Raw genomic sequence first — 56,244 nt, 5'->3', positions numbered from 1 at the left:
CGGTCAGCGCGATCACTTCCAGCAGGCCGGTTTTCGAACTCATGGATCTTCCGTTTCGCTCAATCCGAGGGGTTGTCTTCACCCCTGGCGTGGCGACCGCGCCGGAATCCGCCTTGCAGGCTGGTCATCCGTTCGCGAACCGCTTCGGGGGAAAGTGAGAGTATCGGCCTCTCCCCTCGCGGCTTCTCCGGCCTGTCGTCCTGCGACCGGGCCTCGGGGACGACGGCGGGCAGCACCGGCCACGTCTCCTCCGCCCCGTCCTCCTGTTCCAGCTCGGCGGACGTCGGCCAAGCGTGCTCCGGCTCGGGCGCCGGCGCCTCTTCTTTCGGCACCAGAGCTTTCGGTTTCACCGGCTTGAGCGCCGGCTCGGTCGGCTCGTCCGGTTCCCGCGCGGGTTCCTGGCTCGCGGCGCTCGCCTCGGCCGCTTTCACCGGCTCGAACGAGGGCAAGGAGGGCGGGCCGGGTTCGGCGGGCGAAGGCCCCTCGCGCGGGCCACCGTGGTCGAACCACTGCGAAAGCACGCTCTGGTACTTCGGCATCCGCTCGGTCGGCGAGTCCAGTTCGAGATGGTTGGCGGCGTCGTCGTCCGACGAAGGCCACTCTGGCGGGGTCTCGCGTTCGACGACGGGCGCGCGCCGCAGCGGCCCGGGGTCCAATACGGGCGCGAACCGCGACTCCGCGTCGCTCTCCTCCGGTTCGGGCAGCGGCGGGACTTCCAGCGGCGGTTCGGGTTCCGGCTCGGGGGTGGCGGCGACGGGCGGGGGTTCCGGCATCGGGGCGGGCCGCGGCGCTTCGACGATGAGCCCGGCGGGCACGACGACCACCGCGGTGATCCCGCCGCCGTCGGCGGACCGCAGGCGGACGTCGATGCGGTGCCGGACGGCCAGTGTCGCGACCACGAACAGGCCCATCCGCCGCGAGACCTCGACATCGACGTCCGGCGGGTTCGCCAGCCGCGTGTTGGTCCGGTCGATCTCCGCCTGCGGCATCCCGGCGCCGTGGTCGGTGATCTCGATCTGCCATTCGCCGCGATCGGTCTCGTGCCCCTCGACCTGCACCATCGTGCTCCGGTCCGAGTAGCGGGTCGCGTTCTCCAGCAGCTCGGAGACCACGTGCACGAGGTCGTTGACGGCCTCGCCGCGCACCGCGATCCGGGGCTCCGCGCCGAGTTCGATGCGCTGGTAGTGCTCGACCTCCGAGAGCGCGGCGCCGATGATCTCGTCGGCGACGACGGATCCGCCGTCCTCGCGGACGACGTCGGTCCCGGAGAGCACCAGCAGGTTTTCGCTGTTGCGCCGCATCCGCGTCGCGAGGTGGTCCAGTTCGAACAGCCCGGCGAGCGTGTCGGGATCCTGTTCGTCGGCCTCCATGCGGTCCAGCACGGAAAGCTGGCGCTCGACGAGATCCTGGCTGCGCTGCGACAGGTTCACGAACATCGCGTTGATGTTCTCCCGCAGCATGGCCTGTTCCCCGGCGAGCCGGACGGCCTCGCCGTGCACCGCGTCGAACGCCCGCGCCACCTGGCCGAGTTCCTCGCGGCTGAACACCGGCACCGGCGCGACGGCGAGGCGCCGTCGCAGGTTCTCCGGCTGCGGCTCGGGATCACTGAGCAGGCCTTGGACGGCCGCCGGGAGCTGGTGTTCGGCGACCTGGAGCGCGCTGCGGCGCAGGATCCGCAGTGGTCGCAACAGCGAACGCGCGATGATCACCGAGAGCACCCCGGCGACCACCAGTACGGCGAGCACGATGCCGCCGTCCCAGATCGCGGACGTTCTCGCCTGTGCCGCAAGGGCGTCGGTGCGTTCCTGCAGCTGCACGAGCAGCCCCTGCTGCACCTGATGGGCCAGATTGACCGTGTAGGTGGCCGAGGTGTCCCACTGGTTCGGGTCCAGCCCGCCGAGGCCCTGGTTGTTCTCGGCGCGGATGAGCGCCGATTCGACCATGTCGTTGCCGATGTCGACGATCAGGCCGATGACCGTGTCGTCGTACATGCGCTGCTGTTCGGGGGTCGCGAAGGTGCGGTAGTCGTTGCGGGCGGCGGCGAGTTCGGCCTCCGCCCCGAGCAGCGCGCGGGTCCTGTCCCGGTTGAGGCCGCCCTGGGCGAGCGCGGCCGCCATGATCGCGCGCTTGACCGACATCTGGTCCTTGATCCGCGCGAGCGCGTTGCCCGCGAGGCGGAGCTTCCCCAGATCCGGATCGGACACGTCGGCGGCGGTGGAATCACTGATGTCGAGCAGGCCCGAGATCAGTTCGCTGTAGGAGCGCAGCACCGCGTCGGCGGGGAAAGCCGAGTGTTCCGCGGAAAAGCGGAGCCCGGTCAGCACGCGCAGACGGTCGCTGGTCAGCTGCAGGCTGGTCGCGGACTTGTCGCCGAGCCTGCTCTTGCTCTCGCCGAGTGTGCGGTCGAACGTGCCGATGGCCTCGTCGACGCGTTTGCGCTGCTCGGTCAGTTCGGAGACGTCGCCCTTGCGATCGCCCGCGACGAACCGGACGGTGAGGTCCCGTTCACGCTGGAGCTGGTGCACGGCCTCGGCGACGGTGCTGTCGACCCGGCCGCGGGTGGCGAATTCGGCCAGCTGCCGCGCATCCCGCAGATCCGAGTTGACCCGGAGCCCGACGAGGGCGACCACCGCGAGCGCGGGAATCAGGAGTACCACGAAGAGTTTGGTACGCAGGTGCCAGTTCCGCAGCCGCCAGCGGCCACCGACGCGAGGGTGCCGTTCCGCCGCGTCGCCCCCACGGGGACGCTTGTCGCGACGGGCCACCTGGTTTCCTTTTCCCACCACGGGACCCTTTCCCATGGCTGACATCGGGGACGAGAGCCCGAACCTACTGTAGAGTAACAAGGTTCGAGAACGATCGAAAGCCGCGCAATCCGGCGTCTCCCGCACGCGATCGTATGGGGCCCGGACCATACGATCCAGCAGGAGGAGCACATTCTCTCGGTAGGTGAGCGGTGACGAAGATGCGCGTCTTGGCGATTCCGCTGGTAGCGGCTCTGCTGGCGACAGCCGGTTGCGGAGTGTTTTCCGGCGGTGACGCAAGCAGCGACGCGCCACTCGAACGGTCGGAACTACGCATCGGTGTCGGAAGCCCCATCGACACCGCGCCCTTGAGGGTCGCCGTCGCCGAAGGGAAGTTCACCGCCGCGGGCCTCGCCGTGACCCTCGTCGATGTTCCGGCCGACCAGTCGATCGGCAAACTTTCCGCGGGCGAGATCGACCTGGCGTTCGCCAGCGACGTGTCGATCTTCCGCGCCGCCGCGGCCGGGACGGCGCTCCAGTTGCAGGGCGAGGCCTACACCGCCGGCCGCAACACCATGGCGCTCGTCACACTCCCCGGCTCCGACTACTCCGAGCCGACGCTCAAGAAGGCACCGAAGATCGCGGTGAACATGCTCGACGACGTCGGCGTGCTCGCGGCCCGTTCGGTGCTCGGGACCGCGGGGGTGGACGTGAACAAGATTCAGTTCAAGCAGAACCCGTTCGACCGGATGCCGCAGGCGCTGCAGGCGGGCGAGGTCGACGCGGCGTGGATGGTCGAGCCGTACATCACGAGGGCCGAGAAGGAACTCGGGGCGAGCATCCTCGCCGACGGCGCGCGCGGCGCGACGCTGGACTTCCCGATGTCGTCCTACGTCTCGACAGGCACTTTCGGCCAGGGCAACGCCCGCACGCTCGCGGCCTTCCGGGAAGTGCTCGGCGAGGCGCAGGTGCGGGCCGCCGACCCGGCCGTCGTCCGCGACGCGCTGCCGACGTTCTCCGACATCGACCGGACCACGGCGTCGCTGATCTCGCTCGGGTCGTACCCGGTCTCCCTCAACGGCATCCGGCTGCAGCGGGTCGCCGACCTGATGCACAACTCCGGCATGCTCGGCGCGCGGCTCGACGTGCAGTCGATGGTGCCTCGCTCCTAAATATTCTCCCCGGTCGGCCTGAGGCACACCGTGCGCTCAGGCGGCCCGGTGTAGTGCAGTTCGGTGTCGTCCGACGAGCAGGCCGTCTCCGACGACCCCTTCGTCACGACGGCCCGTGCCTCCGCGCTGATGTCGGTGCAGCGGACCTTCGCGATCCGCGTCTCGTGCACGACGTCACGCAGGCAGTCCCCGGTCTCGACGTTCAGCGCGAGACAGAGCGTCTTCTCGGCCTTCTTGCTCGACGAACTCCCGTACAGCTCGAACTGGACGTAGTCCGAATCACGGCATCCGGACGAGCCGGAACGCACCTCGTCGATGCGGAAGGTCGCGCGGCTCGACGTGCAACTGGTGGTCGTGTAACTCTGGGCGCCGCCCGCCTCGTCGGTCAGGTACACGCATTTGCCCGCCTCGACCGTGGTGAACTTGCCCGACTGCGAGATCCCCCAGGCGACCAGGCTCCCCACGCCCAGCGCGACGACGACACCGAAGACGATGGACACCTTGGCCAGCACGCTGATCGGCGGTGGCTTCGGGAACGGCGTCGGCGGCCCCACCTCCGGCATCGCGGGCAGCGGCGCGGGCGCGTTGAACGGGTCGTACTCGGGCATCCCGCCGGTCGGTGTAGTCGTCAAAGTCCCCTCCTCCTCACCTGACACACATCCTTCCACCAGCGGTGCCGAGGCGGGAGCCGGTGTGGCCGGAACGTATAAAGGAGGATGTGACCGATGGCCCGCTGATCGTCCAGTCCGACAAGACCGTCCTGCTCGAGGTCGACAACAGCCAGGCCGACGACGCGCGGATCGCCATCGCGCCGTTCGCCGAACTGGAACGCGCGCCCGAGCACGTCCACACCTACCGGATCACGCCGCTGGCGTTGTGGAACGCTCGCGCGGCCGGCCACGACGCCGAACAGGTCGTCGACGCGCTGACGACGTACTCGCGGTTCCCCGTGCCCCAGCCGCTGCTCATCGACATCGTGGACACGATGGGCCGGTTCGGGCGGCTGCAGATCGCCAACCACCCGGCGCACGGCCTGGTCATGTCGACCACCGACCGCGCGGTGCTGGAGGAGATCCTCCGGCACAAGAAGATCAGCCCGATGCTGGGCGCGCGCATCGACGAGGACAACGTCATCGTGCACCCGTCCGAACGCGGACGGCTCAAACAGGCGCTGCTGAAGGTCGGGTGGCCGGCGGAGGACCTCGCGGGTTACGTCGACGGTGAAGCGCACCCGATCGAGCTGGCCGAGGACGACTGGGAACTGCGCGACTACCAGCGCAAAGCCGCCGAAGCGTTCTGGGCGGGCGGGTCCGGCGTCGTCGTGCTGCCCTGCGGCGCGGGCAAGACGCTGGTCGGCGCGGCGGCCATGGCGCACGCGAAGGCCACGACGCTGATCCTGGTGACGAACACCGTCGCCGGGCGGCAGTGGAAGCGGGAGCTCATCGCGCGGACCTCGCTCACCGAGGAGGAGATCGGCGAATACTCCGGGGAGAAGAAGGAGATCCGGCCGGTCACCATCGCGACGTACCAGGTGGTCACCCGCAAGACCAAGGGCGAATACCGGCACCTGGACCTGTTCGACTCGCGGGACTGGGGCCTGGTGGTCTACGACGAGGTCCACCTGCTGCCCGCGCCGGTGTTCCGGATGACCGCGGACCTGCAGTCGCGGCGGCGGCTGGGGCTGACGGCGACCCTGGTGCGCGAGGACGGCCGCGAAGGCGATGTGTTCTCCCTGATCGGCCCGAAGCGGTACGACGTCCCGTGGCGCGACATCGAGGCGCAGGGCTGGATCGCGCCCGCGGAGTGCACCGAGGTCCGGGTAACACTGACGGACGCCGAGAGGCTCGCGTACGCGACGGCCGAGGCCGAGGAGCGGTACAAGCTGGCGGCGACCGCGGACACCAAGACCAAGGTGATCAAAACGCTGGTGGACCGGCATCCCGGCGAGCCGACGCTGGTCATCGGGGCCTACCTCGACCAGCTGGAGATGATCGGCGACGAACTGGACGCGCCGGTGATCCAGGGCGCGACGCGGAACAAGGAACGCGAGGAGCTTTTCGACGCTTTCCGGCGCGGTCAGATCAGGACGCTGGTCGTTTCGAAGGTCGCCAACTTCTCGATCGACCTGCCGGAGGCCTCGGTCGCGATCCAGATCTCCGGGACGTTCGGTTCGCGACAGGAAGAGGCCCAGCGGCTCGGACGGCTGTTGCGGCCCAAGGGCGACGGGCGGCAGGCGCACTTCTACTCGGTCGTCTCGCGGGACACCGTCGACACCGAGTACGCGGCGCACCGGCAGCGGTTCCTGGCCGAGCAGGGGTACGCGTACCGGATCGTGGACGCGGACGACCTGCTGCGCCCGATGTGACCTCACGCGTCTAGTCCTCTGGCCGCGGTCCTTGCACGGCGCGAGGGCACCGTCCACTGTGGACGGTACCGATGTGGCGCCTGTGACTTCAGGGACGCCTGGGGCGCCGGTCCCGAAATCCCGCAAACGGGGTATCGAAAACTGTCGGTGCTTCGAACTAGTGTTCGGGTAGAGTTGACCGAACACCAGTTCGAGGGGAAGCCGATGACGATCGCACCGTTCCGACCGGGTACGCCGCCCGTCCAGACCCTGCCGCCCGGCCGCTGGCACGGCCGGATCTGGGTTTCGGATCTGCCTTTGGCCAAGCCGGAGCGCTACACCGGCTGTGTCGCCGAGTTCGACCGCTCCGGGCTGTGGCCGGTGCTGATCCCGCACGACCAGCGGTTCGCGGCCAACGGCGAGGACTGGCTCGACGACCGCGGCAGGCTCGCCCCCGCCGACCACCGGATCTCCTCGGTGGACCCGGCCGAGGTGCTGGCCCGCTGGTGGGACACGTCGTGCTGCGACGGCGCCTGCCTGCGCCCGTTCGGCGCGAAGTTCCCCGGCCTCGCGCGCCGCCCGTCTCGCCGGGCGGATCCGCTGGCCGAGGCGGGCAACACCGGGTCGATCCTGGCCGCGCGCGGGCAGCACCGGCTCGCGCTGGTGCAGACGGAGCGGCCCGCCGACATCCCGGCGATCCTCGGCTGGACGGGCATGATCAAGGCGACCGATCAGGTCCACGAGCTGTCCGCGATCCTGCGCAGCTGGGAAGACCGCTTCGGCGCGACGCTCACGGTGCTGGGCTTCGACTCGATGGAGCTGTCGGTGGCCGCGCCGCCGCGCACCCAGGGCCGCGCGCTCACCGTCGCCGCCGAGCACCGTTCGTTCTGCCTGCCCGCGTTCGCCGGTCAGCCGGGCAATCTGCGCGAGTTCGCCGCCAGCCTGGTCCAGACCCGCCGGTGGCGGTTCTCGTGGGCGTGAGCGGGCGTTTGCGCCGGGAGGAGAGGGGGAATCAGGGCTTCGGAAGGCGGTGATCGACGTCGCGGAGCTGAGGATCGGCACTTCGGGCTGGCGCTACCCGTCCTGGCGCGGGGACTTCTATCCCCGCGGGCTGGTGCAGCGGCGCGAGCTGGAATACCTGGCGGGCCGCATGAACTCGGCCGAGCTCAACGGCTCGTTCTACTCCCTGCAACGGCCCGAGCGGTACCGGGCGTGGGCCGAGCAGACACCGGACGACTTCGTCTTCGCCGTCAAGGGCGGCCGCTTCATCACGCATCAGAAGCGACTGCGCGACGTCGAGACGCCGCTGGCGAACTTCTTCGCGTCCGGGGTGCTGGCGCTCGGCCGGAAACTGGGGCCGATCCTCTGGCAGCTGCCGCCTCGGCTGGCGTTCGACGCCGAGCGCGTCGAGACGTTCTTCAAGCTGCTGCCGCGCACCAGTCACGCCGCCGCCAAGCTCGCGGGTGAGCACGACGACAAGCTGAAGGCCGAGCCGCACACTGACGGGAAGCCTCGCCGGAAGCTCCGGCACGCCGTCGAAGTACGGCATCCGAGCTTCGCCGAACCCGAGAGCCTCGAACTGTTCCGGAAGCACGGCATCGCGCTCGTGGTCGCCGACACCGCCGGGAAGTTCCCGTTCGTCGACGAGATGACGAGCGAAGACTTCGCGTACGTCCGCCTGCACGGCGCGGAGGAGTTGTACGTCAGCGGGTACAGCGAAAAGGCGCTCAAGCAGTGGGCCCGCAAGATCGAAGGCTGGCGTCGCGACACGTACGTCTACTTCGACAATGATGTCGAGGTCGAAGCCCCGAAGAACGCGATCGCCCTCGCGAAACTCCTGGCGTGAACCGCGCGAGCTGCACAGTCAGCGCACAGTGAGCGGTGTCCTGTTAGGTGGGGCGTGAGGCACGGGCGTACTCGCGTGCTGCTGTTACTGGGGGTCGGCACGCCGGGCGCCCGTGCCTCGCTCAGCTTTGGCCGGCGACGAGCGACGCGAGCTTCGTGCGGACGTCCTCGGCGTCCGGATGCGCGAGCTCGGTCAGCACCCGGACCGAACGCAGCCAGCAGTCCCGCGCCGACGAGGGATCGCCGAACCGCAGATGGATTCCGCCGAGCTGGGCCAGCACGTCGGCCGCCTCGTAGAGCTCGCCGTGGGCGAAGAACATGTCGACGGCCCGCTTCATACAGGCGATGCCCTCGCCGTGCCGGCCGAGCCCGACCAGCGCGGTCCCCTTGGTGTGCAAGGTGAAGCGGGCTTCGTCGGGGAGCGCGTGCGCCTCCAGCGCCAGTGCCTGGTCGGCGAAGTCGAGCGCCTGCTCGAAGCGGCCGGCCTGGGTGCAGATGTCGCCGAGGGCTTGCAGCGCGCTGGCCTCCATGCCGGCGCCGACGTTGGACTCCCGGATGAGCGCCAACGCGCGCGTCCCGTATTCCCAGCCGGTGTCGGGGTCCTGGCTGGCCAGCGTGAGGTTGTAGAGCGCCCGTGCCTCGCCCTGCCGGTCCCCGACCTGCCGTTGCAGCTCGACGACCTGCTTGAGGTAGGCGATGCTGTCTTCGTACTGGCGGGCGACTCCGCAGGCCACGCCGAGTCCGCTGAGCATGGCGGCCTCGCCGGAGCGGTCCCCCAGATCGCGAGCCGCGCGGAGCGCGACGCCGAACACCGAACGCCAGTCCTCCAACCGGGCCCGCACGATGAAGTACGACTGAAGCAGCCATGCAAGCTGCCAGCACTCCCGGAATCGCCGCTCCCGGTAGGCGACGTTCACCGCGGCGATGAGGTTTCCCGCCTCCTCGTCGAACCAGTCCAGCGCCTGTTCGTAGTGCCCGAACTTCAGCCCCGCGCCGTCGAACCGCTCCGGGTCGACGAGCCGGTAGTGCCGGTCCGAACGCAAGAGCCTCGACGCGTTCAGCGCGGAGGCCAGCGACGCGTGGAGCAGCCTGTCCAGCACTGCCGTCCGCGCCTCGGGCCCGTCGATTTCCGCCGAGAGTTCGGCCGCGTAGGCGCGGATCAGGTCATGGAACTGGTATCGGCCGGGTCTGGCCCGCGCGATCAGATGCGCGGAAGCCAGTTTCGCCAGGTCGGTGTGTGCTTCCGCGATGTCGATCCCGGCCACCGCCGCGGCCGCGGGCACGCTGAAGTCGCCGCCGGTGGGCAGGCCGAGCAGCCGCAGCAGCCGCGCCGCCCGTTCGTCGAGCGCGCGGTACGAGTACGAGAACACGGCCCGGATGTTCGTCTCGTCGCCGTCGGCGAGGTCGAACGAGTCCAGTCTGTCCTGTTCGGCTTCGAGCAGCCGGACGAACTCCCGCAGCGCGAGATCCGGGAACTGCGCCGCCCGCACCGCGAGGATCCGGATGGCCAGCGGCAGCCCGCCGCAGTACCGGACGAACCGTTCCGTGGCCTCGGGATCCTCGGTGACCCGGTCGAGCCCGATCGTCGAGGCGACGAGGGCGATCGCGTCCTCGTCCGGCAGCTCCTCCAGCGCGACGCGCCGCGCGCCGTGGGTCGCCACGAGCGCCTGCAGCTGCCAGCGGCTGGTCACCAGCACCAGGCAGCCGGGGCCGGGCAGCAGCGGCCGGATCTGCTCGGTGCTCGCGGCGTTGTCGAGCAGGATCAGCATCCGGCGGCCGGCGCTGTAGGTGCGCCAGGTCGCCGCGCGGCCGTCGACGTCGGCGGGGATCCGGTCGGCGGGGACACCGACGGACACGAGCATGGTTTCGAGCGCGGTGGCGGCTTCCACCGGCTCTCCGGGACCGTATCCGCGCAGGTTGAGATACACCTGACCGCCAGGGAAGCGTTCTCCGACCTCGTGCGCGAAATGGACGGCGAGCGTCGTCTTGCCGATGCCGCCCATGCCCTCGATCGAGGCGATGGACGTCGACCACTCGGTTTCCAGCGCCTCCGGGACGAGTCCGTGCAGCGCCTTGAGATCGCGCTGGCGGCCGGAGAACACCCGGAGATCCGCCGGAAGCTGACGCGGGATCAGCGGTTCGGCGCCGAGGCGGTACCGCGTCAGCTCGGAGTCCAATGTGGTCTCGACGGACTCTTCGCCGGTCAGGATCGCCTGGTGCGCCCGCTGCAACGACGCGCCGGGGTCCAGGCCGAGCTCTTCGGCCAGCACCGCGCCGATCCGGCGGTAGACGTTCAGCGCCTCGGCCTGCCTCCCCGAGCGGTAGAGCGCGATCATCAGCTGCTCGTGCAGCCGCTCCCGCAGTGGGTTCTCGCGGCACAGCCTGGTCAGCGTGGGGACGACGGCGGCGTGGTCGCCGAGGGCGATGAGCGCGTCCGCCCACTGCTCGCGGACGCGAAGCCGCTCTTCGCCCAGCTGGTCGGCTTCGTCCCGAAGGAGCGCTTCAGAGTGGACGTTCTGCAGCGCCGGGCCCCGCCATTCGGACAGCGCGGCGGCGAACCGATCCGCGGCCTGACGCAGGTCACCGTCCCCCGCGGCCTCCGCTCCCGCCGCGGCGGAGGCGCGGAAACGGGCGAGGTCGAGCAGGCTCTCGTCGAGTTCGAGCAGGTAGCCGCCGCGTTCGGTGCGGATGGTGACCTCGTCGCCGAGCGCGCGGCGGACCCGCAGGATGTAGGTCTGCAGGGCGCCCTTGGACCGGCGCTGATCGTCCGGCCACAGCCAGCGGCCCAGCTCCTCGACCGGCACCACCGTGTTCGCGCGCAGCACCAGGCCTGCCAGCACGATGAGCGGTCTGCTGCCGCCCAAGGGCACCGGCAGCCCGTCGGCCGTGACCTCGGTGGGTCCCAGCACGCGAAAGTCGAGTGCCACGTCGCTCATTCTGTCCGGAATCGCGCGAAACGGCACGCGATTCCACCGGTGGCATGATCGGTGCCGATGGACGTCTACTCGATCCCCCTGCGCACGCGGTTCCGCGGCATCACCGTCCGTGAAGGACTGTTGATCCGCGGCGAAGCGGGCTGGGGCGAATTCTGCCCGTTCTCCGACTACTCCGACACCGAAAGCGCGCCATGGCTCGCGTCCGCGCTGGAGGCGAGCGAACGCGGGTGGCCGTCGCCGGTGCGGGAGAGCGTCGAGGTGAACGCGACCGTCCCGGTGGTGTCCCCGGAGAAGGCGTACGAACTCGTGTCCGCGTCGGGCTGCCGCACGGCGAAGGTGAAGGTCGCCGACCCGCGGGTGAGCCTCGCCGAGGACTGTGCCCGGGTGGAGGCGGTGCGGTCGGCGCTGGGTCCGGGAGGCGCGGTCCGCGTCGACGCGAACATGGCCTGGGACGTGGACACCGCGATCAAGGCCATCGGCGAACTGGACCGCGCGGCGGGCGGGCTCGAATACGTCGAGCAGCCGTGCCCGTCGATCGAGGAGCTGGCCGGCGTCCGGCGCCGGGTCGGCGTGCGGATCGCCGCGGACGAATCGATCCGCCGGGCCGAGGACCCGCTCAAGGTGGCCGTCGCGGGGGCGGCCGACATCGCCGTGCTGAAGGTCGCGCCGCTGGGCGGGGTCCGGCGGGCGCTGGAGGTGGCCGAAGCCTGCGGCCTGCCGTGCGTAGTGTCCTCCGCCGTCGAGACGAGCGTCGGGCTCGCCGCCGGACTGGCGCTCGCGGGCGCACTGCCCACTTTGGACTTCGCCTGCGGACTGGGCACGATGTCCTTGCTGACGGGTGACGTCTGCGGGACTTCACTGTCCCCTGTGGACGGACGCCTGCCGGTGCCGCTTCAGGCTCCCGCGCCCGACCTGTTCGCCGGTCACGCAGCCGCTCCGGACGTCCGCGCGGCTTGGGAGTCTCGCTTCACTCGCGTCCGCGCCCACCTCCCGACGCTATGAAAGGTCCTTTCCTTGCAAATTTTGCAAGGAAAGGACCTTTCATAGCGCGTGATACGGGATCAGCCGCAGTGTTCCAGCGGGGATTCGTAGCTGGAGGACCCCGCCGAGCCGCCCCACTTGACGCACTTCGCGCCCGCGGCCGCGCTCACCGGGCCCGCGTAGTACTCGAAGCTGCCGGAATCGGTCTTCCTGGCCGCGCCTTCCACTTCGAGGAAGGCCGAAACCGCGCTGGCCGCACCGACCGAGGTGGACTTGATGGTGGTGACGCAGTTGTTCTTGCTCGTGCCGTTGTACAGCAGGTACGTGGTCGCGGCGCTGCCGAGCGCCTGCGAGTCGATCACCTTGTAGCCGTCGCCGCACACCTCGACGGCGTCGTACGGGTTCGGGTTCCCACTGCCGCTGCAGGTGTTCTTGGAGGTCACGTTGGCGTTGGGGTAGCCGAACTTCACGCCGTTGAAGTACGCGGGCTTGATGTTGTCGGGCCACAGGGCGTCGTTGGTGCGGACCTCGTAGTGCAGGTGCGGGCTTATGTTGTTGCCCGGCTTGGAGGTGTTGCCGACCTCGCCGATCTTCTGCCCCTGCGTGACCTGCGCGCCGGCCGCGACCGAACGCACCTTCAGATGCGCGTAATAGGTCGACCATCCCCCACCGTGGTCGACCTTCACCAGGTTGCCGAAGCCGTTCTCCGAACCCTGGTGCGCCGAGGTGACCACCTTGCCGGCCGCCGCCGCGACGACCGTGTCGCCCAGGTCCGCCCCCGCGGAACTGCCACGGTTGAAGTCGATTTCGTACGCCCGGTGCGCGCTGCTGTTGTCGTTGTCGCCGTTCCACACCTGGTTGCAGGGGAACGGAAGCTGGAAGTTGGGACGCGGCCCGACGGCGGCTTCGGCCGACGTCGCGGTGATCGCCAGCCCGGCCATGCCCAGCAACGCGGTGGCGGCCGCGGTGACCACTCGTCTGAGTCTCATCAGAATGTCCTTTCTCGGCGTTTCGCGAGAAGCGTCCCGAAAGGGCGTACAAGCGAGATACAAACGACCACGAGCCCTCCTGGCCGAGGGGACCAGGAGGACTCGTGCCGCCGCCGCACCGGATCTGTTCGCGCCTTCCCCGATCCGGTGCGGGTGTCTCAGCCGACCCGCTCGATGGTGGCCCGGCGGATCAGGAACTTGCCCGGTTCGCGGACCTGTTCGAAGGCCGCGTTGTTCAGCAGCGCGCAACTGCCGGAAGTGCCGGTGACCTCGACGGTCGTGGACTTGTCGTTGTCCAGGTTCGTCACCTTCAGTTTGGTGCCCTCGGGGAACTCGCCGCTGGACGCGGCGGGCGCGCCGCCCTCGCCGGACAGCGTCACCGTGGAGCCCTGACAGACGACCTCGCCGCCCCCCGCGGCCGCGTCGTCCTGCCCTGCCGCGTCCTTTTCGGCGGCCTTCTCCGCTTCGTCGGCGGCTTTGTCCTGCTCCTGTTTCCCGCCGTCGGCCCGCACGTCCTCGGCGCAGCCCGCGGTCTGGCGACGCTGCTGGATGAGGTCGACGACGGCCTGCCGATTCCCGATCCGCGCCCCGGAAAGAGCGTCCGGCTTCGCTTGCTGGTCCGCGATGAAGTTGAGGTTGTTCCGAAGGGCGGTGTCCAGTCCCTGGCAGCTTTCCGCGGCCTGCCCGTCCGGAGTGCTGACCGCGAACATCGCCGCGGCGATCGCGGCCACCCCGAGGACGGACGCGATGCCGATCGTCGCCCGTTTGCGGTGTTTCCCGGCGCTGTTCATCATCCGTGTTCCTCCGGTCTGGTTCCTCCTCACCCACATCCAGAGATACGGCCGGATAACGAAAGTGGTTCAAACCGGTTTCAGCCGAGCCACGGCTTCGCGATGCGCGCGTAGGTACCGTCGTTCAGCGCGAGACGCAGCCACTGATCGGCCCATTCCTTGAACACGACGTCGCGCGGCAGGAGGTACGCCTTCTCCGAGAAAGTGAACGGCTCGTCGGGATGCACCGCGCACAACCGCGGGTTCTGCTTTGCCTGCCAACGGGTTTCGGTCGCGTCGGTGATCATCAGGTCGGCGCGGCCCGCCATGATCTCGGCGAAGATCGTGTTGTTGTCCGGATGCCGCACGATGGTCGCCCGCTCGATGTTGGCGTCGGCGAACTGTTCGTTGGTACCGCCCGGGTTCACGATCGCCCGGACGCCCGGCTGATCGATCTGTTCCAGCGTCTGGAATCGTTTTTCGTTCTCGCACAAAGTGATCGGGGTCTTGCCGTCACGAAGATAAGGAACGGTGTAGAAGCCCTTCTTCGCCCGGTCCAGGGTCACCGACACCCCGCCCATCGCCAAGTCGCATTCGCGCCCGACGGCGTCAGCAAGCGCCTTCCAAGTGGTCTGGACCAACTGGAGCCGGACGCCGAGCCGCCGGGCGAGATCCCCCGCGAGGTCGATGTCGATCCCGCTCCACGCGCCCGCGGCGTCGCGATAGGTGAACGGGCGGTAGTCCCCCGTCGAGCACACGCGGATCTCGCCGCGCGCCTGGACGGCGTCGAGCCTGCTTCGCGCGCCATGGCCTTCGGGCACGGCGCCGGCCGTGCCGATTCCCAGCACGGTCAGCACCGCGACCCCGAAGATGAGCGCTTTCGCCTTGATCGTCATCAAGGCATCTTCCACGTCCTCAGGTAGGCCTGCACGAGCCAAGCGTCGACCCAGCCGGTGTCCGGCTCGTCCGGCAGCGGCGACGCCCCGCGCACCAGCTCGTCGAGCCGGCGCTCAAGCGATTCGGCCGCTTCCAGTGCCTCCTCGCGGGTTTTCTTGCCCTGCCTCAGATCCCGGAGCCAGCCCAGCCACGGCTCAGGGACCGGCAGCGTGATCCGCCCGGTCTCCAGCAGCTCCACGCCCTGCACGCCGAGGCGCACCATGTGCATGGCGAACTTCGTGTCGAAGCCGTACTTCTCGATCAGCTCCGGCCTGCCCGCCTTGCCCCGCAGCCCCAGCATCCGCTCGCGCTGGGCGCGGGAGTAGCCGAGGAACCGCAGGCCCGCGCGGCGCGAGACGATCCGGTGCGCGTTCTCGCGCAGTTCGGCGCCGAGCTCGTCGATCGCCACGATCTCGGCTTCCGGCACGAACAACGGCAGCAGCACCGTCGGATTCCCGTTGAGCGCGAGGCGCAGCCACTTGCGCAGCGAGTAGACGGTCAGGTCGAGGTCGCCGGGACCGGACCGGACGCCTTCGGGCCGCGTGCGGAAGATGTACTGCTCGAACCGCTTCAGGCCGATCACGTGGCTGGGCGGCTCGACACAGATGCCGAGCTCGTCCCGGTCGTCCTGGCCGAGCACGGCGGTGCCGTGCAGCCCGGACCCGACCTGGCAGCGCAGGATCGTGCCCTGCTCGGCGATGGCGGCGAATTCGGGGCTGTCGTGTTTCACCCGAGAAGTCATACCGGCGCGCCCACCCGGCGGGCATCCGATTTTCGGGGTCTCAGGGTCGGATTCCAGGGTCGTCCCAGGGCCGTTCCCCGATGTGCCGAGGGTCGGTCCCAGGCGAGTATCGATCCATGACGAACAGCGTGTACACCCCTCAGGCCACCAAGAAGCTCTACCGCAGCCGGACCGACAAGATGCTCGCGGGCGTCGCCGGCGGCTGGGCCGCCTACCTCGGCGTCGACGCCGCGATCCTGCGCATCGCCCTCGTGGCGGGCATCTTCTTCACCGCCGGATTCGCGATCCCGCTCTACGCCGCCGCGTGGCTCCTGACTCCGGAACAGCCGGGCGAATCCTGATCGGGGGCGGACGTCGCGCGCAGGGGACGCGGCGTCCGCCCGTCCCGGATCGCGTTTAGCCCGCTAAACGCGATCCGGCGACAGGGGGCAAGGGGGTAGGGGGCAAGGGGGATGGACGAAGGGCCCGGACATGGGGATGTCCGGGCCCTTCGCTTTTTCGGAGTTCGGGCGCGGAAACCCGGCATCGCCGTTACACTTCGCTTGCCTTTGTCACAGGGAGCGGAAGCGGGGGCCTCCATGGCCGACAAATATCTCAGTCTCAGCGAGTACAAAAGAATGCTTGACGGCGCGCTGGACGACTTCCACAAGGCGCTCACCAAGCGCTGGTCGGAAGACGCCGTCGACGCCATGACGCATCTCTCGCCCGCCGTCCCGTGCTCGGCGGAGCCCTGGGCCTGGCAGTGGCCCACCGAAGCGTACGGGCACCTGTCGGGCTCCGAGGATTTCTGCGGATACCTCACGTGGGTCGAAGACGGCATGCTCGGCCACTACAAGGACGTCCACTGCGACGGTCACAACCCGCAGACCGGGATGACCGTCGAGTGCCATGTCGACCGGAACCTGGCACAGATCGAGCGGCTGGCGTGGAACCGGCGGCAGGAGATCGCCAAGTTCGTCCCGCAGCTGGAAGGGCCCGACCTCGCGAAGCTCGAGGCCGCCCACAACACGTTCCTGAACGTCGCCGGCAACCTCGGCTTCCAGGACAAGAACGGGCGGGTGACCGAGCTGCTCGGGCAGGGCGCGGTCGTCCGGAACGTCGAGTGGCTGGACGGTACGACCAGCGAGAACGAGGAATGGTTCATCCAGTGGACCGGACTCGCCGCGGCGCAGTTCCGGGCCGGGTTCTTCGCCTCGATCGCGCCGACCATGCTGAACCAGGCACTCATCCTCGCCAGCCTGTCCACCCTGTATTCCACGCGCGCCGCGACGATCCAGGCGACCCGGCTCAACATCGTCAAACGAATCATCTGGGCCACCAAGAAACTGGACGAGAAGGTCACGCTCAAGGTCTTCACCGCGGACGCGATCCTGGAGAAGGTCGATCGGGTGCAAGCGATCCACGGGATCGTGAGCAGCCTGCTGTCCGCGGGGGCGAAACTCAGCAAGGTCGTGAACACCGTCAACGAGGCGGGCGGGAAGTTCCTCGGCCCGGCCGGCGCCGTCCTCACCCTGGCAGGCTTCGTCGGCGGGGTCATCAAGGGACTCAGCGTCGAGCAGGACGCCATGTCCCTCCAGGACATCCTGCAGAAGCTCACCACCTCGATCCAGGATGAACACAACGCGTTGTCCGGCCTCGAATCCGACTTCGGCGGGGACGTGCTGGCCCTGCAGAAGGCGATCGCCGGGGTGCACAGCTACAACCTCGAGCTCTACGACCTCACCGCGAACACGCTGCCGAACCAGACCGACCGCGCGAAGTACAAGGGGATCAAGGTCGAGGTCCACTTCCTCCTGAGGGTGGCGCAAACCTGCTTCGAAGCGGCACAGGGATATTCGGATCAACTGCGGATCCTCGCCGGGGCCGACGGCGCCGACCGGCACCTCGCGGGCCGCGACGAGCAGACGTGCACGGGCGACGACACGACCTTGGAGATCCGCGACGCCGTCGAACAGTTCATGAGGACGAGTTGCGCGCGGTTCCTTCTCGCCGGTGAGCAGCTCAGGAAGGCGGCCGAAGCGTACGCCAAAACGGACGGCGAGCTCTCGGACGATCTCAAGAAGACGTTCGCGGCCTGGGAAAACGCCACCAAGGACCGGAACAAGATCGACCCCAATCCGGAGACGGCCGAACGGGAAAGCGCCGCCAAGGAAGCGGGCGGAACCGACCGGACGAACCTCGAACCGAGGAAACCTTCGGAGCCGAACTCCACCAACCCGTACGAGAAGGACCGGCGGAACCAGGGCGGCAAGTACGTCGTCGAGTCGTGAGTGGGTCGTTGTGGCCAGCGAGAGCGTGATCTGTCGCCCAGGGTGAGAGGTGTGGGGAAATAGGGACGTGTTCCACACAGTCGGAGCCGCAGGGCCGGTGCCGCCCAGAGTCGCTGATCGCCCGACGAACACGCCGACTCGCCACTCACGACCGCCCCCTGCCCCCTCAGGGCCTCGTGAGTGGTAACTGTCGTTAGAACGACCCAAAACACTCACGACATAAGAAAAGCCCGGACGCGCGAGGCGCGTCCGGGCTTTCCGGTGTTACGGGCTCGAACTCAGAAGTCCATGCCGCCCATGCCACCGGACGGGTCGGCGGGAGCGGCCGAGGCCTTCTCCGGCTTGTCCGCCACGACGGCTTCGGTGGTCAGGAACAGCGCCGCGATGGAAGCGGCGTTCTGCAGCGCGGAGCGGGTGACCTTCGTGGGGTCCGGCACGCCGGCGGCGAGCAGGTCCTCGTAGACACCGGTGGCGGCGTTGAGGCCGTGACCCTGCGGGAGGGACTTGACCTTCTCCGCCACGACGCCGCCTTCGAGGCCGGCGTTGATCGCGATCTGCTTGAGCGGCGCCTCGACGGCGACCTTGACGATGTTGGCACCAGTGGCCTCGTCGCCCTCGAGCTTCAGACCGGCGAAGGCAGCCTCGGCAGCCTGGATGAGAGCGACGCCACCACCGGCGACGATGCCCTCTTCGACGGCGGCCTTGGCGTTGCGCACCGCGTCTTCGATGCGGTGCTTACGCTCCTTCAGCTCGACCTCGGTGGCGGCACCGGCCTTGATGACGGCCACGCCGCCGGCCAGCTTCGCCAGACGCTCCTGGAGCTTCTCGCGGTCGTAGTCCGAGTCCGAGTTGTCGATCTCGGCACGGATCTGGTTGACGCGACCCTGGATCTGGTCGGCGTCGCCCGCGCCCTCGACGATGGTGGTCTCGTCCTTGGTGATGACGGCCTTGCGCGCCTTGCCCAGCAGGGAAAGGTCCGCGTTCTCGAGCTTGAGGCCGACGTCCTCGGAGATGACCTGGCCACCGGTCAGGATCGCGATGTCCTGCAGGATCGCCTTGCGGCGGTCACCGAAGCCCGGGGCCTTGACGGCGACGGACTTGAAGGTGCCACGCATCTTGTTGACGATCAGGGTGGCCAGAGCCTCGCCCTCGACGTCCTCGGCGATGATCAGCAGCGGCTTGCCGGACTGGATGACCTTCTCCAGCAGCGGCAGCACGTCCTTGACGGTGGAGATCTTGGAACCGAAGAGGAGGACGTACGGGTCCTCGAGCTCGGCTTCCTGACGCTCCGGGTCGGTCACGAAGTAACCGGAGATGTAGCCCTTGTCGAAGCGCATGCCCTCGGTGAGCTCGAGCTCGAGTCCGAAGGTGTTGCTCTCCTCGACGGTGACGACGCCTTCCTTGCCGACCTTGTCCAGCGCCTCGGCGATGAGCTCGCCGATGGTGCGGTCAGCGGCCGAGATCGAGGCGGTAGCAGCGATCTGCTCCTTGGTCTCGATCTGGACGGCCATCTTGTGCAGCTGCTCGGTGATGGCCTCGACGGCCGCCTCGATGCCACGCTTCAGGCTGATGGGGTCGGCCCCGGCGGCGACGTTGCGCAGACCCTCGCGGACGAGAGCCTGGGCGAGCACGGTGGCGGTGGTGGTGCCGTCACCCGCGACGTCGTCGGTCTTCTTGGCAACTTCCTTGACGAGCTCGGCCCCGATCTTCTCCCACGGGTCTTCGAGCTCGATCTCCTTGGCGATGGAGACACCGTCGTTGGTGATCGTCGGCGCGCCCCACTTCTTTTCGAGCACGACGTTCCGGCCCCGCGGGCCGAGGGTCACCTTGACGGCTTCGGCGAGGATGTTCAAGCCACGCTCAAGACCGCGGCGGGCGTCCTCGTCGAACGCGATCAGTTTGGCCATTTCGGTGTGGTCCTCCGGTATTGGGCGCCGCCGCACGCTTACTGCTACAGCGCGGCGGCAGGACTCTTCCTCGGCCAGGCTCGGTGCCCGCGACGGACGACCCACCCGATCAAGGGTGCGGCCTCACCGTCCCGACCTTCAGGCGAGCGGTCGGTGACCGCCTGCCTGGCACTCGACGGCGTCGAGTGCCAATACCGTGTTTAGCACTCTCCAGGGTCGAGTGCAAGAACCGCAGGTCAGCGGGGGCGCTTTTGTCAGTTGCCCGGTTTGATCGAGATCGACGTCGGCGGAGCCTTCGCCGACGACCCCGGGGCCTGCGACTGCGAGTTGCCGGGGCCGACCGGGATGTTCGGCGCGGTGGTCTGCGGGCCGTTGCCGCTGCTCGAGTCACCGAAGACGAGGATCGCGGCGACGATCGCGCCCGCGACCACGAGGACGCCGACGATGATCCAGATCCACTTGGCGCCGCCGCCCTTCTTGGGCTGCTGCCGGAAACCGCCCTGCTGCTGGGGCGGCGGGCCGTAACCCGGAGGCGGACCCTGCTGGAAGCCACCCTGCTGCGGGAACCCGCCTTGCTGCGGCGGCGGCCCGTAACCCGGGGGCGGTCCTTGCTGGTAGCCGCCCTGTTGGTAGCCACCCTGCTGCGGCGGCGGGCCGTAGCCGGGCGGCGGGCCCTGCGGGGGCGGGCCTTGCGGCGGGGGACCCTGCGGTCCCGGCCCCTGCTGGCCGTAGCCGGGCTGCTGTCCTCCGTACGGGTGCACGGGGCCCCCCTCTCCCTGTGGCGGCGTGTGCTGCCGTGGCGCCTGCTGCGGTACCGCCTGCTGGACGGTCGCGGCCGCCGCCTGCCCTGGCGGGCCCGGAGGCTCGTTCGAGGTCGCGAGCGGGCCGAGAGCGCGCCTGGCGGCCGCGATCATCTCAACACAGTTCGGGTAGCGATCCGCGGGATTCTTCGCCATTCCCTTCCGGACGACCTCGTCGATGCCGGCGGGCACGCCGACGATCCGCGAGATGGCCGGGGGTTCCCCGTTCAGATGACCCTTGATGACGGTCTGCACGTCACCCTTGAAGGGCGGGCTGCCGGTCAGGCAGGCGTAGAGGACACAGGTGAGCGCGTACTGGTCGGTGCGGCCGTCGAGCGGCTCGCCGCGCAGGTGCTCGGGGGCGGCATACGTCGGCGAGCCGAGGAAGTCGCCGCCGCGGGTCCGGTGCCCGGTGGCGCCGCGGCGGGTCAGGCCGAAGTCGGCGACGTAGACGTGCTCGCGCGAGGTCTCCTTGCTGGTGACCAGGACGTTGGCCGGTTTGACGTCGAGGTGCACGAGACCCCGGTTGTGCAGGGTGTCGAGCGCGTCGGCGACCTGGTCGAGCATGGTCAGGGTGCGGACGGGCGCGATCGGGCCGCCGGAGATCAGCCCGGCGAGATCCCCGCCGTCGACCATCCGCATGGCGATGTAGAGCATGCCTTCGAGCTCGCCGAAGTCGTACAAGGGCACGACGTTGGCATGGTCGATCGCGGACGTGTTCCGCGCCTCGTCGACGAAGCGTTCGCGGAACTCGGCGTCGGCCCCGAGGTGATCACCGATGACCTTCAGTGCCACCTTGCGTCCGAGCCGCACGTCCGTGGCCTTGTAGGTCACGCTCATGCCGCCCTTGCCGAGCACACCGTCGATGCGGTAGTTGCCCAGCCGGCGACCGGTCAGGTCCCCCGACTCATCGCCTGTCACGCAGCGCAGCCTAACGCGCCAGTTCCCGGGGCCGCCGGGGGTCGCCTCAGAATCCGGCTCCGCGGCGCGTCAGCGCCTCCGTTGAGGGTGGCGGCGGGGCATGGATGGACTTAGGAGACCTTGCGTACGTCCGCTGCTTGACTCCGCCCGTCACGCCCGGACTGGACTTCGAATTCCACGCGATCACCCTCGTCGAGCGTCCGGAATCCATCGGCCTGAATGGCCGAGTAGTGAACGAAGACGTCGGGCCCTTCGGTGGATTCGATGAATCCGTAGCCCTTTTCCGAGTTGAACCACTTGACGGTGCCGACTGCCACGGCGCACTCCCTCAGCACGGGACCCGCCGACCCTGCCTGCCCCGGACGGCGGTTTCGAGTGCAGTTCACGCTACCCGAATTACCGGCGGCGGCAATGCTCAATTCGTCCCAAGGTCACCCGCGAGAAAGCCGCCTGTTGCGCGCTTGCACGAGGACGCGTCCTGGTCCTGCGAAGTCCAGCGCGAGCCCTTCACCGGTGCGGACCGACTGCGGTCCGGACTGGTCGACGGCGCGGAGACGGCACTGCACGGTGTCCGGGTAGGCCAGCAGGAAGTCCGGCCGCACGGTGACGAGTTCGCCCGCGGTGAGTTCGAAGGCGTCGACAGGGCCTTGCGCGGCCAGCACGAGCGGACCGCTTCCGCTGTAGTGCTCCAGGAAACCGGAATCGGCGCCGAAGAGCTTCTGCAGCGGCGCCCAGCCGGGGTCGGCCCGGATGGTCGCCGGCCGGGCGAGGATCGCGTCCCGGCTCACGCACCAGCCCGCGCCGCCGGTGAACTCCAGTGGGTAGACGTCTCCGGCGGTCAGCGGCGCGAAGTCGATCCAGCCGCCGCCCTCGGGCGCGTTGAACACCGACGGGGCGGCCTTACCCGCCCGGGAGCCGCCGCGCGCGGGCACGGTTTCGGTGATGCCGAAACTGCTGGCCAGCATGGTGTCCCCGGCGGCCTGGACGGCCTCGCCGGGGGACAGCAGCACACGTGCGACCCCGAAGTTCGGGGTGTGCCTCGTCTGGATCCGCATGCGCTCAGCGGGTGGGGACCTGGGCGATCACCCAGGCGGACAGCGCCGACGGGTTGCGGGTCTGGGTGAGCAGCTGGCCCGGTCCGGCGAAGTCGAAGACGAGGCCTTCACCGCTCTTCATCGACTGGATGACGCCGGTGGCGACCTTGCGGATCTGGTACTGCACGGTGTCGGCGAACGCGACGACGTGCCCGGTGTCGATGGTGATCACCTCACCCTGCTGGAGGGTGACCGTCTCCAGCGCGCCGTAGCAGGCCACGACCAGCGGGCCCTGTCCCGTCGCGTGGGTGAGGAAGCCGCCCTCGCCGCCGACGAGGTTCTTGAGCCCACCCCATTTGGTCTCGGTCTGCACGCTGTGGGACGACGCGAGCCACGAGCCGCGGGTGACGCACCAGCCGGTGCGGCCGTCGAGGTTGATGACCTGCATGTCGCCCGGCAGGTTCGCGGCGACGTCGACCCAGCCGCCGTTCTGCGGGGCGGTGTAGGTGGAGATGAAGAAGGACTCGCCGGACAGGAAGGCGCGGCCGAGGCCCTTCATGATGCCGCCCTGCGCCTGGGACTGGACCTGCACGCCGTAGCTCGTCGCCATCATCGCGCCGGACTCGACCTGCGCCGGTTCGCCCGGCGCGAGCATGAGCCTCGCCACCGCGAACGATGGCTGGTGACGGATCTGAACCTGCATGTCTTCTTCTCCCCGGTGGTTCGTTGTGACGCGCAGAGTGTTGCATGCGGGCCCCGAGGCGGGAGGATGGTCGGCGTGATCTCCGTCGACGCCCACCGTGAGACCGTCACCGGCCTGCTCGGAACCGCCCCCGTCATCCGCCTTCCGCTCGCCTCCGCCGCCGGGCTCGTCCTGGCCGAAGATGTGCACGCGGGAGTTTCGCTGCCACCGTTCGACAATTCCGCGATGGACGGTTACGCCGTCCGCGCCGAAGACGTCGCGGAACCGCCGGTGACGCTGCCCGTCGCCGACGACATCCCCGCGGGCCGCGTCGAGATCGGGAAACTGGAGCAGGGGACGGCGCACCGGATCATGACCGGCGCCCCGTTGCCGCCCGGCGCCGACGCGGTGGTGATGGTGGAGCACACGGACGGCGGCGTGACGGACGTCCGGATTCTCAGGACGGCCGTCCTGGGCGCGCACATCCGGCGCCTGGGCGAAGACGTCGTCGAGGGCACGGTGGCGCTTTCGGCGGGGACGGTGCTGGGCCCGGCGCAGCTGGGGCTCGCGGCGGCCGTCGGGCTCGCCGAGGTCCCCGTGTTCAGGCCGGTGAAGGTGCTCGTCGTGTCCACCGGGACCGAACTCGTCGACGCGCCGGAACCGTTGCGGCACGGGCAGATCTACGAGTCGAACAGCATCATGCTGGCGTCCGCGATCCGCGCGCTCGGCGGCGAGGCCGAGGTCGTGCGCAGTGTCGTCGACGACGTGGACGAGTTCCGCGCGGTGATCGAGCCGCGGCTGGCGGACGTGGATCTGCTGGTGACCTCGGGCGGGGTCAGCGCGGGCGCGTACGAAGTGGTGAAGGACGCGCTGACCGGGCAGGGCGTGGAGTTCCGGAAGGTCGCGATGCAGCCGGGCGGGCCGCAGGGCTGCGGTCGGTGGAACGGCGTGCCGGTGGTGACGCTGCCGGGCAACCCGGTGAGCGTCCTCGTTTCGTTCGAGGCGTTCCTGCGGCCGGCCTTGCTGGCGGCGATGGGACATACGGGCGTCGACAGGCAGCAGGTGCGGGCCCGGCTGACCGAGGCGATGAAGTCCCCCGCCGGACGGCGTCAGTTCCGGCGGGGCTTCTACACGCCTTCCGAGGGTGAGGTCACCGGGATCGTCGGACCGCGAGGCGGGCCGGGCTCGCATCTGCTGGCGTCGTTCACGCAGGCGAACTGCCTGATCGTGCTGCCGGAGGACGTGGACTCGGCCGAGCAGGGCGACGAGGTGACCGTCCTCCTGCTCTGACGCCCACCCCACCCCCGCAATTAGTCACCTACTTGCGTGGTCGCGTACCTGCGCCAGTGTCGTTGTCGCGCAAGTAGGTGACTAATTGCGGGGTCAAGCCGGGAAGTCGCGGAGCCGTCCGATCGGCGTGAACAGCAGGGCGAAGACGGCGACGACCTCCAGCCCGGCCATCATCCCCAGGGTCTGCCGCACGCCGGCGATCTCACCGAGGAGCCCGCCGAGCAGGCCGCCGAGCGCGATCGCGCCGAGGCTCAGCATGGACATGCTCGCGGTGACCCGGCCGAACATCTCCGCCGGGACGTAGCGCTGTTTGAAGGTGGCGTTGAGGACGTTCGAGCCGACGACCCCGGCGCTGAGCGAGAACCCGGCGACGACGAAGAGGGCGAGCCCCCAGCCGCCGTTCGCCAGCGGACCCAGCGACATCACCAGCGATCCGGCCCCCTCGCTGAGCACGAAAGCGCGCGCGGTGCCGATCCGCGCGGCGAGTTTGCCCGACAGCGCGGCGCCGAAGACGCCGCCCGCGCCGACGAGCGCGAGCACCAGCCCGGCGGTTCCCGCCTCCACGCCGAGTTCGCGGACGAGGAACACGACCTCGATCGACTGGTAGCCCATGAGCGCGACGTTCGAGACCGCGCCGAAGACCGCGAGAACACGCATGTACGGGTCGTGGACGACGAACGCGAGGCCGTCGCGGATCTCGTCTCGCAGCCGCGAGCGTTTCTTCGCCGGGCGTTCGGGCTCGCGGTACCGGATGGAACGCAGGCACAGCACGGAAATCCCGAAACTGACGGCATCGGCGAGCACTCCGGTGACCGCACCGAAACCCTGCGCCAGGAGACCGGCCAGCCCCGGTCCGCCGATCTGCGCGACGGATTCGCTGCCCTGAAGCTTTTCGTTGGCCTCCTGAAGCTGCTCCTTGTCGACCAGCGAAGGCAGGTACGCGCGGTACGCGACGTTGAAGAACACCTTGGCGGCGCCACCCGCCAAAGCGACGACGAGCAGCTGGGTCATCGTGAGCAGGCCGGACCACGCGGCGATCGGGACGCTCAGGAACACCAGCATGGAGAAGGTGTTGCACGCCAGCATGACCGGCCGTTTCGGCCATCGGTCGACCCAGGCGCCGGCGGGCAGGCCGATCAGCAGCCACGGCAGCCAGGCGGCCGCGGTCAGCAGGCCGACCGCGAAGGTGCTCGCCTGCAGGGTGACCACCGCGACCAGCGGCAGCGCGACGACGGCGATCGAACTGCCGAGCACGCTGGTCGTCTCCCCGGTCCACAGCAGCCGGAAATCCCGGGAGCGCAGCAATCCGCCGCGTTCGCGGGCGGTCACGGCCGGGCCGGGACGGCTCGGGTGGAGATGAAGACGGGGCGGCGTTCCTGGCCGTCGTCGGGGAGCTCACGGCCACTGTAGGACTTGATCAGCTCGTGGACCTTCTGCTCGAGTTCGGCCAGTTCGGCGACCGACATCTTCGCCCAGCTGTCGGTGGCGAAGGCGGCTCGATGCCACTCTTCGGGATAGGTCTCGCGTTCGGCGAACCATTGGCGCGCCATGGAAACCTGGCGTTCGAGGGCGAGGGATTCGGCGGCGGCCGCGACCGGGTCGTCGGGGAAGTCCGACGGCGACCAGGAAACCGCGTACCCCACGCGGCGCCACCAGCGCTCGCGCCGGTCGCGGGCGAGCTCCGGCGCTTCTTCGACCAGGTCGCCGGCGGCCAGCACCTTCAGGTGGTGACTGACGTTCCCGACCGCCTGCCCGGTCCGCTCGGCGAGCACGGACGCCGTGCAGGGACCGTCGAGGCGGAGGACGTCGAGCAGGCGGCGCCGCAGCGGATGCGACATCGCGGCGAGCACCTTCGAATCGTGGACTTCGTGGACATCACGGTCGGCCATAACGCACAACAGTAGTTGCACAAGAACTCTTGTACAAGTCCTCTTGTGCGCTACTCCATCCGCGTCGGTAATCTCGGGGCATGGGTTTCTTCTCGTGGATCGTGTTCGGCGCCATCGCCGGCTGGCTGGCCAACATCGTGGTGGGCGGGCCGGACCGGCGGGGTGGCTGCTTGTTCAGCATCCTGATCGGCGTGCTCGGCGCGGCACTGGGCGGTTTCATCTACCGGCTCGCGACGGGGACCGAGCGGAGCTTCGAGTTCGACTTCCCCAGCTTCGGTGTCGCCATTCTCGGTTCGATCGTGCTGCTCGCCCTGCTGCGGCTGGTGCGCGGCTCGGGACGGCGCGACTCGCGGCCGCCGTATCGTCGGTGATCGCGGAGTGACCGTTGGTAACGGTTTTCTCGCGACCGGCGATCACCGGCGTCCGGCGAACTAGAGTGGGACGTTCGCTCAGTTCCAGTGGCCGCTTCCGGGTGCATGTGCCGTCGGGGGGCATATGCACCCGGACGCTCGCGCCTCGGCGATGAGCGAGGCGGCGCGGACGGGGTCGATGAGCGCAGGCATGGGCGCCGCCGAAATGTCCCTCTTCCAGGCTCGGAACAGCTCGGCGAGTCGCTCGCCTGCGGAGTCCGGGCTGGCGGGCATTCGCGGGTCCTCAAAGTCGTCTGTCGGCGTCAATTACCTAGAGTCATCGCTTATTTCGACCTTCCGTTACCGGGATGTGGTCCCTCCCACCCTGGCCGGGGAAACCCTTCCGGGGGAGGCCACGGCCCGGCCCCGGACAGGGCGGTAGCGTGGTGGCTCTTCCTGCCCCAACCCCCCGACACGAACTGCGGTGAACCCGACCAATGAGCGGCAACCGGCCGGAATCCACTGGAAACCCACTCGCGCACGCCGTGAAGCTGGCCCGCGAGACCGTTCCGCCGATGCACCCGGCCGGCAGGCCGTTCGTGTTCGGCGGTCTCGCCGCGACGCTGGTGCTGCGGAGGTTCTCCAAGCGCCTCGGTGTCGTCGGCGCGCTCACGACGGCCGCCACGGCCGCGTTCTTCCGTGAGCCGAAGCGTGTCCCGCCCGCACAGTCCGGCCTCGCGGTCGCGTCGGCGGACGGCCTGGTCTCGCTGATCGAGGAGGCCGTGCCGCCGCCCGAGCTGGGCCTGTCCGCCGAACCGCGGATGCGGGTGAGCGTGTTCCTGTCGGTGTTCGACGTGCACGTCCAGCGGATCCCGGCCTCGGGTGTGATCGAGCGGGTCGCGTACCGGCCCGGGAAGTTCCTGTCCGCGGACCTGGACAAGGCGAGCGAAGACAACGAGCGCAACTCCGTGCTCATGCGCACCGAAGACGGTCACGAGCTCGTCGTGGTGCAGATCGCCGGGCTGGTGGCGCGGCGCATCCTCTGCGAGATCCGCGAGGGCGACAAGGTCGGCGTCGGTTCGACGTACGGCATCATCCGCTTCGGCTCGCGAGTCGACCTGTACCTGCCTCCGGGCAGCAAGGTCCTCGTCTCGAAGGGCCAGCGCACGATCGGCGGCGAGACCCCGATCGCCGAGCTGCCCTCGGCGCCGCACTCGGAAGGCTGATCCATGGTCCGCGTGACCACTCCCGGCGTGCGGCTGCTGCCGAACGCCATCACGGTGCTCGCTCTGTGCGCCGGTCTGTCGTCGGTGCAGTTCGCGCTGATCGGCAACTATCCGATGGCGATCGCGTCGATCGGGATCGCCGCGGTGCTCGACAGTCTGGACGGCCGGATCGCGCGGCTGCTGGACGCGACGTCGAAGATGGGGCAGGAGCTCGACTCGCTGTCCGACGGCATCTCGTTCGGTGTCGCGCCCGCGCTGGTGCTGTACGTCTGGCACGCCGAGGGCGAGCGGATCGGCTGGGTGGCGTCGCTGATCTTCGCGGTGTGCATGATCCTGCGGCTGGCGCGGTTCAACACGCTGATCGAGGACACCGAACAGCCGCCGTACGCGGGCGAGTTCTTCGTCGGTGTGCCCGCGCCCGCCGGTGGCCTGCTGGCGATGCTGCCGCTGATCCTGGAGCTGCAGTTCGGGCAGGGCTGGTGGTCGCACCAGTACACGGTGTGGGTGTGGACGATCGCCGTCGCCGCGCTGCTGATCAGCCGGATCCCGACGCTTTCGCTGAAGACCGTGAAGGCGCCGGCGAAGGCCATCGCGCCGCTGCTGGTCGGGGTGGGCCTGCTGGCCGCCGCGATCATCCAGTTCCCGCTGATGGCGCTGGCGATCGCGCTGGTGCTGTACCTGGCGCACATCCCGTACTCGGTGTACCGGCAACGCTGGCTGGCCGGTCACCCGGAGGCGTGGATGGCGCCGCCGCGGGAACGGCGCGCGATCCGGCGTTCTTCGAGCCGCCGTCGGCTGGGCCTGCGCCCGCCGCTGCGGCGCGTGGTGGCCGGTGCCGCCCAGCGTGTCCGGCTGCAGCGGGGCGAACAGCACGTCGCACGCGCGCCGCGCACCCTCACCAACGACAAGGACCGGGACGGCAGCCGAGGCCCGCGGCGACGCTCGTGGCGCCGGATCGGCCTCCGGAAGCGCTGATCCGCGGTTATTTCGCAGCTATCGAGGCGTGGCGGGGCTTGCCTGGTTTGAGCGCTTTGCGCGACTTCGCGAGGGGGTCGTGAGTGGCAAAGAGTGTTCTAACGCTCTTTGCCACTCACGACTCCACGCAGAACCGTGCACACCGACATCAATCGGACATTCAACGCCCCGAAGCATCCTCGCGGCCACGGGCATGCTGCTCGACGCCCAGCGCTGGGTGATCGTCCGCGCCGAGGCGATCCCGACCATGGCCAAGTACGGCCACCTGACGACCGAAGCCGTCATGCGGCCGGCCCGCCACCTCGTCGACAACCTCGGGCGCGTCCCGGCCCTCGCGATCCCCCGCATGGTCGGCCGCCCGCCCTCGGGCCCCGTCATCCTGAACGGCTACTACGGCTCGGCGTACCCGGGTATCTGGAGCTTCCAGCTCGCGCTGCGGTCGAAGGGGCTCGGCAGCTCGATGTGCGCGTACCACCTGCCCACACGCGAAGCCGAGGTCGCCGAACCGCTCGGGATCCCCGGCGACGTCGCGCAGATCAACCTGCTCGCCGTCGCGTAAACGACCCAGCGCGACTTCTCCCCCGCCGTCCGGCGACCCGCCCGGGAGATCCTGTCCTTCGACCGCTGGGACCGGTCCGCGTAGATAGGGTGGCGGGGTGAGCGCACCCCAGATCACGCTGACCGTCCGGCACACCCCGTCCGCCTTGGACTCCCGCCGCGGCGTCGTCCGGCTGCACCCCGAAGTCCTCGACGCGCTCGGCCTGTTGGCCTGGGACGCGGTCCGCGTCACCGGCGCGCGGGTCAGCTCGGCGCTGGCCGCCCCGTCGGACGCGGCGGGGATCCCCGGCGTGATCCTTCTCGACGACGTCACGATGTCGAACCTCGGCGTGACCGAGGGGTCGGAGGTGGTCGTCGCGCCGGCGGAGGTGTCGGCCGCGAAAACGGTCACCGTGGCGGGCTCGCGGATAGCGAGCGTGTCGCTCTCCCCGCACACCCTGCGGCTCGCCCTGATCGGCAAGGTGCTGACCGTCGGCGACGCGGTTTCCCTGCTCCCCCAGGATCTCGCGCCCGCGCCGGGCTCCGACGTCCCCGCCGTCCGCGGCCAGCTTTCCCGCGCCATCGGCATGACGTGGACCAACGAACTGCTCACGGTCACCGCCACCGAGCCGTCGGGACCGGTCGCCGTCGGACCGTCCACTGTGGTCAGCTGGCGTGACGGCGCCCGCACCGGCGAGGCCGAGCCCGCCGCCGCTCCGGCCCGCGCCGGGACGACGCTGGTCCGCAGCACGCCCGCCACCCCGCACGAGGATTTCATCGACGCCGAGATCGTCGAGGACGAGCAGATCGACGAGGTCGCCGAGGAATCCGTGCCTCCGCTGTCGGATCTCGCCGGTTCCGAATCGGCCGCGCGCAAGCTCGCCGAATGGTTCGACCTGGCCTTCCACCGCCCTGAGCTGCTGGCCAAACTCGGGACGTCGGCGCATCTCGGGGTCCTGCTGTCCGGGCCGGAGGGCGTCGGGAAGGCGACGCTGGTCCGCGCCGTGGCGCAGGCCGAGAAGGTGCGCGTGGTGTCGCTCGCGGCGCCGAACATCGCCGTCCTCGACCCGAACGTGGCCGCCGCGCGGCTGCGGGAGGCCATCGAGAACGCCACTCGCGACGAAGAACCCGCCGTCCTGCTGATCACCGACATCGACGCGCTGCTGCCCGCGTCCCAGCCGCCGCCGCTCGCCACGGTCGTCCTCGACGACCTGCGCAAGGCCTTGCGCAACAAGGGTTTCGCCGTCATCGCCACCACCGGGCGGGCCGAGTCGGCCGATCCCCGGCTGCGCGCCGCCGACCTGCTCGACCGCGAGCTCGGCCTGCCGCTCCCGGACGCGAAGACCCGCACGGAGCTGCTGCGTGTGCTCCTGCGCGAAGCCCCGCTGGAGTCCGGCGTCGACGTCGGCCCGATCGCCGAGCGCACCCCCGGCTTCGTGGCCGCCGACCTCATCGCGCTCCGCCGTGACGCCGCCCTCCGCGCCGCGTTGCGGCAGCGTGAGGCCGACGAGCCGCGGATCTCCCAGCAGGACCTGCTCGACGCGCTGACCACCGTCCGCCCCATCTCGATGTCCACTTCGGACAATCTGGCCACCGGCGGGCTCACCCTCGACGACGTCGGCAACATGACCGACGTCAAGCAGTCGCTCACCGAGGCGGTGCTGTGGCCGCTGCGCTACCCGGACTCGTTCGCCCGCCTCGGCGTCGACCCGCCGCGCGGCGTGCTGCTGTACGGGCCGCCCGGCGGCGGCAAGACCTTCCTGGTCCGCGCGCTCGCCGGCACCGGCGCGCTGAACGTTTTCGCGGTCAAGGGCGCCGAGCTGATGGACAAATGGGTCGGCGAGTCCGAGCGCGCGGTGCGCGAACTGTTCCGCCGCGCCGCCGAGGCCGCGCCGTCGCTGATCTTCCTCGACGAGATCGACGCGCTCGCCCCGCGCCGCGGCCAGTCCTCGGACTCCGGCGTGTCGGACCGGGTCGTCGCGGCCCTGCTGACCGAACTGGACGGTGTCGAGCCGATGCGCGAGGTCGTCGTGCTCGGTGCGACGAACCGGCCGGAACTGGTCGACCCGGCCCTGCTGCGGCCGGGACGGCTGGAGCGCCGCGTCTACGTCCCGCCGCCGGACGCGCACGCGCGTGAGGCGATCCTGGCCGCCAGCGCCAAGAACACGCCGCTCGCGTCCGATGTGGACCTCGCGGCGTATGCGGCCACTTTGGACGGTTACTCGGCGGCGGACTGCGCGGCGCTGATCCGGGAGGCCGCGCTGACCGCGATGCGGGAGTCGCTGGAGGCCAAGGAGGTCACCGCCGCGCATCTGACGAAGGCGGCGGAGACTGTGCGGCCGTCACTCGACCCGGCCCAGCTCGCGGCGCTGGAGGCGTACGCGCGGAACCAGGCCTGAGTACGTGAAAGGGCCCTCTTCCTCGCGAGGAAGAGGGCCCTTTCACGTACTGGCTAGGAGCCGCCGTCTTTGCCGTTGGCCTTGTAGTCCTTGGTGAGGATGACGATCACCCCGGGGCCGATGTTCTCGATCTCCTTGAACCTCGGCTCGGCGCGGAACCCGAACTCCAGCGCGAGCGCCTTCGCGGCCGCTTCCTCGTCGGTGCCTGGCCGGTAGTACGCCACCGTCTCGGGGAGCCTGCCCGGATAGCCCTTGACCTCGGAGACATTCCAGCCGGAGGCGCGGAAATCCTTCGCGGCCTGCTCGGCGAGGCCCTGGATCGTGCTGTTGTTGAAGACGCGCACCATCACCCACTTGTGCGACGCCTGCTGGTCTCCACCGGGCTGCCCCGGACCGGGCTGGCCGGTCTGGCCGGGCTGACCCGGCTGGCTCCCGGGCGGCGCGGAGCTCGCGGGCGCGCTCGACGGCGGCGCCGACGAGGCGGGCGGTGAGCTGGCCGGAGGCGTGCCCGGCGGCTCTGACGACGGCGGGGTCGCGCCGTCCGAGGTCGTGGGCGTCGTGCCGGGCGGCGTCGCCGTGTCCGAGTCACCGCCGCCGCTGGTCAGAGTGATCCCGCCGATCACGGCGGCGATCACGGCGACACCGACCAAGGCCAGTCCGGCGGCCTTCATCGGCCGGGACAGACCCGAAAACAGACTCATGAGAGATCGATCCCCAGTCGCCGGGCCGCGCGATTGCGCTGCCGGGCCGCTCGCGTCTTGCGCAGGCGCTTCACCAGCATCGGGTCGGCCTGCATGGCTTCGGTCTTCTCGAGCAGCCGGTTCAGCAACTGGTAGTAGCGTGTCGACGACATCGAGAAGCGTTCGCGGATGGCCTGTTCTTTCGCGCCGGCGTACTTCCACCACTGACGTTCGAACGCGAGCATGTCGAGCTCGCGCTCGCTGAGGCCGTTCACGGTCTCCGACGGGGACGGCTGGTCGGGCTCGGCCATCGACTCCGCGGCGTCCATCCGACTCCTCGCAATCAGGTCAGTGCTCGGCGGCGTGAAACCACAGGCTTGTCATTCCGCGGCGCCATTAGACCACGGATCCTGCGCCCGGCCTCGGTATCGGCGTCGGCGCGTCATGGGTAAGGGTCTACCAGAAGGGTCCGACTAAACTGCGCGCGTGACCGTCCATCCCATCGTGATCGCCGGCGAGCCCGTGCTGCACAACCCGACTCGGGAGATCACCGAGTTCGACGACAAGCTGCGCACCCTCGTCGACGACATGTTCGAGACCATGTACGCCGCCGAAGGGGTCGGCCTCGCGGCCAACCAGATCGGCCTCGACCAGCGCGTGTTCGTCTACGACTGCCCCGACGACGAGGGCACGCGCCATAAGGGCGTCGTGGTGAACCCGAAGCTCGAGACCTCGGAGATCCCGGAGACGATGCCGGACCCGGACGACGACTGGGAAGGCTGTCTTTCGGCTCCCGGCGAGTCGTACCCGACAGGGCGCGCTTCGTGGGCGAAGGTCACCGGCTTCGACGTCGACGGTAATCCGATCGAGGTCGAAGGCACCGGTTACCTCGCGCGCTGCCTGCAGCACGAGACCGACCACCTGGACGGCTTCATCTACCTCGACCGGCTGGTCGGACGCCACGCGCGTGCGGCGAAGAAGATGCTCAAGGCGAACCAGTGGGGCGTTCCTGGCAACTCGTGGCTGCCGGAGGCGCAGCCCGAGACCGCCGACGACTGAACCGCGTCTCCTCCAGTGCGCTATGAAAGGTCCTTTCCTTGCAAATTTTGCAAGGAAAGGACCTTTCATAGCGTCTACGCGAGGGTCAGCAGCCCAGGAAGTGACAGCGCACGACTCGAGGCTGCTCGATCACCTTCCCGGCCTGCACCGCCCACGCCAGCCGCAGGTACTGGGCGTGCGTCCACGCCAGCGGCGTCGCGGACGCCGTCGGAGTGCCCGCCGGGAAGCCCGTCTGCCCCGAAGGCGCGTTCTCGTCCCAGACCTGCTCCGGCATGGTGCCCCCGGAACTGCTGACGCGGCCTAGGTCGCGAAGCCGCTTCGCGGCCGTACCTCGGTCACCGGCGGCGAGGTCGTATTCGCCGCGTTCACCGGCGAGCAGCGGCCACAGTCGCCCGAAGGTGGTCCGGCTTTCGGCCGGGAACGTGTAGTCCCACGGTGAGCCGTCGGCCTTCTCGCCGTACCCGTCTTTCGTGTACCGGTGCCAGAACTGGCCCGTCGGGGTGGTGAACGCGATGTCGGCGTCGGTGACCGCGATGCTGTTGCGGATCACCGGATCGTCGGCCCGGTAGATGCCCAGCCGCACCAGTTCGAGAAAACCGGCGTCGGTCACGGCACGCTGGTCCATGGTCACGCTGGAATTGCCGAGGTTGTACTTCGTGCCGCTGTTCGCGTCGCCGTCCTTGGTCAGCCGGACGAAGTACGGGTCCTTCGACAGCGGACCGTTCGTGGTCACCGTCCACCGGGTGAGTTTCGCCTTGAACGCGTCAGCGGTGTCGAGGTACCGCTTCGCGTCGGCGGCGGCGCCGTTCGCCTTGGCGAGATCCGCCGCGCAGACCAGCCCGGCGATCACCGCGGCGATCGTCGAGGGCGAGTAGCCGTCCTGTTCCTCCCAGCGCTCCTGCTGACTGTACGGCGACGCGTGCCCGTTGTCCGCCTTGTAGGACACCAGGAAATCCGCCGCCTTGCGCACGCCCTGCCAGGTCTTGGCGTCGGTGCGGCCGAGTTGCTGCGCGAGCACGATCGGCAGCGCGGTCTCGTCGAGCTGGATGGACGTCCAGTACGGCGTGCCATCGACGTGGCTGTTCTGCGGCAGGTGCCCGTCCGGCAACTGCTGCGTGCCGAACATGTAGTCGACCGACCGGTTGGCGGCGTCGCGGTCGCCGGCGGCGAGCAGGCCGGTCGCGATCTGGTAGAGGTCACGCGGCCAGACCAGGTGATACGTACCCGACGGCGACCATTCCGGGTCGTTGTTCCCGAATCGCCATGGCATGCTCGGCGACGCGATGAGCGCTCCCTGGTGGAGCTTGTCCTCGCTCGCCGCGAGCATGAGCACGGACGCCTGGTAGAGGTCGCGTTCCTGCTTGGTCTTGAGCGAAGACGGCGCGTCCTTCACCTGGCGGAGGTACTGCTTCCAGCCACGGTCGTACGCGCGGGCGGCGTCGGCGAATCCGCGTCGCAGCGAGGCTTTCGCGTTCGTGAGCGCGTCGGCGTCCTTCGCGCCCATACCGAGCGAAAGCGTGAAGTCCCGCGAGCGGACACCGTCGGCGGACGTCTGCCCGGTGAGCAGCACGTTGCCCTTGGCCGCGGTCGCGTAGTCCTTGAGGGTGAACGATTTCGTCAGCTGGGTGATGCCGTCGGAGGAACCCGCGTAGCCGACGGAAGTACGCGAGAACGCCGGTTCCGCGGTCAGCGCGGCCGCGGTCTTCGCGTCGGATGAGACCGCGCTCGTGCCGCCGGTGCGGGCGGAGTCGTCGGAACCCTCGTTGGTGAGATCGGGATCCGCGACCGCGTACACCCGGTACGGGCGGCCGGTCAGCGAAACGAAGTCGACGTCGATCAGCACGCTCGTGCGCGCCGGGTCGGTGACGTAGGTCTTGCGGAGTTTCCAGCGGCGCTGGTCGTCGGTGATGGTCTGTTCGTAGATGAGGCCGCCGGTGCGGCGCACCTGCTGCGCCTTGGCCGAGGAGTCGACGGTCGCGAAGCTCTTCCCGTCGGTGACGACCAGGTCGAGCGCGCGGACGCTCGGCGTCGACAGATCCGGGTAGTAGACCTCGGACATCCGGCCGCCCTGCAGGGTGAACCAGACGTTGCTCGCCCGTTCGCGGGCGGTGCCGAAGCCGGTCTTGTTCGCCGGGAGCCAGCTCGGATGGGCGCCGGGCGCACCGGGCGCCTCATCACCCTGGGCCACGGCGACCGCCGGGACCAGCCCCGCGATCAGCACGGCCGCCAACGCCGGAAGCATGAGTTCGCGCATATCCACCCCAGACTTCTGTAACGGTGCAGAACCTCCGGGATTCTGTCGTGAATCCCCCGCGAGCACAGGATCCGAACCGGTGAACCACCAACGCTGTCGACAAGTCGTCACCCGAGGGCGGGTTGATTGAGACGGCCCCGGCGTGGCATGGTCGGGGCACAACCAAACAACCGCGGGAGCTCGCACCATGGCGGGCTGAGAGGGCGGCTGGAGTCTTTCTAGGGGACCCGGCGCCGCCGACCGCATGAACCTGACCGGGTAATGCCGGCGTAGGGAGTGAACGTCGTTGACGACTCTTGAGAACGAGTCTGCCATCACGCCGACCGTCACCACCGGACCGATCACCGGTTCGCGGAAGGTCTACCACCAGACGGAATCCGGTCTCCGGGTCCCCGTCCGGCGGATCGATCTTTCGAACGGCGAGCATTTCGACGTTTACGACACTTCCGGCCCGTACACCGACGACGACGCGCAGATCGACGTCCACAGTGGACTACACCGGCTGCGCGCCGGCTGGGCCGACGGTCGTGAGCACAACACCCAGCTCGGCTGGGCCAAACAGGGCGTCATCACCCGCGAGATGGAGTACGTCGCGGCACGCGAGCGCTGCTCGCCGGAATTCGTGCGGGACGAGGTCGCGCGCGGTCGCGCGGTGATCCCGGCCAACCGCAAGCACCCGGAGACCGAGCCGATGATCATCGGCAAGAAGTTCCTGGTGAAGATCAACGCCAACATGGGCAACTCGGCCGTCTGGTCCTCTGTGGAGGAAGAGGTCGACAAGATGGTGTGGGCCACCCGCTGGGGCGCCGACACGATCATGGACCTCTCCACCGGCAAGCGGATCCACGAGACGCGCGAGTGGATCGTGCGCAACTCGCCGGTCCCGGTCGGCACCGTGCCGATCTACCAGGCGCTGGAAAAGGTCAACGGGGAACCGGAAAAGCTGTCGTGGGAGGTCTACCGCGACACCATCATCGAGCAGTGCGAGCAGGGCGTCGACTATGTCACCGTGCACGCCGGGGTGCTGCTGCGCTACATCCCGCTGACCGCGCGCCGGGTCACCGGCATCGTCTCTCGCGGTGGCTCGATCATGGCGGCGTGGTGCCTCGCCCACCACAAGGAATCGTTCCTGTACACCAATTTCGCCGAACTCTGCGAGATCCTGCGCGAGTACGACGTCACGTTCTCCCTCGGCGACGGCCTGCGTCCCGGCTCGATCGCCGACGCGAACGACCGCGCGCAGTTCGCCGAACTGGAGACCCTCGGCGAGCTCACGCACATCGCCCGCGAGCACGACGTCCAGGTGATGATCGAGGGCCCCGGCCACGTGCCGATGCACAAGATCAAGGAGAACGTCGAACTCGAGGAGAAGCTGACCGGCGAGGCGCCGTTCTACACCCTCGGCCCGCTCGCGACCGACATCGCGCCGGCGTACGACCACATCACCTCGGCCATCGGCGCGGCGCAGATCGGCTGGTACGGCACGGCGATGCTCTGCTACGTCACGCCGAAGGAGCACCTCGGCCTGCCGAACCGCGACGACGTCAAGACCGGCGTCATCACCTACAAGATCGCCGCGCACTCCGCCGACCTGGCCAAGGGGCACCAGTACGCGCAGGACTGGGACGACGAGCTTTCCAAGGCCCGCTTCGAATTCCGCTGGAACGACCAGTTCAACCTGTCGCTGGACCCGGACACCGCCCGCGCGTACCACGACGAGACCCTGCCCGCGGAACCGGCGAAGACGGCGCACTTCTGCTCGATGTGCGGGCCGAAGTTCTGCTCGATGCGCATCACCCAGGACGTCCGCAAGTACGCCGAGGAGCACGGACTGTCCACTGTGGAGGCGATCGAAGCGGGCATGTCGGAGAAGTCGGAAGAGTTCGCCGAGCAGGGTAACAAGGTCTACCTGCCAGTGGTCAATCAGTGACGGAAACGCCTCGGACGGCCCTCACCATCGCCGGATCGGATTCCGGTGGTGGTGCGGGCATCCAGGCCGACCTGCGTACCTTCTTCGCCAACGGGGTGCACGGGCTGGTCGCGCTCACCGCGGTCACCGTGCAGAACTCGCTGGGCGTGCGGGGTTTCAGCGAGGTCCCGGTCGACGTCGTCACCGGCCAGATCAAGGCCGTCGCCGGGGACATGGGCGTCGACGCGGCGAAGACCGGGATGCTCGCGACGGCCGAGATCATCAACGCGGTCGCGAAGACGCTCGACGAAGTCCACATAGGACGCTCGTCGGGCACGCCGTTCGTCGTGGACCCCGTGGCCGCTTCGATGACCGGGCACGCGCTGCTGCGCGAGGAGGCGCTGGAGGCGATCCGCACCGAATTGTTCCCGCGCGCCACGCTGATCACGCCGAACCTCGACGAGGTACGGCTGCTCACCGGCGTTCTCGTGACCGGCCCGGCATCCCAACGGGAGGCGGCGGAAGCGCTGCTGGAGTTCGGTTCGGAGTGGGTACTGGTGAAGGGCGGGCATCTCGACGCCGCTCAAGACTGCGTGGACCTGTTGTCCGACGGCACTTCTTGGGTGGAACTGAGCGGGCCGCGGTTCGACACGCGGAACACGCACGGCGGCGGGGACACGATGGCTTCGGCGATCACGTCTTCGCTGGCGAAGGGGGCCGATGTGCCGACGGCGGTCGCCGAGGGAAAGCGGTTCATCGAGCGGTGCGTGGCGGAGTCCTACCCGCTGGGCGCGGGGGTCGGTCCGGTGTCCCCATTCTGGCGGCTCAGCGACGCCTGATCCTGTCGTAAGTCCGTGAACGCCTCTTTGAGGGACTCTGCGTCCCTCAAAGAGGCGTTCACGGACCACCCTCGTGCCGGTCAGCGAGTGGTGAGGCGAGGAGCGTCGACCGCCCAGTACCAGTTGTTGCCCGCCGCGTAGAGCCGCCAGGTCAGCTTCATCGACCGGGTCCCGGCGGGCACCTTCACCGAAGCCGACGTCGGCACCGAAAGCACGTCACCGCCCTTGTTCGCCGTCCCCGTTTCCGGCCCGTAGGCCAGCACGTTCTGCTCCGGCCCGCCGTCGAACGACGCTGTCAGCGCACCCCGCTGCGTCCCCTCCTGGCGGTAGTGCGACACGAACGAGACGTCCACAGTGGACTTACCGGCGACGTCGACAGCCGGCGAGACAAGCGAAGAGTCGAAAGTTCCACGCGAAGAGGGCGAGCCCTTGTCGTCCCACTCATCGGCGTCCGCGACCGCGAAGACGCCGCGCGCCCGCGCGTTCGCCTCACGCTGCTGGCCGGGGGCGGTGCGGGTCCAGAAGTCGTCGGTGGTGAAGGACCAGCCCTGCCACTCCGTCACCCCGGCGGGCATCCCGGCGGCGTTGCGCACGGTCCAGCCGCCCGGCGCGTCGTGCGTCCAGCCGAGGACACCCGCCGGGACACCTGTTTCGTCCTGCCGGGGCTTCAAGGCGGCTGTGTCGAAGACATCCGAGGGCGCGGCACCGAGCGGGTAGCCGTCGTAGACCGCCGGTGCGGCGACGCCCAGATGCCGCAGCACCGTCGGCGCGATGTCGACGATCTTCGGTGCCACGGCGGGGGTTCCGGCCGGGACGGCACCGCCCGCGGCGATCACGAAGGTCATCCGCTCCTCGGGGCTGTCGCCGCCGTGGCCGCCGGACGCCGTGTGGCCGTGGTCGGCGGAGATCATGATCAGCCAGTCCTCGCCGTCGCGGTTCGCGCGGGCGTCGACCGCGGCGAGCAGGCGGCCGATCAGCGCGTCGTCGGTACGCAGAGTGGCTTGGTACTGCGCGGAGTCCGCGCCGTGGTCGTGCCCGGCGATGTCCGTCTGCCCGAAGTAGACGAACGACGCGTCGGCCTTGTCCTGCTTGAGATGCTTCTCCGCGTCGACGGTGATCTGTTCGTCGGTCTTCTCGTAGCCCGCGCTGTCGCCGTTGAGCACGACCTTGCGGTCCTGGCCGGTGCGCAGGATCTTGTCGCCGATCGGCGTCCAGTCGACGGCGGCGTAGGTGTCGAGCGCCGGGTTCGCCGTCTCGGCGCGGGCGAGCCAGCTCGGATGCGAGGCGAGATCGTTGCCGGCGAAGGAGTTCTCCTTCACCTTGTGCTTGTCCGGCCAGACGCCGGTCAGGATCGTGGACCAGCCGGGACCGCTGACCGTCGGCGCCATCCCGCTGCCGTACAGGGAACTGCGCGAGGCGTACCCGCGCTTCACCAGCGCGTGGACGTTGGGGGTGTCGGCGGCCATCAACTTGTCGAACCGGGCGCCGTCCAGGCCGATGACCAGCACCTTCGGCGTCTTGGCCGCGGCGGTGGCGACACCGGACGTCAGCCCGACTAGGGCCACCAAGGCCGACAGGAGGGAAAGCGTTCTGCGCACGAAAGCCTCCGGATAACTTGTTCGAACCAATTGTTCGTCAAGTTAGCGCTCCGAACTGTCTTCCCGATGAAGTCCGCATGCCTCCGCGAAGGACTTCAGCCGACGGGTTCCATCACCCGCGAGTCGTAGCCCTTCCGGGATTCGAGGATCCCGTCGAAGTTGGCGACCGACCATTCGCTGACCGCCATGAGCAGCGTGCTCGCGCTCGAACCGCGCTCGGTGAGCGCGTACTCGACGGTCGGCGGCGTGGTCGGGAAGACCGTGCGCGTGACCAGGCCGTCGCGTTCGAGGGCGCGCAGGTTCTGGGGCAGCATCTTCTGGCTGATCCCGCCGACGGCGCGGCGCAGTTCACCGAACCGGTGCGGCCGCCGCGACAGCGTGCCGAGCACCAGCGCGGTCCACTTGTTGGCGAGCAGCGCACCAACAACGGAGGAGCTTTCGATGCGCGTCGTGACCCAGCAGCGGCTTGGTGGCCCTGAAGTGCTGGAGGTGACCGAGACCGACCGTCCGGCCCCCGGCCCGACGGAGGTGCTCGTGCGGGTTCGCGCCACCGGGATCAACCCGGTCGACTGGAAGACCCGGGCGTACGGCGTCTTCATGGGCGAGCCGCCGTTCGTCCTCGGCTGGGACGTCTCCGGGGTGGTGGAGGAACTCGGCGTCGGCACCACGCGTTTCGCCGTCGGCGACGAGGTCCTCGGCTTCCCGTGGTTCCCCGGCAAGCCGGCGGTTACGGCGAATACGTGACCGCGCCCGCCCGCCACTTCGTGCGCAAACCCGCCGCGTTGAGCCACGAGCGGGCCGCCGGGCTGCCGCTCGCCGGACTGACCGCGTGGCAGGGCCTCGTGGACATCGCCGACGTCCGGCCTGGACAGCGTGTGCTGATCGACGCCGCCGCGGGCGGTGTCGGGCACCTCGCCGTCCAGGTGGCGAAGGCGCTTGGCGCGTACGTCCTGGGCACGGCGAGCGCCGGGAAGCACGACTTCCTTCGCGAACTCGGCGTCGACGAGCCGATCGACTACCGCGACGAGACCGCGACGGCGTCCGAGGTGGACGTCGTGTTCGGGCTGGTCGGCGAGCAGAGCGACCTGCGCTGGCTGGACGCGGTGAAGCCCGGCGGCCTGCTGATCGCGGTTCCCGGTGGTGTGAGCGAGGCCGTCGCCGCGAAGGCCGAGAAGCTCGGCGTGCGGACGTCGGGAATGCTCGCCGAGCCCGATCAGGTCGGCCTGCAGGCACTGACCGACCTGATCGAGAAGGGCGAACTGCGCGTCCACGTCGAGCGGACCTTCCCGCTGGAGGACGTCGCGAAGGCTCACGAAGTCGGCGAAGGCGGCCGGGTCACCGGGAAGCTCGTCTTGACGGTCTAACCGCGCGGAAGCACCTGCGGCAGCACGGTGGTCAGCCCTGTCCAGTCCGAAGTGAGCACCGACGCGTGGTTCTTCGCCAGCAGGGCCGCCCGTGCGCTCGCCTGCTCCACGGAGGGCGCGCGGGAGTCGATGGCCGGCGCGACGTTGTGCGCGTCGGTCATCACCACGTAGTAGTGGTTGTCGTCGTACCAGCCGGGCCCGGTCTGCGTCAGGAACGCGTTCGCGTCGCCGTCGAAGACCACGAACCACGGCCGCAGCCCGGCGTCGGCGTACTTCGTCCGCGGGTCGCCGGGCGCCGCGCCGTGCACCGTCGGGAAGATCTGCGCCTCGCCGACGCGGCCCGCGTCCTTGAGCGACCGCAGATACCGGGCGTACTCCACATCGGTTTTGAGGGTGTCCGTCGGATTGCCCTCTTCGACCGTGCCGGGGATGACCTCGATGATCACCTTGCCCCGCAACGCGTCCAGCGACGGCCAGTTGTCCGCTTTGGCCGCGTCGTCGAGCGTCACGTATCCGCCGAGCAGGTCCGCCGGGCGGAAGACCGCGCTGCCGAGATGTGCCCTGATGGAGGCGTCGAGTTCGTCCGGGCCGAGGCCGCGGTTGTCCGCGAAACCGGTCTTCATCTCCAGTTTGAGCGTGACCGGTTCGCTGTCCGGATGCGCACCCAGCCAGACGCGGATGTCGTCGAGGCAGTGTTCGAGGTTCTTGTTCCGCCCACCGGAGTACAGCTGCGACGGCGAACTCGCCGCGACACAGTTGTTGTTGTTCCCCAACGGGTTCGAGTGACTGACCTTCCACTCCTTCGTGATGATGTTCGGCCAGACGTCGAGTTCGATCAGCGAGGTACCGGCGTCCAGCGAGCGCGCCAGGTAGTCGTAGGCGCCGGTCTCGTAGGTGTTGTGGACGCCGATCGTGGTGACGTGGGAGATCTTGGCGGCATCGGCGTTCGCGACCGTTCCGGACAGCGACGCCGCCATGATCGCGCCGACGAGGGATACCGTGGGGAGGAGTTTCATCCGAGCCCTTTCGCACGCGGGAAGTGCAATGGCTCACACACTGTGCCACCGTGATCGGGTGCGGCCGAACCCCTGTTGAACCAAAAGGACCAGTCGGGAAAATGAACCCATGAGCGAGAACCCGAGCCCGCCGTCGGCGCTGACCATCGCAGGCTCCGACTCCGGCGGCGCCGCAGGCCTGCAGGCGGACCTGCGCACGTTCCTCACCTGCGGCGTGCACGGTCTGGTCGCGGTCACCGCCGTGACCGTGCAGAACACCCTCGGCGTGCACGACCGCACCGACATCCCGCCGCATATCGTCGCCGGGCAGATCGAGGCCGTCGCGGCCGACATGGGTGTCAACGCGGCCAAGACCGGCATGCTCGCCTCGGCCGGGATCATCCACGCCGTCGCCGCGGCGTGCGACAAGGCCGAGATCGGCCGCGACGCCAAGGTGCCGTTCGTGGTCGACCCGGTCGCGGCGTCGATGCACGGGCATCCATTGTTCGACGAGGACGGCCTGGTGGCGCTGCGCGACGAGCTCCTGCCGCGCGCGACGGTCCTCACGCCGAACCTCGACGAGGTCCGCCTGCTGACCGGGATGACCGTGACCACCCGCGAGCAGATGCACCAGGCGGCCGTCGTCCTGCACCGGCTCGGCCCGAAGTACGTGCTCGTGAAGAGCGGCCACCTCGTCTCCGACCCCGAGTGCGTCGACGTGCTCTTCGACGGCTCCACGTTCGTCGAGCTGCCCGGTGAGCGGTTCGCGACGCAGCACACGCACGGCGCCGGGGACACCATGGCGTCGGCGCTGACAGCCGGTCTCGCGAAGGGGATGTCCGTCGTGGAAGCCGCCCGCTACGGCAAGTGGTTCGTCTCACAAGCGGTCGAAAACGCCTACCCCATGGGCGCGAAGGTCGGCCCGGTTTCGGCGTTTTGGCGGCTTGCGCCGGAGCACTGAGAACCCGTCCGGTTACGATCTGCCCCGAAACGGACCAACGAACAAGGGTGGGGCGTGTCCGGACGCGAGCGGGTGGCCAAGATCGTCGAGGCCCGCGGATTCCAGAATTTCATCATCGCGGTGATCGTCTTCAACGCCGTCACACTCGGCTTGGAGACCTCGACGAGAATGCTCGCGGAGTACGGCCAGCTGCTGCACACGGTCGACTACCTCGCGCTCACGATCTTCGTGCTCGAACTGGCCGCGAAGTTCTACGCCTATCGCGCGAAGTTCTTCCGCGACCCGTGGAACATCTTCGACCTGCTCGTCGTCGGCATCGCGGTGATCCCCACGACCGGCCCGTTCGCGGTGCTGCGGGCGTTGCGGGTCCTGCGGGTGCTGCGGCTGATCTCGGTCGTGCCGTCGATGCGGAAGGTCGTCAGCGGCCTGCTCACGGCGATCCCCGGCATGGCGTCGATCGCCGCGCTCCTCGCGCTGATCATCTTCGTCGCGGGCGTGATGGCGACGAAGCTGTTCGGCGCGATCTCGCCGGAGAACTTCGGGGATCTCGGCACTTCGCTGTTCACGCTGTTCCAGGTGATGACCGGTGAGGCGTGGCCGGACATCGCCAAGGAGATCATGAAGGAAGCACCCATGGCCTGGGTGTTCTTCGTGGTCTACATCCTCGTGTCCAGCTTCGCGGTGCTGAACCTCTTCATCGCCGTTGTGGTCAGCGGGATGGAGGACGAGCTTCGCCAGGACATCCGCGAGGAAGAGGCGAAGCAGGCCGAGACCCAGGCTCAGGCGAACAAGGAGATCCTCGACGAGCTTCGCGCTCTTCGTGCTGAGGTCAGCGCTCTTCGTCAGCGATGAGCGCTTCGAGGGCGGGCAAGGCCGCCGCGAGCGCCGCCTGGTGCTCCGGGGTCAGCCTGTCGAGGCGCGTACCCAGTTCGCGGACGCGCGTCGACCGGACGCCGGAAACCAGCCTCTCGCCCTCTTCGGTGGCCTCCGCGAGCCAGGCACGCCTGTCGATCGGGTCCGATTCGCGGCTGACGTAGCCCGCTTCAACGAGCGAAGCGACGATCCTCGACATGGTGGCCGCGGCGACGCCTTCCTTCGCCGCGAGATCACCCAGACGGAGCTGGCCGTAGTTCACGAGTGTCGCGAGCGCGGAGATCGCGCCGTGGCCGGGTCCGGGCACGCCCGCCTGGCGCAAGGACCGTGACAACCGGCCCACCGCCAGGAACAACCTGCCCGAAACATCCTGGACCGCTGACGTGGTCACCACTGGCTCCTCTGGGTACACGGCGACGGGTGCGCCGCCGGAGAGTGCCGTCAACCATACGGGCTCCCCCTGCGTACTCCCGGTTAAGGCCGTGAACCGTACAAAAGGGTTATCGAGGCGGACTCGAAGCGTGTGCCCAGAACCGCTGGGGGATCCGGCCCGCGCCGGCGGCCAGCCGTCCGGCGGTGACGGCGGCGCGCATCGCCGACGCCATCCGCTCCGGGTCCGCGGCCCTGGTCACGGCGGTGGAAAGCAGGACGGCGTCGCAGCCGAGCTCCATCGCCAGCGTCGCGTCGGAAGCCGTGCCGATACCGGCGTCGAGGATCACCGGGACGCCCGCGCGCGACACGATCAGCTCGATGTTGTGCGGGTTCCGGATGCCGAGACCGGTGCCGATGGGCGCGCCGAGCGGCATCACGGCCGCGCAGCCCGCCTGCTCCAGCCGCAGGGCCAGCACCGGGTCGTCGTTGGTGTAGGCGAGCACGGTGAAACCGTCCGCGGTGAGCTGTTCGGCCGCTTCGAGGGTCTCGAACGGGTCCGGCAGCAGCGTGCGGTCGTCGGCGTGGACCTCCAGCTTGACGAGGTCGGTTTCGAGGGCTTCGCGCGCTAGCCGGGCGGCGAGGACCGCTTCGGCGGCCGTCCGGCAGCCGGCGGTGTTGGGCAGCAGCCGGATGCCGAGCCGCCGGAGCAGTTCGAGCACGCCGGAGCCGCCTTCGGCGTCGGCCTTGCGCATCGCGACTGTGGTCAGTTCCGTGCCCGAGGCCACCAGCGCGCGTTCCACCACGGCGAGGTTCGCCGCGCCGCCGGTGCCGATGATCAGCCGCGACGAAAGCTTGTGCTCGCCGATGACGAGGTGGTCACCATCCATTTTCAGCCTCCTTGAACAGCGGTGAGGATGTCGAGGCTGGCGCCCTTGGGCACCACGGCTTCCGGCCATTCGCCGCGCCGGACGACCACGCCGTCCACCGCGACCGCGACGCCCCGTGTCGCGGTGCCGAGTGCTTCGAGCACGCCCTCGACGGTGGTCCCGTCGGGGAACTCGCGCCACTGGCCGTTGACCTGGATCTCCATCACACCCGCTCCTCGCTTCGCCGCGACGGCGCCGCCGCCGCGACCTCGTCCGGCAACGGCCCGCCGTCCAGCCAGGCGACCGCGGCGTCCGCGGTGACCGGGGCCATCAGGAGACCGTTGCGATGGTGACCCGTCGCGGCGAAGACGCCTTCGCCCAGCTCACCGATGAAGGGCATCGTGTCGACACTCGCCGCGCGAAGCCCGGCGGCGGTCTCGACGAGTTCGTACTCGGCGATGCCCGGGAAGACGCGCTCCGCGCCTTCGAGCAGCTCACGCACACCTCGGACGGTGACGGTCTCGTCGAAACCTGCCTCGTACTGGGTCGCGCCGAGCACGAGGCCACCGTCGTCACGCGGGACGAGGTAGATCGGGCGGCCCTCGACCATCGCGCGGACCGTCCTCTTCGGCGACGGCAGGCAGCCCCGGCGCGGCCGCAGGCGGAGGATCTCGCCCTTCAGCGGGCGGACGGCGTCCGCGAGCGCGGGGTGCAGGCGTCCTGTCCAGGCTCCGGCGGCGAGGACGACGTCGCCTCGGAGGTGTTCGAGATCGGTGACCGTCTCGCGGCGGAACTCGACGCCGTGTCGTCCGCAGGCGTGTTCGAGTGACCGCAGCAGCCTTCTGTTGTCCACGGCCAGATCGCCGGGCACCAGAAGTCCACTTCGGACAGACCCGGCGAGACCCGGTTCGGCGCGGCGGGCCTCGCGGCCGGTCAGCAGCTCGACTTCGCGGCCGAGCTCGGTGAGGTACGCGGCCAGCATTTCGAGGTGGCCAGCGTCGGCGCTGTCCAGCGCGGCGACGAGCGTGCCGTACGGCGAAAGGCCCGGATCGACACCCTCTTCGGCCAGGTCACGGGCGAAATCCGGCCAGCGTCGCAGCGACGCCTCGCCGAGGGTGAGAACGTCCTCCTCGCCGGGCCAGGCCTCGGTGACCGGCGCGAGCATGCCGCCCGCGAGCCACGACGCGCCGCGCCCCGGCTCGGGGTCGTACACGGTGACGCGATGGCCGCGCGCGGACGCGCGCCAAGCGACCGAGAGGCCGATGACCCCGCCGCCGACAACCGAAAGTTCCTTCATGAACGCACGCTCCCTGCGCCGGCATGACCCGGATCAGGTTCCACGGTCGGAGCGGTTTCGGCTCCCTCTCAGCCCGTCCTCGGGCTCCCGTGCGGACCACCCCACCGTAGCGCGCGGGTACCGTCGCCGCCATGCCCACCCTGTCTGGTCCGCAGATCCGCGCCGCGCTCGCGGACGCCCGCCTGTACCTCTGCACCGATGCCCGGTCCGGCCGCGGCGACCTCGCCGAATTCGCCGACGCGGCGCTGGCAGGCGGGGTCGACATCATTCAGCTGAGGGACAAGACGATCGAGGCGAAACCGGAGATCGCCGCGCTGGAAGTGCTGGCGGAGGCGTGCGAGAAGCACGGCAAGCTGTTGGCGGTGAACGACCGCGCGGACGTCGCGCTCGCCGTCGGCGCGCACGTGCTGCACCTGGGCCAGGACGACATCCCGGTGCCGCTGGCCCGGCGGATCCTCGGCGAGGACGTGGTGATCGGCCGGTCCACCCATTCGGCCGAGGAGGCCAAGGCGGCCGCCGAGGAACCCGGCGTGGACTACTTCTGCACCGGCCCGTGCTGGCCGACGCCGACGAAGCCGGGCCGCCCCGCCCCGGGGCTCGACCTGGTGCGCGCCACCGGGGCGTTCGGCACGTCACGGCCTTGGTTCGCGATCGGCGGGATCGACACCGACCGGCTGCCCGAGGTGCTGGACGCGGGGGCGTCGCGGATCGTCGTCGTCCGGGCGATCACCGAGGCCGAAGACCCCGGAGCGGCCGCTCGCACGCTTCGCTCCTCGCTCGCCTGACGCGCTTCGGGGAGTCTCAGGGCGCTGGGGTGCCGGAGGCCGGGGCCGAGGGGGTCGTCGGGGGCGCCTGAGAGGTCGAAGGCGTCGTGGACGGCGTCGTCGGAGGCGCCTGGGTGGTCGTGGGAGCCGTCGGTGTCGTCGTCGGGGTCGGCGTGGTCGTCGGCGTCTTCTCGGGCTGGTTGTCCTGAGTCTCCGAAGGGGACGTCGCCGGCGGAGTGTCGTGCTTGTCCTGCCGCTCCTGGGCCTGCCCGCCGCCGATGATCTTCCCTATGGTCGTCCCGGTCCCGCCGCCGAAGGTCTTGCCTGTCGCGCCCTCGAAGCCGGTGATCGCGACGAGCGCCACCACGAACGCCACCACGCTGACACCGGCGATCACCGCCCAGCGCGGCTTGAACTTCCGCCCGGACGGTTCCTCCTCGTCCTCGGACGGTTTCAGCCGGACGGTCTCCTGCTCGTCAGGATCGAGGACGCGCTTCCGCCCCGGCACCGTCAGCACCACTCGCGCCTTCAGCGCCGCGTCCTTCGTCCGCTGCAGCGAGCGCAGGTACAACTCGCCACCGAGCGTGGTGATCACGCTCGCCAGCCCGGCGCCCGCCACCGTTCCCGCCACGCCGAGCGTGGAACCCAGCAGGGCCGCGGTGATCGCGGCCATCGCGGCCGCCGTCACCTGGACGATCCGCCCCTGCTTTTCCGTCTTTTCGGTGTCCTTTTCGGAGGTCTCCTTGGTCATGATCCCGTTCTGCAGCTAGTCGGTCCTCACCCAGTCCTAACGATTAAGGCGCGCGGGATGCTCCCTTCGTTGTCCGCACGTGAGGAGCGCCACCCTGACTGTCCAAAAAGGACTGTCCATGGTTCACAATCCCTTGACATAATCGGCCAGATGGAATTGGTTTCGATCGAGGAAATCCGCGACGCGGCGAGCCGGGTCAAGGGCGCCGCGGTGCGCACGCCGTTGCTGGAACAGACGTGGGCGCCGTTGTGGCTCAAACCGGAAAGCCTTCAGCGGATCGGCGCTTTCAAGGTGCGCGGCGCCTACAACGCGATCGCCGCACTGGACGAAGACCGGCGCGCTCGCGGCGTCGTCGCGTTCTCCAGCGGCAACCACGCGCAAGCGGTCGCTTACTCGGCGAAGCGATTCGGAATCCCCGCGGTGATCATCGTTCCGGACGTCGCACCGCGCGCCAAGGTCGAAGCCACCAAGGCGCTCGGCGCCGAAGTGATCGAGGTCCCGATCGACCGCCAGCAGTCCTCGGCGCTCGCCGTCGCCGACGAACGGGGACTCACCTTCATCCCGCCGTACGACCACCGGGACGTGATCGCCGGACAGGGCACCGTCGGCCTGGAGATCGCCGAGGACCTGCCGGACGCCGGTGTCGTACTCGTCCCGCTCAGCGGCGGCGGACTGGCCTCGGGCGTCGGCACGGCGATCAAGGCGCTGCTCCCCGGAGCGAAGGTCATCGGCGTCGAGCCCGAGCTCGCGGCCGACACCGCCGAGAGCCTGCGCGCGGGCAGGCGGATCGAATGGCCGATGGACCTGCGGGCGCGCACCGGCGCCGACGGTCTGCGCGCCCAGCCGTCGGACCTGACCTTCGCCCACCTCCAGGCGGTGCTCGACGACGTCGTCACCGTTTCCGAGGAGGAGATCCGGGAGTCGGTCCGGACGCTGGCGCACCGCGCCCGCCTGATCGCCGAACCGAGCGGGGCCACCGCGACCGCCGCGTACCTGTTCCACCGCGACGCGCTGCCGCCGGGAAAGGTCGTTTCGGTCGTTTCGGGCGGCAACCTGGACCCGGCGACGCTGGCCGACCTCTTGGCTTGATGTGCTCGAAGCCGGATCTCGCGTGTCTGGACACGCGTGATCGGGGGTCTAGCTCGCGTGACCGGCGGGACGGACGTGCGTCGGGGGCGAGTCGACCCCGCAGTGGAGGCATTCGCCCGGATGCGGTGACTCGTCCTCGGCGACTGTGGAGCCCTCGACCGGGGAAGGCGGGTCGAGGACGCCGTTGTGGATGCCGAGCGCGATCAGGCCGCCCCCGATCGCCAGCGCCGCGCACACCAGCAACGCCGTCCGCCAGCCCGCGGTCAGCGCGACCGGGTCGGTGTAGGCGGCGCCGGACAGCCCGGCCACGGCGGGCAGCACGGCGATCGCGAGCAGGCCGCCGGAGCGGGCGATGGCGTTGTTGACCCCGGAGGCGACGCCGGCGTACCGGTCGGGCGCGGCGGCCAGCACCGTCGCGGTCACCGGGGCGACGACCGTCGCCAGCCCGGCGCCGAACACGACGACGGCGGGCAGCACCGACCCGAGGTACGACGACCCCGGTCCGACGCGCATCAGCAGGAGCATGCCGACGCCGACCAGGATCGGGCCGATGACCAGTTGCGCGCGCGGGCCGATCCGCTGCGCCAGCGCACCCGACCGGCCGGAGAACAGCAGCATGATGATGGTGATCGGCAGCCCGGCGAGCCCGGCCGCGGTCGGCGAGTAACCCAGTGACACCTGCAGCTGCATGACCATGAGCATCATCACGCCGCCGAGCGCCGCGTAGACGACGAAGGTCAGCGCGTTGGCGAGGCTGAACGTCCGGTCGCGGAACAGTTTCGGCGGCACCAGCGGGTCGGCCGAGCGGTGCTGGATCACCAGGAACGCCCCCAGCCCCGCGACGCCGAGCACGATGGCCACCAGGACGACGGCGTCCCCGATACCGCGTCCGGGCGCCTCGACGAGCGCGCCGGTGAGTCCGGCGAGGCCGATCGCGCCGACGGCGGCCGCGGTGAAGTCCGGATGCCCGGTCGCCTCCTCGTCGCGGGACTCGGGCACGTAGCGCCGGGCGAGCAGGACGCAGACGGCGGCCAGCGGCAGGTTGATCAGGAACGCCAGCCGCCACGACCACACCTGCACCAGGACCCCGCCGAGCAGCGGGCCGATCGCCGCCGCGATACCGCCGAGGCCGGACCACGCGCCGATCGCACGGGCCCGGTCGTCGTGGGCGAAGGACGCTTGGAGGATGGCGAGCGAGCCGGGCGTGAGCAAAGCTCCCCCGATGCCCTGGAGGATCCGGGTCGCGACGAGCATCTCGGTCGTCGTCGCGGCGGCGCACAGCCCGGACGCGATCCCGAACCAGATGACGCCGACGACGAACATCCGGCGGCGGCCGTAGCGGTCGCCGAGCGAACCGGCGACGAGGATGAGCGCGGCGAGCGCGAGCAGGTAGCCGTCGAGGATCCATTGCAGGCCCGCGACGGACGCTTTGAGTTCTTCGCCGATCCTCGGCAGCGCGACGTTGATGATCGTCCCGTCGAGCATCGCCATGCCCGAGCCCACGATGGTCGTCGCGAGTACCCCGCGCGCCACCGGCGTCCCCCAGCGGATCCCCGCCCCGTCAGTCATAAGTCGACTGAATCACGCCCCCCGCCCCCAAGCCACCGCAGAAACGCAAAGTACCTGACACGTCAGAGATTCAAGGACCGAAACAACTGGACCGGGGACCTGACTCCTCGAAGCGCGCCAGCGCGACGAGGAGTCCGCACAGCGCGCGCCCTCTTTTGGCCGAAGGCCACGGAAACGTTTTGTAGGGCGCCCGCGCCCTGCGAAACGTTTGCGTCAGCGCGCGCTCAAAGAGCGCGCAGCGCGCTCAAGGAAGCAGCGTGGTGACGAATTTGTAACGGTCGCCGCGGTAGATCGCGCGGGCGAACTCGACCGGTTTTCCGTCGGTGGCGAAAGAATGCCTCGAAAGGAGCAACATCGGCATCCCGACATCGGCGCCGAGCATCTCCGCCTCGTGCGGTCCGGCAAGCGCTGTCTCGATCGTTTCCTCGGCCCTTTCCAGCTCCACGCCGTAGTGCTCCCTCAGCACGGCGTACAGCGAACCACCAGCGGAAACATGTTTGCGCAAACCGCGGAACCGGCCGAGCGGCAGATGCGTGGTCTCGAGCGCCATCGGCTGCGAATCGGCCAGCCGGAGACGGCGAAGGCGAAGAATCTTCGCGCCGACCCGGATTCCGAGGAGTTTCGCCAGATCGGCTTCGACCGGCAGTTCGTCGATCTCCAGCAGCTTCGACGACGGTTTGAGGCCTTGCTTGCGCATGTCCTCGGTGTAGGACGACAACTGCAGGCGCTGCGCGAGTTTCGGCTCGGCGGCGAAGGTGCCCTTGCCCTGCACGCGGTGGAGCCTGCCCTCGGCGGTCAGGTCGGCGAGCGCCTGCCGGACCGTGGTGCGCGAAACGGTGAATTCTCCCGCGAGCGCCCGTTCCGTCGGAATCGGCGAGCCCGGCGGCAACGCGTCGAGCAGATCGAGCAGATGCTGTTTCAGCGCCCAGTACTTGGGTTCGCGCTGCCCGCGCATCCCAGCCGTAGCGCCCGCCTCACTCGCGGTGGTTGTCTCCAACATGACCGACTCCCTAAGCCTTCCCACTCAAACGCGCACCGTCCCCGCTAGGAAACGTACCCTTCACCACAAACGTCCATTCGGGCTAGCATTGGTCTAGACCTACTCGGGGGACGAAGTACGTCCCGGTGGAAGGGAACGAGATGACCGAACAGCGCCCCGGCGAGCACATGGCCGCGGAGATCTCCCAGCAACCCGCCATTCTGGCAGGAATCGTGGAGCGACAGGCCGAAATCGCCGAGGTGGCCGAAGCCATCTCCAAGCGCCCGCCCAGGTTCGCACTGCTCGCCGCCCGCGGCTCCAGCGACCACGCCGCCCTGTATGCGAAGTACCTGATCGAAGTACTCCTCGGTCTCCCCTGCGGTCTCGTCTCGCCCTCCACGGCGACGTTGTACGGCGCCCGTCCCGATCTGCGGGACGTTCTCTTCATCACAGTAAGCCAAAGCGGTGGTTCCCCGGATCTCATCGAGGTCACCGAAACCGCGCGTCGCCAGGGAGCGCTGACCGTCTCGGTCACCAACACCCCGGAGTCGCCGCTGCGCGCCGCCGCCGAACTCGGTGTCGACATCGGCGCGGGGCTGGAAAAGGCCGTGGCCGCCACGAAGACGTACTCGGCCACTTTGCTCTCCCTCTACCTGCTCATCGACGCGGTCCGCGGCGGCAAGGGCGAGGACGCGGAGAAGCTGGGCGAACTCGCGCAGCAGACCCTCGACGCCGCCGACGAAGGCGTGCAGCGCGCGGTGGACCGCTACCGCTTCGTCGACCGGGTGCTCACCACCGGCCGCGGCTACTCCTACGCCTCGGCGCTGGAAGGTTCTTTGAAGCTGGCCGAAACCAGCTACCTCGCGGCCCGCGCGTACAGCGGGGCGGACCTGTTGCACGGCCCGGTCGCGGCGGTCGACGGCGAGACGGCGGTGCTCGCCGTGACGAGCCAGGGACACGGCGTGGGCGCGATGCAGGAGGTCCTCGAGGCCGTCGGCAAACGCGGCGCGGACGTGCTCGCGGTCGGCTCGGCTTCGGCCGACGTCCCCGCGGCGTTGCGGATCGGGGTCGCCCCTTCCGCCGAAGAGGTCGCCCCGATCCTGGAGATCCTGCCCATCCAGCGGATCGCGCTCGGCCTTTCGCTGGCGCGCGGCGGTGACCCGGACAGCCCCCGCGGGCTGCTCAAGGTGACCAAGACCCGGTGAGTCACGTCCTGGGTGTGGACGCCGGAGGCACGTCGACGCGAGCGATCGCCGTCGACGCCTCCGGCGTCGTGCTCGGCACCGGGCGCGCGGGCGGGGCGAACCCCAACTCCCATCCGCCCGCGGAAGCCGCGGCGCGGATCGCGAGCGCGATCACCGAAGCGCTGGGCGGGCTGGACCCGGCCGGGACTGCGGCGTGCGTCGTCGGCATGGCGGGGGTCAGCAAGCTGAGCGATCCGGCGATCGCGGAGATCTTCGCGACCGCCTGGAAGGGCGTGGGGATCAGTCCGGTACGGACGGTCCCCGACTCCGAGGTCGCCTACGCCTCGGCCACTTCCGCGGCGGACGGTTCGGTACTCGTGGCGGGCACCGGGTCGATCGCCGGCCGGGTCCGCGGCAGGCGCGTGGTTTCCACCGCCGGCGGCTATGGCTGGTTGCTGGGTGACGAAGGCTCGGCGTACTGGCTCGGCAGGGAAGCCGTTCGCTCCACATTGGATGTTCTGAGCCTCGGCGGCGAACCCGGGCCGCTCGCGCGCGCCGTGCTCACCGAGGCGCTCGGTCCGTCCGTAATGGACTCAGTGGACTCAGCGGACTCCCCGGGCGATCGGGGCGCACTGTGGCGCGCGCTCATCACGAGCGCCAACTCCGAAGCGCCGATCCGGCTCGCCAGGTTCGCCCCGTTCGTCAGCGAGGCCGACCATGCAGGCGACCCGGCGGCCGACGGGATCACCACCCGCGCGGCGGCCCATCTGGTGACGAACGTCATGGCCGCGCGGGATCCCGGCGAAACCACGCCGATCGTCCTCGTGGGCAGTGTGTTGTCCCCGGACGGCCCGGTCGGGGCGAAAGTCCGTGCCGAACTAGCCGGGTTCGAGGTCCTGACCAGCACCGATGGCGTCCTGGGTGCCGCCTGGCTCGCCGCCGTCGACGCGTACGGGGAGGGGGCGCCGCGCCCGGTGCCACCCCGGAAAATCACCAAAAACGCGCCCTAAAAGACCAAACCATCGACTCCGGGGGCGAACTCCGGGTACCGTAGGACCCGGCCCCCGGACCCTCCCCCCTCGCCGGGGGCCGCCTTATGTCCTGGGTAGCCCGTCAGGCTCGGAGCCGGAGGGGTTCTTGCCCGCCGCTCCCGCGTCGCCGTCGTCCTCCACGACCCGCAGACCGGGATGCTCCGGCGGCAGCGTCCGGTACAGCACCCAGCCGCTCACGGCGACGGTCACCGCGACCAGCGGCCAGGAAAGCAGCGTCCGCGCGATGCCGAGGGCGACCACCTGCCCGCTCCACCACAGCGAGCCGTACACGACGACCCGCAGCGTGTACTGCAGGAAGACCCACACCCAGCTCGCCCGCGAATACGCGCGCAGCAGCTCGGGATCGCGGCGCCAGCGGGTCTTCTGCCCGATGACGAGCCCGACCACGACGCCGAGCAGCGGCCACCGGACCACGATGCTGGCCGCCCACAGCAGCGCGCTGGCCACATTGGACAGCAGCTGGATGAGGAAGAAGTCTTCGGCGCGGCCGGTGTGCAGGGCGATCAGCGCGGCGGCGATCACCGCGGCGAGGCTCACCACGACCGCGCGCGCCTTGTCGCCGCGCGCGACCCGGTACCCGCCGAGCAGCACCGCCACCCCGATGGCCACCCCGGCGCCCCAGGCGATCGACTGGCCGGCGATCAGCCAGCCGAGGACGAAGGCCGCGGGCGGGATACTCGCGTCGATGGCGCCACGCCGCCCGCCGAGGATCTGGGCGAGCGACTCGCGCGGGGGTCGTGAGGTCACCCTCACAGCCTGCCGGATCCAGGACCCCGGACACCCGGGCGGGGAGACGTTCGCCACATCCCGTGTCCGTTTCACACCTACTTGAGGTGAATCTCAGCAGCCCAGGAGTGTACATCCCAGTAATGGAGATGCATGGACGTCCGACAAAATAAGAGACTGTGTCAACGGACTGAATCACAGGTTTCGGTCAAGCGGGATTGCAGGGGCGCTCTCAGCTGTTAGTTGTGGTGTACAAGTACCAACCGGGGGCACACGGACGGAAGGGGACCCAACGTGTACGGATTCGACAGCTATGTGGCGATCGGTGACAGCTTCACCGAAGGACTCAACGATGATCTGCCCGACGGCACGTTCAGAGGCTGGGCGGACAGGCTGGCCGAGATCCTGGCCGAAGGCAGGCCCGATTTCCAGTACGCGAACCTCGCCCTCCGGGGGAAGATGCTCGGCGAGATCCTCGAAGAGCAGCTGCCGATCGCGCTCGCGGTGAAGCCCGACCTGGTCACCCTGTGCGCGGGCGGGAACGACATCATCGTGCCCGGCGCGGACGTGGACGCCGTCGCCGCGCGGCTGGAGGCGGGGGTCGCCAAGCTGCGCGAGGCCGGGATCCCGGTGCTCATCTTCAACGGCCCGGACACCAAGTACCTGTCCGTGATGCACGTCCTGAGGGGGAAGGTCGGCATCTACAACGCGCATCTGTGGGCGATCGCCGACCGGCACGGCGCCAAGATGGTCGACATGTGGGCGATGGCCCCGCTGCACGACCGCCGCGCCTGGAGCGACGACAGGCTGCACTTCACCCCCGAGGCCCACCGCCGGATCGCGCTGCGCGCGGCCGAGGTCCTCGGCGTCCCGGTCGCCGACGACTGGCGTGAGCCGTGGCCGGCGTCCGAGCAGCCGAGTACCTGGATCACCTCGCGCCGCTCCGACCTCGAGTGGACGAAGGCGCACCTGCTGCCGTGGATCCGGCGCCAGCTCAAGGGCGAGTCCATGGGCGACGGTCTGTCCCCGAAGCGCCCTCAGCTCGCGCCGCTGCTCCCGCTGGAGCAGATCGAGTCGACGGGCGTCACCCTCCCGGCCGAGCCGCTGCGCCCGGCGCGGGAGATCCACCACCACGCGAGCTGACGTCGCCGAGCTGTACGGAAGCCTGGAGTGCGGCTTGTTCGCAGGCCCGGTCCGTGAAGGACCCCTTGCCTCGGCTCAGGAGGCTGTTGCGTTTTGGGGCGACCTGCTGGTGATGATTTTGGTGTGGGCTGGTGATGCTGGGAGAATCCTGGTGTGGCTATGGGTTTTCGTCCGGTGGATC

Annotated in this window: 52 protein-coding genes, 1 pseudogene and 1 riboswitch (1 of these 54 only partly in view); of the genes and pseudogenes, 24 read left to right on the top strand and 29 right to left on the bottom strand. The window is 69.5% G+C overall.

Going from position 1 to position 56,244, the window contains the following annotated elements; genetic code table 11:
• Nucleotides 1-43, bottom strand: the start of a protein-coding gene (locus tag ACFOSH_RS34870; RefSeq protein ID WP_378244341.1) for a copper homeostasis protein CutC. 632 nt of this gene lie to the left of the window's left edge; 43 of the gene's 675 nt are visible here — the first part of the coding sequence; its start codon is at nt 41-43; its stop codon lies off the left edge, out of view.
• Between the two features lie 16 nt (nt 44-59).
• A complete protein-coding gene (locus ACFOSH_RS34865; RefSeq protein ID WP_378244339.1) occupies nt 60-2,765 on the bottom strand; it encodes a sensor histidine kinase in 2,706 nt (901 codons plus the stop codon).
• A 191-nt stretch (nt 2,766-2,956) separates the two neighbouring features.
• Here ACFOSH_RS34865 and ACFOSH_RS34860 point away from each other — a divergent pair, with 191 nt between their 5' ends.
• A complete protein-coding gene (locus ACFOSH_RS34860) occupies nt 2,957-3,916 on the top strand; it encodes an ABC transporter substrate-binding protein (protein WP_378244337.1) in 960 nt (319 codons plus the stop codon).
• On the opposite strand, the gene ACFOSH_RS34855 is transcribed toward ACFOSH_RS34860, so the two are convergent.
• Nucleotides 3,913-4,548: an LppU/SCO3897 family protein gene (locus tag ACFOSH_RS34855; protein WP_378244335.1), complete on the bottom strand. Its 636-nt coding sequence runs from the start codon at nt 4,546-4,548 to the stop codon at nt 3,913-3,915. The two genes, ACFOSH_RS34860 and ACFOSH_RS34855, sit on opposite strands and share 4 nt — an antisense overlap.
• A gap of 86 nt (nt 4,549-4,634) precedes the next feature.
• On the opposite strand from ACFOSH_RS34855, the gene ACFOSH_RS34850 reads away from it, so the two are divergent.
• The 3 genes from ACFOSH_RS34850 to ACFOSH_RS34840 all read left to right on the top strand — a co-directional run bounded on the left by ACFOSH_RS34850 (nt 4,635) and on the right by ACFOSH_RS34840 (nt 8,106).
• A complete protein-coding gene (locus ACFOSH_RS34850; protein ID WP_378244330.1) occupies nt 4,635-6,281 on the top strand; it encodes a DNA repair helicase XPB in 1,647 nt (548 codons plus the stop codon).
• A gap of 204 nt (nt 6,282-6,485) precedes the next feature.
• On the top strand, nt 6,486-7,241 hold the full coding sequence (locus tag ACFOSH_RS34845) for a DUF4253 domain-containing protein (RefSeq protein WP_378244328.1): 756 nt from the start codon (nt 6,486-6,488) through the stop codon (nt 7,239-7,241).
• A gap of 49 nt (nt 7,242-7,290) precedes the next feature.
• Nucleotides 7,291-8,106: a DUF72 domain-containing protein gene (locus tag ACFOSH_RS34840; RefSeq protein ID WP_378244326.1), complete on the top strand. Its 816-nt coding sequence runs from the start codon at nt 7,291-7,293 to the stop codon at nt 8,104-8,106.
• Nucleotides 8,107-8,227: 121 nt separating this feature from the next.
• Here the strand turns inward: ACFOSH_RS34840 and ACFOSH_RS34835 are convergent, their stop codons facing one another.
• Nucleotides 8,228-11,032 (bottom strand): BTAD domain-containing putative transcriptional regulator, encoded by a 2,805-nt coding sequence (locus tag ACFOSH_RS34835; RefSeq protein ID WP_449224204.1) that lies wholly within the window; start codon nt 11,030-11,032, stop codon nt 8,228-8,230.
• 66 nt (nt 11,033-11,098) lie between these two features.
• Between ACFOSH_RS34835 and ACFOSH_RS34830 the strand changes: the two genes are divergently transcribed.
• Nucleotides 11,099-12,043, top strand: a complete 945-nt coding sequence (locus tag ACFOSH_RS34830; RefSeq protein WP_378244323.1) for an o-succinylbenzoate synthase — start codon at nt 11,099-11,101, stop codon at nt 12,041-12,043.
• A gap of 59 nt (nt 12,044-12,102) precedes the next feature.
• Here the strand turns inward: ACFOSH_RS34830 and ACFOSH_RS34825 are convergent, their stop codons facing one another.
• The 4 genes from ACFOSH_RS34825 to ACFOSH_RS34810 all read right to left on the bottom strand — a co-directional run bounded on the left by ACFOSH_RS34825 (nt 12,103) and on the right by ACFOSH_RS34810 (nt 15,447).
• On the bottom strand, nt 12,103-13,011 hold the full coding sequence (locus ACFOSH_RS34825; RefSeq protein ID WP_378244321.1) for a M23 family metallopeptidase: 909 nt from the start codon (nt 13,009-13,011) through the stop codon (nt 12,103-12,105).
• A gap of 158 nt (nt 13,012-13,169) precedes the next feature.
• Nucleotides 13,170-13,805 carry a hypothetical protein gene (locus ACFOSH_RS34820; RefSeq protein WP_378244319.1) on the bottom strand — a complete coding sequence of 212 codons (636 nt, stop codon included), beginning with the start codon at nt 13,803-13,805 and terminating at the stop codon, nt 13,170-13,172.
• A 77-nt stretch (nt 13,806-13,882) separates the two neighbouring features.
• Nucleotides 13,883-14,677, bottom strand: a complete 795-nt coding sequence (locus ACFOSH_RS34815; RefSeq protein WP_378244317.1) for a transporter substrate-binding domain-containing protein — start codon at nt 14,675-14,677, stop codon at nt 13,883-13,885.
• A complete protein-coding gene (locus tag ACFOSH_RS34810) occupies nt 14,677-15,447 on the bottom strand; it encodes a nucleotidyltransferase domain-containing protein (protein ID WP_378244315.1) in 771 nt (256 codons plus the stop codon). The genes ACFOSH_RS34815 and ACFOSH_RS34810 overlap by 1 nt, the downstream gene beginning before the upstream one ends.
• A 128-nt stretch (nt 15,448-15,575) precedes the next feature.
• Here ACFOSH_RS34810 and ACFOSH_RS34805 point away from each other — a divergent pair, with 128 nt between their 5' ends.
• Both ACFOSH_RS34805 and ACFOSH_RS34800 read left to right on the top strand, forming a co-directional pair.
• Nucleotides 15,576-15,800: a PspC domain-containing protein gene (locus tag ACFOSH_RS34805; protein WP_378244313.1), complete on the top strand. Its 225-nt coding sequence runs from the start codon at nt 15,576-15,578 to the stop codon at nt 15,798-15,800.
• A 237-nt stretch (nt 15,801-16,037) separates the two neighbouring features.
• Entirely contained in the window at nt 16,038-17,729 is a 1,692-nt protein-coding gene (locus ACFOSH_RS34800) for a hypothetical protein (protein WP_378244311.1), read from the top strand.
• 278 nt (nt 17,730-18,007) lie between these two features.
• On the opposite strand, the gene groL is transcribed toward ACFOSH_RS34800, so the two are convergent.
• The 5 genes from groL to ACFOSH_RS34775 form a co-directional block, all read right to left on the bottom strand.
• Nucleotides 18,008-19,636 (bottom strand): chaperonin GroEL, encoded by a 1,629-nt coding sequence (gene groL / locus ACFOSH_RS34795; RefSeq protein ID WP_125782140.1) that lies wholly within the window; start codon nt 19,634-19,636, stop codon nt 18,008-18,010.
• 254 nt (nt 19,637-19,890) lie between these two features.
• A complete protein-coding gene (locus ACFOSH_RS34790; RefSeq protein ID WP_378244309.1) occupies nt 19,891-21,357 on the bottom strand; it encodes a serine/threonine-protein kinase in 1,467 nt (488 codons plus the stop codon).
• Nucleotides 21,358-21,467: 110 nt separating this feature from the next.
• Nucleotides 21,468-21,674, bottom strand: coding sequence for a cold-shock protein (locus ACFOSH_RS34785; protein ID WP_005164266.1), 207 nt, complete (start codon nt 21,672-21,674; stop codon nt 21,468-21,470).
• A gap of 114 nt (nt 21,675-21,788) precedes the next feature.
• Nucleotides 21,789-22,412, bottom strand: a complete 624-nt coding sequence (locus ACFOSH_RS34780; protein WP_378244307.1) for an AIM24 family protein — start codon at nt 22,410-22,412, stop codon at nt 21,789-21,791.
• Between the two features lie 4 nt (nt 22,413-22,416).
• Complete coding sequence (locus tag ACFOSH_RS34775; protein WP_378244305.1) at nt 22,417-23,094, bottom strand: TIGR00266 family protein; 678 nt, start codon at nt 23,092-23,094, stop codon at nt 22,417-22,419.
• A 75-nt stretch (nt 23,095-23,169) separates the two neighbouring features.
• Between ACFOSH_RS34775 and moeA the strand changes: the two genes are divergently transcribed.
• A complete protein-coding gene (moeA, locus tag ACFOSH_RS34770) occupies nt 23,170-24,363 on the top strand; it encodes a molybdopterin molybdotransferase MoeA (RefSeq protein ID WP_378244303.1) in 1,194 nt (397 codons plus the stop codon).
• A 93-nt stretch (nt 24,364-24,456) separates the two neighbouring features.
• Here the strand turns inward: moeA and ACFOSH_RS34765 are convergent, their stop codons facing one another.
• Together ACFOSH_RS34765 and ACFOSH_RS34760 are read right to left on the bottom strand one after the other, a co-directional pair.
• Complete coding sequence (locus ACFOSH_RS34765) at nt 24,457-25,692, bottom strand: MFS transporter (protein ID WP_378244301.1); 1,236 nt, start codon at nt 25,690-25,692, stop codon at nt 24,457-24,459.
• A complete protein-coding gene (locus ACFOSH_RS34760; RefSeq protein ID WP_378244299.1) occupies nt 25,689-26,252 on the bottom strand; it encodes an ArsR/SmtB family transcription factor in 564 nt (187 codons plus the stop codon). Before ACFOSH_RS34760 ends, ACFOSH_RS34765 begins: the two co-directional genes overlap by 4 nt.
• Nucleotides 26,253-26,332: 80 nt before the next feature.
• Here ACFOSH_RS34760 and ACFOSH_RS34755 point away from each other — a divergent pair, with 80 nt between their 5' ends.
• The 5 genes from ACFOSH_RS34755 (at nt 26,333) to ACFOSH_RS34735 (ending at nt 31,739) form a co-directional block, all read left to right on the top strand.
• A complete protein-coding gene (locus tag ACFOSH_RS34755; RefSeq protein WP_378244297.1) occupies nt 26,333-26,623 on the top strand; it encodes a GlsB/YeaQ/YmgE family stress response membrane protein in 291 nt (96 codons plus the stop codon).
• A gap of 476 nt (nt 26,624-27,099) precedes the next feature.
• Complete coding sequence (locus tag ACFOSH_RS34750) at nt 27,100-27,828, top strand: phosphatidylserine decarboxylase (RefSeq protein ID WP_378244295.1); 729 nt, start codon at nt 27,100-27,102, stop codon at nt 27,826-27,828.
• 3 nt (nt 27,829-27,831) lie between these two features.
• On the top strand, nt 27,832-28,803 hold the full coding sequence (gene pssA, locus ACFOSH_RS34745) for a CDP-diacylglycerol--serine O-phosphatidyltransferase (RefSeq protein WP_378244293.1): 972 nt from the start codon (nt 27,832-27,834) through the stop codon (nt 28,801-28,803).
• A gap of 193 nt (nt 28,804-28,996) precedes the next feature.
• Nucleotides 28,997-29,362, top strand: a complete 366-nt coding sequence (locus ACFOSH_RS34740) for a hypothetical protein (RefSeq protein ID WP_378244291.1) — start codon at nt 28,997-28,999, stop codon at nt 29,360-29,362.
• A gap of 97 nt (nt 29,363-29,459) precedes the next feature.
• Nucleotides 29,460-31,739, top strand: a complete 2,280-nt coding sequence (locus ACFOSH_RS34735; RefSeq protein WP_378244289.1) for an AAA family ATPase — start codon at nt 29,460-29,462, stop codon at nt 31,737-31,739.
• 53 nt (nt 31,740-31,792) lie between these two features.
• On the opposite strand, the gene ACFOSH_RS34730 is transcribed toward ACFOSH_RS34735, so the two are convergent.
• Both ACFOSH_RS34730 and ACFOSH_RS34725 read right to left on the bottom strand, forming a co-directional pair.
• Nucleotides 31,793-32,440: a LytR C-terminal domain-containing protein gene (locus ACFOSH_RS34730; RefSeq protein ID WP_378244287.1), complete on the bottom strand. Its 648-nt coding sequence runs from the start codon at nt 32,438-32,440 to the stop codon at nt 31,793-31,795.
• Nucleotides 32,437-32,748 (bottom strand): DUF3263 domain-containing protein, encoded by a 312-nt coding sequence (locus ACFOSH_RS34725; protein ID WP_005160574.1) that lies wholly within the window; start codon nt 32,746-32,748, stop codon nt 32,437-32,439. Before ACFOSH_RS34725 ends, ACFOSH_RS34730 begins: the two co-directional genes overlap by 4 nt.
• A gap of 157 nt (nt 32,749-32,905) precedes the next feature.
• On the opposite strand from ACFOSH_RS34725, the gene ACFOSH_RS34720 reads away from it, so the two are divergent.
• The gene (locus ACFOSH_RS34720) at nt 32,906-33,478 is read left to right on the top strand and encodes a peptide deformylase (protein WP_378244285.1); all 573 of its coding nucleotides are present in this window, start codon (nt 32,906-32,908) and stop codon (nt 33,476-33,478) included.
• Between the two features lie 85 nt (nt 33,479-33,563).
• Here ACFOSH_RS34720 and ACFOSH_RS34715 read toward each other — a convergent pair whose 3' ends face one another.
• Nucleotides 33,564-35,732, bottom strand: a complete 2,169-nt coding sequence (locus tag ACFOSH_RS34715; RefSeq protein WP_378244283.1) for a glycoside hydrolase family 15 protein — start codon at nt 35,730-35,732, stop codon at nt 33,564-33,566.
• 286 nt (nt 35,733-36,018) lie between these two features.
• On the opposite strand from ACFOSH_RS34715, the gene thiC reads away from it, so the two are divergent.
• Both thiC and thiD (ACFOSH_RS34705) read left to right on the top strand, forming a co-directional pair.
• Nucleotides 36,019-37,662, top strand: coding sequence for a phosphomethylpyrimidine synthase ThiC (thiC, locus tag ACFOSH_RS34710; RefSeq protein WP_378244281.1), 1,644 nt, complete (start codon nt 36,019-36,021; stop codon nt 37,660-37,662).
• Nucleotides 37,659-38,480 carry a bifunctional hydroxymethylpyrimidine kinase/phosphomethylpyrimidine kinase gene (gene thiD, locus ACFOSH_RS34705; RefSeq protein ID WP_378244279.1) on the top strand — a complete coding sequence of 274 codons (822 nt, stop codon included), beginning with the start codon at nt 37,659-37,661 and terminating at the stop codon, nt 38,478-38,480. Before thiC ends, thiD (ACFOSH_RS34705) begins: the two co-directional genes overlap by 4 nt.
• Before the next feature lie 80 nt (nt 38,481-38,560).
• Here the strand turns inward: thiD (ACFOSH_RS34705) and ACFOSH_RS34700 are convergent, their stop codons facing one another.
• Nucleotides 38,561-40,078, bottom strand: coding sequence for an alkaline phosphatase family protein (locus tag ACFOSH_RS34700; protein ID WP_378244277.1), 1,518 nt, complete (start codon nt 40,076-40,078; stop codon nt 38,561-38,563).
• Between the two features lie 95 nt (nt 40,079-40,173).
• Entirely contained in the window at nt 40,174-40,467 is a 294-nt protein-coding gene (locus tag ACFOSH_RS34695; protein WP_449224203.1) for a winged helix-turn-helix transcriptional regulator, read from the bottom strand.
• A 52-nt stretch (nt 40,468-40,519) separates the two neighbouring features.
• On the opposite strand from ACFOSH_RS34695, the pseudogene ACFOSH_RS34690 reads away from it, so the two are divergent.
• A pseudogene (locus tag ACFOSH_RS34690) lies at nt 40,520-41,442 on the top strand (NADP-dependent oxidoreductase).
• On the opposite strand, the gene ACFOSH_RS34685 reads toward ACFOSH_RS34690, so the two are convergent.
• Entirely contained in the window at nt 41,439-42,458 is a 1,020-nt protein-coding gene (locus ACFOSH_RS34685) for a phosphatidylinositol-specific phospholipase C domain-containing protein (protein ID WP_378244276.1), read from the bottom strand. The pseudogene ACFOSH_RS34690 and the gene ACFOSH_RS34685 overlap by 4 nt on opposite strands.
• A 109-nt stretch (nt 42,459-42,567) precedes the next feature.
• Here ACFOSH_RS34685 and thiD (ACFOSH_RS34680) point away from each other — a divergent pair, with 109 nt between their 5' ends.
• Both thiD (ACFOSH_RS34680) and ACFOSH_RS34675 read left to right on the top strand, forming a co-directional pair.
• On the top strand, nt 42,568-43,398 hold the full coding sequence (thiD, locus tag ACFOSH_RS34680) for a bifunctional hydroxymethylpyrimidine kinase/phosphomethylpyrimidine kinase (protein WP_378244274.1): 831 nt from the start codon (nt 42,568-42,570) through the stop codon (nt 43,396-43,398).
• Nucleotides 43,399-43,452: 54 nt separating this feature from the next.
• Nucleotides 43,453-44,250, top strand: coding sequence for an ion transporter (locus tag ACFOSH_RS34675; RefSeq protein WP_378244272.1), 798 nt, complete (start codon nt 43,453-43,455; stop codon nt 44,248-44,250).
• Here ACFOSH_RS34675 and ACFOSH_RS34670 read toward each other — a convergent pair.
• The 4 genes from ACFOSH_RS34670 to thiO form a co-directional block, all read right to left on the bottom strand.
• Nucleotides 44,228-44,662 carry a MarR family winged helix-turn-helix transcriptional regulator gene (locus ACFOSH_RS34670; protein WP_378244270.1) on the bottom strand — a complete coding sequence of 145 codons (435 nt, stop codon included), beginning with the start codon at nt 44,660-44,662 and terminating at the stop codon, nt 44,228-44,230. The genes ACFOSH_RS34675 and ACFOSH_RS34670 overlap by 23 nt on opposite strands.
• A 109-nt stretch (nt 44,663-44,771) precedes the next feature.
• Nucleotides 44,772-45,530, bottom strand: coding sequence for a thiazole synthase (thiG, locus tag ACFOSH_RS34665; RefSeq protein ID WP_378244268.1), 759 nt, complete (start codon nt 45,528-45,530; stop codon nt 44,772-44,774).
• Nucleotides 45,531-45,532: 2 nt separating this feature from the next.
• Nucleotides 45,533-45,733 (bottom strand): sulfur carrier protein ThiS, encoded by a 201-nt coding sequence (gene thiS / locus ACFOSH_RS34660; protein WP_378244488.1) that lies wholly within the window; start codon nt 45,731-45,733, stop codon nt 45,533-45,535.
• A complete protein-coding gene (gene thiO / locus ACFOSH_RS34655) occupies nt 45,733-46,806 on the bottom strand; it encodes a glycine oxidase ThiO (RefSeq protein WP_378244266.1) in 1,074 nt (357 codons plus the stop codon). Before thiO ends, thiS begins: the two co-directional genes overlap by 1 nt.
• Nucleotides 46,800-46,907: riboswitch (TPP riboswitch) on the bottom strand. It overlaps the preceding gene by 7 nt.
• A gap of 30 nt (nt 46,908-46,937) precedes the next feature.
• Here thiO and thiE point away from each other — a divergent pair.
• The gene (thiE, locus tag ACFOSH_RS34650; protein ID WP_378244264.1) at nt 46,938-47,591 is read left to right on the top strand and encodes a thiamine phosphate synthase; all 654 of its coding nucleotides are present in this window, start codon (nt 46,938-46,940) and stop codon (nt 47,589-47,591) included.
• Nucleotides 47,592-47,607: 16 nt separating this feature from the next.
• Here the strand turns inward: thiE and ACFOSH_RS34645 are convergent, their stop codons facing one another.
• Nucleotides 47,608-48,321 (bottom strand): hypothetical protein, encoded by a 714-nt coding sequence (locus ACFOSH_RS34645; protein WP_378244262.1) that lies wholly within the window; start codon nt 48,319-48,321, stop codon nt 47,608-47,610.
• 150 nt (nt 48,322-48,471) lie between these two features.
• On the opposite strand from ACFOSH_RS34645, the gene ACFOSH_RS34640 reads away from it, so the two are divergent.
• Entirely contained in the window at nt 48,472-49,410 is a 939-nt protein-coding gene (locus ACFOSH_RS34640; RefSeq protein ID WP_378244260.1) for a threonine ammonia-lyase, read from the top strand.
• A gap of 48 nt (nt 49,411-49,458) precedes the next feature.
• Here the strand turns inward: ACFOSH_RS34640 and ACFOSH_RS34635 are convergent, their stop codons facing one another.
• Nucleotides 49,459-50,979: an MFS transporter gene (locus ACFOSH_RS34635; RefSeq protein WP_378244258.1), complete on the bottom strand. Its 1,521-nt coding sequence runs from the start codon at nt 50,977-50,979 to the stop codon at nt 49,459-49,461.
• Between the two features lie 244 nt (nt 50,980-51,223).
• A complete protein-coding gene (locus ACFOSH_RS34630; RefSeq protein WP_005160527.1) occupies nt 51,224-51,979 on the bottom strand; it encodes a GntR family transcriptional regulator in 756 nt (251 codons plus the stop codon).
• A gap of 140 nt (nt 51,980-52,119) precedes the next feature.
• Here ACFOSH_RS34630 and ACFOSH_RS34625 point away from each other — a divergent pair, with 140 nt between their 5' ends.
• A complete protein-coding gene (locus ACFOSH_RS34625; RefSeq protein ID WP_378244256.1) occupies nt 52,120-53,163 on the top strand; it encodes an SIS domain-containing protein in 1,044 nt (347 codons plus the stop codon).
• Entirely contained in the window at nt 53,160-54,152 is a 993-nt protein-coding gene (locus ACFOSH_RS34620; RefSeq protein WP_378244254.1) for an N-acetylglucosamine kinase, read from the top strand. Before ACFOSH_RS34625 ends, ACFOSH_RS34620 begins: the two co-directional genes overlap by 4 nt.
• Nucleotides 54,153-54,236: 84 nt before the next feature.
• Here the strand turns inward: ACFOSH_RS34620 and ACFOSH_RS34615 are convergent, their stop codons facing one another.
• Nucleotides 54,237-54,941, bottom strand: coding sequence for a DUF3159 domain-containing protein (locus tag ACFOSH_RS34615; RefSeq protein ID WP_378244252.1), 705 nt, complete (start codon nt 54,939-54,941; stop codon nt 54,237-54,239).
• Between the two features lie 273 nt (nt 54,942-55,214).
• On the opposite strand from ACFOSH_RS34615, the gene ACFOSH_RS34610 reads away from it, so the two are divergent.
• The gene (locus ACFOSH_RS34610; protein ID WP_378244250.1) at nt 55,215-56,063 is read left to right on the top strand and encodes an SGNH/GDSL hydrolase family protein; all 849 of its coding nucleotides are present in this window, start codon (nt 55,215-55,217) and stop codon (nt 56,061-56,063) included.
• The last annotated feature ends 181 nt before the right edge of the window (nt 56,064-56,244 follow it).

It is taken from the genome of Amycolatopsis speibonae (assembly GCF_042647925.1).
In the GTDB taxonomy this organism is placed as follows: Bacteria; Actinomycetota; Actinomycetes; order Mycobacteriales; family Pseudonocardiaceae; genus Amycolatopsis; species Amycolatopsis speibonae.
Note: the sequence above shows the minus strand (reverse complement) of the source record. Positions and strands in the feature narration are given on the sequence as shown.

Excerpts from the sequence above, each read along its gene's own strand:
- ACFOSH_RS34815 (WP_378244317.1), bottom strand. The coding sequence starts at position 14,677 with ATGACGATCAAGGCGAAAGCGCTCATCTTCGGGGTCGCGGTGCTGACC.
- ACFOSH_RS34800 (WP_378244311.1), top strand. The coding sequence starts at position 16,038 with ATGGCCGACAAATATCTCAGTCTCAGCGAGTACAAAAGAATGCTTGAC.
- ACFOSH_RS34830 (WP_378244323.1), top strand. The coding sequence starts at position 11,099 with ATGGACGTCTACTCGATCCCCCTGCGCACGCGGTTCCGCGGCATCACC.
- ACFOSH_RS34630 (WP_005160527.1), bottom strand. The coding sequence starts at position 51,979 with ATGTTGGAGACAACCACCGCGAGTGAGGCGGGCGCTACGGCTGGGATG.
- ACFOSH_RS34760 (WP_378244299.1), bottom strand. The coding sequence starts at position 26,252 with ATGGCCGACCGTGATGTCCACGAAGTCCACGATTCGAAGGTGCTCGCC.
- ACFOSH_RS34640 (WP_378244260.1), top strand. The coding sequence starts at position 48,472 with ATGGAATTGGTTTCGATCGAGGAAATCCGCGACGCGGCGAGCCGGGTC.
- ACFOSH_RS34635 (WP_378244258.1), bottom strand. The coding sequence starts at position 50,979 with ATGACTGACGGGGCGGGGATCCGCTGGGGGACGCCGGTGGCGCGCGGG.
- ACFOSH_RS34845 (WP_378244328.1), top strand. The coding sequence starts at position 6,486 with ATGACGATCGCACCGTTCCGACCGGGTACGCCGCCCGTCCAGACCCTG.
- ACFOSH_RS34725 (WP_005160574.1), bottom strand. The coding sequence starts at position 32,748 with ATGGACGCCGCGGAGTCGATGGCCGAGCCCGACCAGCCGTCCCCGTCG.
- thiS (WP_378244488.1), bottom strand. The coding sequence starts at position 45,733 with ATGGAGATCCAGGTCAACGGCCAGTGGCGCGAGTTCCCCGACGGGACC.
- thiO (WP_378244266.1), bottom strand. The coding sequence starts at position 46,806 with ATGAAGGAACTTTCGGTTGTCGGCGGCGGGGTCATCGGCCTCTCGGTC.
- ACFOSH_RS34825 (WP_378244321.1), bottom strand. The coding sequence starts at position 13,011 with ATGAGACTCAGACGAGTGGTCACCGCGGCCGCCACCGCGTTGCTGGGC.
- ACFOSH_RS34715 (WP_378244283.1), bottom strand. The coding sequence starts at position 35,732 with ATGCGCGAACTCATGCTTCCGGCGTTGGCGGCCGTGCTGATCGCGGGG.
- ACFOSH_RS34755 (WP_378244297.1), top strand. The coding sequence starts at position 26,333 with ATGGGTTTCTTCTCGTGGATCGTGTTCGGCGCCATCGCCGGCTGGCTG.
- ACFOSH_RS34780 (WP_378244307.1), bottom strand. The coding sequence starts at position 22,412 with ATGCGGATCCAGACGAGGCACACCCCGAACTTCGGGGTCGCACGTGTG.
- thiE (WP_378244264.1), top strand. The coding sequence starts at position 46,938 with ATGCCCACCCTGTCTGGTCCGCAGATCCGCGCCGCGCTCGCGGACGCC.
- groL (WP_125782140.1), bottom strand. The coding sequence starts at position 19,636 with ATGGCCAAACTGATCGCGTTCGACGAGGACGCCCGCCGCGGTCTTGAG.
- ACFOSH_RS34730 (WP_378244287.1), bottom strand. The coding sequence starts at position 32,440 with ATGAGTCTGTTTTCGGGTCTGTCCCGGCCGATGAAGGCCGCCGGACTG.
- ACFOSH_RS34750 (WP_378244295.1), top strand. The coding sequence starts at position 27,100 with ATGAGCGGCAACCGGCCGGAATCCACTGGAAACCCACTCGCGCACGCC.
- ACFOSH_RS34740 (WP_378244291.1), top strand. The coding sequence starts at position 28,997 with ATGCTGCTCGACGCCCAGCGCTGGGTGATCGTCCGCGCCGAGGCGATC.
- thiG (WP_378244268.1), bottom strand. The coding sequence starts at position 45,530 with ATGGATGGTGACCACCTCGTCATCGGCGAGCACAAGCTTTCGTCGCGG.
- ACFOSH_RS34625 (WP_378244256.1), top strand. The coding sequence starts at position 52,120 with ATGACCGAACAGCGCCCCGGCGAGCACATGGCCGCGGAGATCTCCCAG.
- ACFOSH_RS34775 (WP_378244305.1), bottom strand. The coding sequence starts at position 23,094 with ATGCAGGTTCAGATCCGTCACCAGCCATCGTTCGCGGTGGCGAGGCTC.
- pssA (WP_378244293.1), top strand. The coding sequence starts at position 27,832 with ATGGTCCGCGTGACCACTCCCGGCGTGCGGCTGCTGCCGAACGCCATC.
- ACFOSH_RS34820 (WP_378244319.1), bottom strand. The coding sequence starts at position 13,805 with ATGATGAACAGCGCCGGGAAACACCGCAAACGGGCGACGATCGGCATC.
- ACFOSH_RS34685 (WP_378244276.1), bottom strand. The coding sequence starts at position 42,458 with ATGAAACTCCTCCCCACGGTATCCCTCGTCGGCGCGATCATGGCGGCG.
- ACFOSH_RS34805 (WP_378244313.1), top strand. The coding sequence starts at position 15,576 with ATGACGAACAGCGTGTACACCCCTCAGGCCACCAAGAAGCTCTACCGC.
- ACFOSH_RS34645 (WP_378244262.1), bottom strand. The coding sequence starts at position 48,321 with ATGACCAAGGAGACCTCCGAAAAGGACACCGAAAAGACGGAAAAGCAG.
- thiD (WP_378244274.1), top strand. The coding sequence starts at position 42,568 with ATGAGCGAGAACCCGAGCCCGCCGTCGGCGCTGACCATCGCAGGCTCC.